Origin of the sequence: Bifidobacterium sp. UTBIF-68 (genome assembly GCF_006408855.1) — a bacterium.
Taxonomy (GTDB): Bacteria; Actinomycetota; Actinomycetes; order Actinomycetales; family Bifidobacteriaceae; genus Bifidobacterium; species Bifidobacterium reuteri.
In genome coordinates, this window is the sequence record NZ_JFAN01000004.1 from 115,344 (window position 1) to 173,014 (window position 57,671).

The following is a 57,671-nucleotide window of genomic DNA, read 5'->3' on the forward strand; positions in this document are numbered from 1 at the left end:
CAGAATTCACGTTCACGCATACCCGAAAGTGTGCCACGACCCGGCGAATATCCGGCAACATACAACAGGGCCTGTGACGAATACCATCGTCACAGGCCCCACAGCAGCCTCACAAATGATTACCGCTCATTGACCGAGTCAAGATAGTCGGCAACCATGCGCAGCATCTGTGCAGTGCTCACGCCAAGCGAATCGGCTATGGAGCTCAGCAGTTCGGAGCTGGCCTCCTTCTGTCCGCGCTCCACCTCGGAGAGGTAGCCGAGAGAGACGCCTGCCTTCTCGGACACCTCGCGCAACGTGCGACGGTCGCGTGTGCGCAAATCGCGGAGCACGTGACCGATAGCCTCACGCAGCGACACGTCATGCGCTTCGGATTCGGCAGCTACGTTCTGCACAGCCGCAGGGCGGGACTTGGCGTATCCGGCCTCCTCGTCCTGCCACATACGTTCGCGTGCTGCCGCACGTTCATCACGGGCCTTCTTCGCGGCCTGTGCCTTCAATACCTGCTGCTGCGCGAACATCACCGCGCGGCGCTGGGCCGGGGTGAGTTCCCGCATACGGGCAACGCCCGGCTGCACTCGCATCGGGTTCTTGACGGCAACATCCATCTGCCCATCCGCCCGCGTCATCGTTTCCATCGCCTTAGCCCCCTTCCAGGCCTGTTCAGTGTTTCCATACAGTTCAACACCATGCACCACGGGTTTTATTCCTGAAAAGTTGCTGTAAATAGACTCAGGTTTTGCTTAAGGCGTGTATCGCATCGGTCATTCGCCGGTGAAACGGCCACCGAAACCGCAACCTAGTATCCCGCATCACTAATTCGTTGAATATATGAGGCTCCCCTTGTCAGGGGAGCTGGCCCGCGAAGCGGGACTGAGGGGTAGTGAATTAATCAACGAACTTATGGCGCAGGATACTAGCCCAGACCGATGCACCGAATCATTCCCGGAACAGGCAACCCAACTATCCGAGCCACGCACGAAGCCGCTCGAGCACATGCAGCACGGTGGCATGGCGGACATCCTCACGAGTGCCCGAAAGCCGCAATTCAACCGCCTCGACATGCTCGGCTCGATCCGCAGCAACGTCTCGCGGTATGCGGAACCCCACATATACCAATCCGGCCGGCTTGTCGCCATCAGGGCCGGGACCCGCCACACCGGTGGTGGATAGCCCGATGACACGGCCTGCATAGTCCGGCTGGTCATACAGCCTCGCCGTCGCCACCGCCATCTGGCGGGCCACTTCGGGGTGCACCGCCCCCTCGCGGTCGAGCAATGCCTTGTCAACGCCAAGGATGGATGCCTTGGCGTTGATGTCATAGGTCACCGCCGACCCCAGAAACACGCGGGATGCCCCAGGAATTCGCACGAAGGCGTCCGCGAGCAGACCACCGGTCAGCGATTCGGCGCAGGCGATTTTCACACCACGTGATTCACAGATCGCCAATACGGCTGCGGCAAGGTCATCGGCATTCATCGTTCAGCGCTTGTTCGGGGCCACGAAGGTGTTGTACAGGTACACGCCACCGGAGTACAGGCAAAGCACCAAAGCCACATAGATCACCGTGTAAGTCAGGAAGTAGTAGGCGGTGAGCCACAGCGGAGTGGTGGCACTGCCGTCCAGAGCCCACATCGGCAGCAACAGCATGGACAGGCCCACGCACTGGAACACGGTCTTGAGCTTGCCGGGCCATGCGGCGGCGATGACCTTGCCACCCGGACGCTCCATCACGAAGAAGCGCATCACGGTGATGCCGATCTCACGAATCAGGAACAGAATAGTGACCCACCAACCAAGTTCTCCGAACACGGAGCACACGATCATGGCACCGCAGGTCAGCAGCTTGTCCGCAATAGGGTCCATGAGCTTGCCCATTTCGGTGACCTGATTGTATTTGCGGGCCATCCAGCCGTCGATCTTGTCGGTGGACGCCGCGATGATGAACAACACCGCCGCAATCCAACGGAATGTCAGGTTGTCGGCGCCCCATTCACCGGCCAGAGCGTCCAGCACCAGAAAGATGATCACCAGCACGATGCGCGAATAGGTGACCAGGTTCGGCGCCGCGTTCCATCCGTCGAAGATGGAGGCCTTGGGTGTGCCCTGCTTGTCCATTGCTTCATTAGTCATAATGTTCACGTTACCCCCATACTTCTACGTTAGGTAAAGGGAAGCTGAAAGCTGCTCTGAAAAGCCGAGCCGTTACTCGCCGAGCTCGCCCTGGGCGGGCTCGGATGGCGTCAACGAGTTGGTCTCGCCGCGGATGAATGCGAGGACCTGCGGCAGGTCCTGGGGCTGCACGAGGACCTCACGGGCCTTGGAGCCTTCGGACGGGCCCACCACGCCACGGGTCTCGAGCAGGTCCATGAGACGGCCTGCCTTGGCGAAGCCCACGCGCAGCTTCCTCTGCAGCATCGAGGTGGAACCGAACTGGGAGGTGACCACGAGCTCGGCGGCCTGGAGCAGCACGTCCATATCGTCGCCGATCTCCTCATCCGGCTCCATGCCGTTCTTCTTCTCCGCCTCCTTGGCCATCTCCTCGATGTCCTCGCGGTATCTCGGCTTGCGCTGCGTGCGCACGAACTCCACTGCCTTGCGGATCTCCGATTCGGACACCCACGACCCCTGCACACGAATCGGCTTCGCGGAGCCCATCGGCAGGAACAGGGCGTCGCCCTGTCCGATCAACGTTTCGGCACCGACGGTATCGAGGATGACTCGCGAATCGGTCGCCGAAGACGTGGCGAACGCCAGACGCGAGGGGATGTTGGCCTTGATCAGGCCGGTCACCACGTCCACGGACGGGCGCTGTGTGGCGAGCACCAGATGCACGCCGGCGGCTCGCGCGAGCTGTGTGATGCGCTGGATGGAGCTTTCCACATCGTTCTTGGCCACCATCATGAGGTCGGCCATCTCGTCGACCACCACAAGGATGTACGGGTAGGGTGCCACCTTGCGTTTGGAGCCCAGCGGCGCATGCACCTTGCCGGCGCGCACGGCCTCGTTGAAATCCTTGACATGGCGGAAGCCGAAGTATTCCAGGTCGGAATAGCGTGAATCCATCTCCTTGACCACCCATTCCAGAGCCTGTGCGGCCTTCTTGGGGTCGGTGATGATCGGAGTCAGCAGATGCGGGATGCCGGCGTACGCGGACAGCTCGACACGCTTGGGGTCCACCATGATCAGGCGCACCTGCTCAGGCGTGGCACGCATGATGATGGACGTGAGCATCGAGTTGATGAAACTGGACTTGCCGGAACCGGTGGCGCCGGCCACCAGCAAATGCGGCATCTTGGTCAGGTCGGCGGTGACGAAGTGCCCCTCCACGTCCTTGCCGATACCGGTGAGCATCGGATTCGGGTCGCCCACCGCCTTGTCGGAGCGCAACACGTCGCCCAGATGCACGATTTCGCGGTCCTCGTTCGGGATTTCGATGCCGATAGCGGATTTGCCGGGAATCGGAGACAGGATACGCACATCCGAACTGGCCACCGCGTACGCGATGTTGCGCTGCAGATTGGTGACCTTCTCCACCTTGACGCCGGGACCGAGCTCGACCTCGTACTGGGTCACTGACGGGCCACGCAGGAAGCCCACCACCTTGGCATCCACGTTGAACTGTTCGAATGTGGAGGTCAGGGCCCGAATCACACGGTCATTAGCCGGAGTGCGCATGGCATGGGGCTGGCCTTTGGCGAGCAGGTTCAGGTCAGGCAACTGGTAGGGACGATTCGCGTCGTCATCGGTGCCGGTTTCGCCATCCGCAACCGCACCGGACTGTCCGACGCCGCTGCCATCCGCGTCGGCCCCGGCATAGGGAGCGGTCGCATTCGCGCCAGCGGCCGCGGCACCTGCAGCGACAACAGCCGCGGCTCCGGCAGCCTGCAAGGCACTGGGGGCCCAGGGGTCATTGTCCGCTGTGGTACCGGACGGCATCGCTGTAGTGCCGCCGGAACCGCCCGCAGTACCGGAACCGCCCGCGCTGGAAGGCATGGCCACTGTGCCGCTGCCGCTGGCGACCACCCGTGGCAGAACGGCGCCGGCCGCACCAGACAGGACGGGCACGGTGCCTGCAACAGTCGCGGCATCGGCCGCATCATCGGCGAACGGCGCGTTACCTGCCACATGAGGACGGCCATCATAGGAGGAGGACGCAACCGTGCGCCCTCCGTCATGTTCCCCGAGAATCTCACCGGTGGAGGGATCCACCACCGGTGTTTCGGCGGTGGCCCCATGCCGGCTCGCCGCCCGGTCGAAGGGGTCGTCGGCGGCATACCGGTCAAGCGTCTTGTCGCCCTCGTCTTTGGGCTTGCGACCGAAAAGCCGTGTGAAGAAACCAGGCTTGGACGGGGATGGGTTTTCCCCTTCTTCTTCGTCGTCGCCGTCATGGGTCGGCACGCCATCCGCGAACGCCAGCGTAGTGTCGCCGACACGCACCTCATTGGGGAACTGGCTGCGCTCATCGTCGCCGTCATTCGAATCCTGGCCCTTGGGAGCATAGGGCTTGCGCTGGATGAACGCCATCAGCTTGCGCGCATCCTCCGGCAGATCGGTGACGTGGGTGCCGGTGATCATCATGACGGAGAACAGACCGAACACCACGAACACCACGATGGCGAACGCGGAGGACAGCCCCCACGCCAGCGGCGAGCCCAAGAAGAACCCAAGCAGACCGCCGGCGGATTGCAGCACGGTGATATCGAAGCCGGGATGATTCGCGGCGAGGGCCACATCGATGATCGAGCAGATGGACCACATGAGCAACGCCCAACCGGTGATCACGCGGGGATTGCTGGAACCATAACCAGAGTTGCGCATCAGACGGATGGCCACAGCGGCCAGCAGCACCGGCAGCACGATGCTCATCACACCGAGCACGCCGGAGGCCAAGGCATGAAGGAACCGACCGAACGGCCCATTGACGCGGAACCATTCTGAAGCGCAGAAGAGGATGGCGAGAACGAGCAGCATGAAGCACAACCCGTCACGCCGATATGCCGGGTCGTATTCCCCCACACCGGCGATGGCGCGGACACCCGAGCCCAGCGCACGCGGGATGGCGAGCAGGAGCTTATGCCATAGCGGTTCAGGCTCCGCATCGAGTTCCGGCTGGACTGCGGTCTCCCCGTCATGCGTCGAGGTGTTGCCACCGCCACGGGTCTTGCGGGATTGTGTGCTATTGGAGGATGCTGTACGTGCCATATCGCGTCTGATTCTACATGTACGGGGGTTCATGTCGCCGTATGACATGTTTCATGGCTTATCATGGGTTCCATGACACCCGCAGAGCGTGCGAGCGCAGTCGCATTTGCACTCAGGAACTGCGCACTGGAGGCGATGACGCCGGGCGAAGCGACGATGCGCGCCGCAGCCGCCTATGAGCAGGGCGTCCAGGATGTGAGCCATCTCATCGACGTGGCCGACGAGCAGACGGCCATGCGCCTGAACATCCTTGGGCCGAATGGCGAGAACCGTCTGTCAGACGGCAGCCTTGACGATCATGCCGCGAACCGTGCCGACGCGGTCTTTGCGCGCACGGTGCTGCTGGCGGAACGGCGTTGGAATCCCTCCGGCGATCTGGATGAGCTTGTGGCGATCCACCGCGGCCTGTTCGAGGGAGTGTTCGATGACGCCGGGAAACTGCGTACATCGAACACCACGCGCGAGATCACCAACGACCGCGCCCGCGCCAACAATCCCGAGGCCTTTTTCCCTGCCGGGCTCATAGAGACCGGAGCGCACAACATCGCGATGGAACTGGCGGACAACCGCAATCTGCATGCCCTGGACAGGGAAGTGTTCGTCCAAAAGTTCTCGGTCATATACGACGAGCTGGGCTATCTGCATCCGTTCCGCGGAGGCAACGCGATGGTACTGCGCATCTTCGGCTCCCGTCTCGCGCATGACGCGGGATGGGATCTCGACTGGGGCATGGTGACACGCGACATATATCGCACGGCCAAGCATACGGCGTATCGTGGGGATATCTCCGCATTCGAGCGCATGTTCGAGGCGATGCTGCGTCCAGCGAATCCGACGCGCGTGTTTCTGATTGCCGGTTGGGACCAGGGTCCTGCGCACTGAATACATGCGGCCTTACGGCTGCGATCTTTCCCTCAGTCAGCTTCGCTGACAGCACCCTCGTCAGAGGGAGCCAGAGCAGGGAGCCAGAGTGTGGTGTTTCAGGCGGCGGCGATGTCCCCAAGATGGTGTTGCACATAGGCATCAGCCTGAGCATCGATGGGATCGTAATCGCCAGCATCGGCATGGGCGATGATGGCCATCGCGTTGTCGACAAGCTTCGGATTCAACGCCTGAAGCCAATGGATGCGTGGATCACGGCCGAACCAGCCCATCTGTTTGCGTGCAAGACGCTTGGTCTTCTGGGCAATGTCGGCGAAGGCGTCGTATTCGTCCCAGATGCCGTCCAACAGGTCGATGATCTGCTGATAGCCGAGCGCACGCACGGCGGTGGCACCAAGATGCGGGCGTAGGCGCCGCACCTCCTCCACGAAACCGTTGGTCATCATCTGCTTGGTTCTCAGATCGATGCGCCGATCCAGTTCCTCACGGCTCAGGTCCAAACCGATCTGCACCGATGGGATGACATACCGATACCGCGGAAGACTCGCCGAGTATGGTTGTCCTGTAAGCTCGATGACCTCCAACGCCCGTATGGTGCGACGGGGGTTATGCGGGTCCATTCGCGCAGCGGCCTCAGGATCCTTGGCTTTGAGTTCGTCGAACAACGCGCCTGAGCCCTCGGTCTTCTCCCTCTCCTCATATTTCCTGCGCACGTCGGGGTCGGTGCCGGGGAAGGTGATGTCATCGATGGCCGCCCGCGCATACAATCCCGACCCGCCGACGAGAATCGGCCTGACGCCACGCGATTGCAAGTCGGCGATGGCTTCGCGGGCGAGCTGTTGGAAACGGGCCACGCTCATCGACTCTTCGGGATCAATGATGTCGATAAGATGATGCGGCACCGCAGCCTGCTCTTCGGCGGTCGGCTTGGCGGTGCCGATATCCATGCCGCGATACATCTGATAGGCATCCGCGTTGACGATCTCGGCCCGTTCGCCTTGCGCCGCCAGTCGTTGGGCGATGGCGATGCCGAGACCTGTTTTGCCCGAAGCGGTCGGGCCGACGATACTGACCACTCGCGGCGTGATGTGTGTTTCTTCCTGCACAGTCTCTCTCCCTAAACCAGCTCTGCGTCCAATCCCTGATCACAGGAACCTTGGTTGCACCCTGATGTCGAAGCAATCATAGAGATCGCAGAGCGCCGGACGTATGTCTTCAGTGGCGAACGGAATAGGTCTGTCCCGCGGCGGAATCGGGGTCCGCCAGCAGATTGTGCCGTCCGGCGTGGGTCACGGTCACCGTCACGAAATCGCCGATCTCCGGCACCGGCTGTCCCTCCGGCACGCCGATATGCACCAGCACCCCGGTTCTCTCGCGCCCGGTGACACGATGCGTGTCATTGTCCTTTTTCCCGAGTTTGCCGGTGATCATCACCTCGACGTCGCGCCCCACGAAGCTTTCCATGTTTTCCTGGGTGATCTCCTCCTGCAAGGCCACCAGACGGTCGAAGCGCTCCTGCACCACGTCACGGGGGATCTGAGGCATGGAGGCCGCCGGCGTGCCGGGTCTCGGCGAGTAGATGAACATGAATGCGGTGGAGAACCGTGCCTTACGCACCACGTCCAACGTGGCTTGGAAATCCTCCTCGGTCTCGCCGGGGAAGCCGACGATGATGTCGGTGGAGATCTGCGCGTCCGGCATGGCGGCGCGGATACGGCCGAGGATGTCGAGGAACTTGGCGGAACGATACGACCGGCGCATCGCGCGCAGGATGCGGTCCGACCCCGATTGCAGGGGGAAATGCAGCTGGTGCATCACGTTCGGGGTCTCGGCCATCGCGGCGATCACATCATCGGTGAACGCCGCCGGATGGGGCGAAGTGAACCTCACGCGCTCCAGCCCCTCGATGTCACCGCAGGCGCGCAGCAGTTTGCTGAAGGCATAACGGTCGCCGATGCCGTAGCCATAGGAGTTCACGTTCTGCCCAAGCAGCGTCACCTCTTTGGCCCCATTGGCCACGCACCGGCGGATTTCCGCGAGCACATCGCCAGGGCGACGGTCCTTCTCCTTGCCGCGGGTGGTGGGCACTATGCAGAAGGTGCACGTGTTGTTGCAGCCCACGGAAATCGCCACCCAAGAGCTGACGCGGGATGCGCGGGCGGCTGGCAGGTCGCTCGGGAATTCCTCGAGCTTGTCGCTGACCCGCACCTGGGGCTTGTCGGTGATGCGGTTCTGCTCCAGCAGTCTGGGCAGATCCTCGATGTTCTTGGTGCCGAACACGGCGGCTACCCACGGCTTCCGCTTCGCGATCGTCTCGCGGTCGAGCTGGGCCATGCATCCACCCACGGCGATCTGCAGGTTCGGCCGCTGCATCTTGATGCGGTTGAACAGGCCGATCGTGCCGTACATGCGTTCGGCGGCGTTCTCCCGCACCGCGCAGGTGTTGAGCACGATCACGTCGAAATCATGGGAATCGATCTGTTCCTGGGTGGCCGGCACATATCCATTGGCCTCAAGCACGCCGGCGATGCGTTCGGAATCGTGCACATTCATCTGGCATCCGAGCGTATGGATATGGAATACGCCCTTGCCGCGCTCCCCTGCTGCGATTTCCGCACCGTCAGCCTCAATCGAGGCGCGCTCCGCCTCGGTCATCATGTCTTCATTCATAAGGTGCGATTCTATCCAGTGGGTTCGTCATGGAGACAAACACTCGACAACTGCGTGGCATGCCCACATCCTGCGGCATCGAAGCCGCCCGCCCCGGACAGGATCGGACAGCATAGGGCAGCATCAGACAGGATCCTGTCCGGTATTGGATACATAGACGAATACGGGAGACTTGTGGATGCCTGTGGGCCACGACCGGAAAAGCATGTGCGACTTGAGGAGATTGTGCGCCGGCATTCAGGCCACGACAAGCAGGAACGGTATATTGGTGGTCGTGATACTTGACCGTCATAACCGTCTCAACACCGCCGACCTGAACGCCCGTCTGAAGATGCTCGACCTGCCCGGAGGCAGCTTCGACGCCGATCAGATCACCGAATTCATCGACCTGATGCAGGTCTACGAGGGAGCGATGTATGAGATCAGCACCAAACTGGAGATTCTCGACGACGAATTCCAGGTGCGTTTCAGCCATGATCCGATTCACCACATGGAGCGCCGCCTGAAATCGGTGAACTCCATCATCGGCAAGCTGGAGCGCAAAGGGCTGCCCGTCAGCGTCAACGCCATCAAGGACAACCTGTTCGATGTGGCGGGCATCCGCGTGATCTGCAATTACCGAGATGACGTCTATTCCGTATCCAACTATCTGTCTTCGCAGTCCGACATCCAGGTGCTCCGCGTCAAGGACTATATCAAGAAACCCAAGCAGAACGGATACCGTTCGCTGCACGTGATCTACGCGGTGCCGGTGTTCCTTTCCTCGGGCGCGCATTACACGCCCGTGGAGGTGCAGTTCCGCACCATCGCCATGGATTATTGGGCGTCACTGGAGCATGCGCTCCGATACAAGACCGACCTGCCGGACACCAAGCTCAACGAGCATTCGCAGACGTTGCTGGACTGCTCGCGCAGCCTGCAGAACATCGAGGTGCAGATGCAGAACATCCATCGCGACATCAATGGCGCGCCTCAGGTGGGCGAAGCACCGAAGACCTCGGATTGATGCGCAGGCAGGATGGCGTGGACAGTGGCGTGGACATAGGACATCATGAAGCGACTCCGGCCGACCAGATACAGCACTTCCACCGCCGAAACCGCACTCAGGAATCGCTTCCGTCACGGAACTTCGGGAGTTTGGCGGGGGCTTGGGCCAGCAGCGTGCCGAAGAAGATCAGCGCGCAACCGAGGTAGCCGCGCGGGGTCATGACCTCGCCGAGGAAGATCGCACCACCAACGGCCGAGAAGAACGATTCGAGGCTCATCAGCAGGCTCGCCCGCGTGGGCGGCACCCACTGCTGCCCCACCGCCTGCAAGGTGTAGGCAATGCCCACCGATCCAATGCCGGCATACAGAATCGGCAGCCAGGAATGCGCCGCCCCGACCCAATCCACCGAGCCTTCGATCATCGAGCCAATCCAGCTCAGGACCGCAGTGGTGCAAAACTGGCCGAACGACAGGACAATGGCGTTCACCTTGGAGCCTAGCGTGTCGATGATGAGGATATGGGCCGCGAACAGCACGGCAGTGAACAGCAACAGGATGTCCGCAAAGCCTATGGAGCCGAACCCGTCGGTGACGCACAGCAGGTAGAAGCCCACGACTGCAAACGCCACGGCCGCGCCGACCAGAATGCCGATACGACGGCGGAGGAACACGAAAGCCAGCAGCGGCACCATCACGATGTACAGGGCGGTGAGGAATCCGGCCCGACCGGCCGATTTGCCGTAGAGGATGCCGTATTGCTGCAGGGTGCTCGCGGTGAACAGCACCACTCCGCACAGCACGGAAACCACGATTGGATTGGCGAGCCATGCCGCCCAGAACGGCACGGCGTGCGTGCCATGCGCGGATGCGTCTTCTAACGTATCCGGCGACACTGAAACAGGTCGCCCGGAGTCAGCATCCGCAGAGCCTCCGATCTCGACGCTGTCGGCTCCGGCAACCCCCGCAGCAGTCGTTGCATCATCCACGGCGGCGACGGACGATCCCACACGCCCCCGCCAGCGCTGCCAAATCAGAATCGGCACAAGAGAGAGCGCGCCCAACGTGAATCGACTGGCGTTGAAGAACAGCGGCGACATGGAATCCATGCCCTGTACCTGCGCCACGAACGCGAAACCCCAGATCAGCGCGGTCAACAACAGGCAGAACATACCCATAAGCTCTTGTCTTCTCATGGGGCACCAACCTAACTCGCGTTTGTGTCGGGCATGAAAAAGCCCGGCCACATTGTGGTCGGGCTTGCTGTACCGCACTGTGGGTTGAGATGCCCACCTCATCGCACTGGGGGTTGAGAAGTGAGCCTCACAGGATGGCGTCAGTCGCGGTTGCCGAGCAACTGGAGGATGTAGAGGAACATGTTCACGAAGTCGAGGTACAGGTTCAACGCGCACAGGATGGAGATCTTCTTGACCATCTCCGGCCCCTGCGCCTCGTATGCAGGAACATGAGCACGACCTGCGAGATGATGAGCACGATGAGGCCGACCATGAGAATCGGACCGGCCTTGAGCATATTGATCTTGGTGGTCATGCCGAACATGGTGAGGGCGAAGAAGAACGCGGCGGTGATACCGAGCGCCAGGCCGATGGAGCCGAGGTCATAGACCATGAAGATGGAGCTCAGCGTGAATCCCATCAGTGCCGCGTACACGTAGAACATGACACGGGCGGTGGAGGACTTCATCTTGGTCACGCGCATGCCGAGCACCACGGCGAGTGCGACCTGTGCCACGCACAGGCCGATGAGACCGATCATGCCGGTGGCCATGAGGAAGCTGTAATAGGCGCCGGTGACCTGTCCGGCCACAGCCACGATGGCGGTGACGATCAGGCCGATGGTCATCTCGCCATAGACCTTGCTGACGGAAACGCGTCGCGCCTCTTCGACGTTGTAGGTCATCGTGGTGTTGATGGCGGCCGCGCCTGCGCCGGCACCTTGCGGCTGCGCGTACTGGTACTGCTGCTGGACGTTCTGATAGTTCATGCCGAACTGGTGTCCGCCCTGGGGAGCGCCGTAGTTCTGTCCGTATCCTGCCTGCTGGCCGTATCCGCCCTGCATGTACTGCTGTCCATATCCTGCCTGCTGGGCGGCGTTGTAGTCGGGGGTATTGTATTGCGGGTTGTACTGCCCGTTGTTCTGGGGCTGCTGACCGAATGTCATATTCGCTCCTTCATCTGTTGTTCCAGAACCAATCCTAGCCGAACAAACCTGAACGTTCCATGAAATCCCTCGTCTTAGGGCGAAACGTCGCTGTTGTCCGCCGCAGGCCGCGCAGCAGCACCAATCCCGCCTTCCGAAAGCGGATGGCGGGATTGGCGTAACGCCCCATCGCGAAAGAGATCGGTCATTCATTGAGATGCTGGATGGCGTAATCCGCTTCCTCGGCGGTGAATTTCTCCCCGTTCTCGCTGGTGAGCTGGTCTCGAATAGCCTCAGGCGACATGGACATGGTCTCCTGATAGTTCTTCGCCTTGGCCAGCGCATTCGCGTTCCAGTCCGCCTTGACGTTGTCGACGGCATATTGGGCGGCCTCGGCGGAGAACTTCTCACCGTATTCGCTGGTGAGCTGATCGTAGATGCCCTGCTTGGACATATGCATGACGGTCGCGTACGATTCCGCCTTCTTCAACGCGGATCGGTATTCGGCAGGCACGTCGGACTTCTGATCGGCACCGCCATTGTCGGCACTGTCGGTACCGGTGGAACCGGTATTTGTGGAGTCCTTGTCCGAACCAGCGTTATTGGTCGCGTTCTGGCTGGAGCTGCTCTGCGAGGACTGCGTCCCCGTCTGCCCAGATGCCCCTCCCATTTGACTGCCGATGGCCGCAATCACCACGATAATGACAAGCCAGAACCACCAACGTTTCCAGATTGGCTTTTTCGTTTTGGTTCCGGATGCCGATTGAGCCTCGTCTTGATGTGCCATGACGCTCTCCTTTCCTCGACTGCACCATTGCGGCGCAATGTCTTCCCGTTGATTGAATCGTTTTCGACGTTACCGTTCGACGGTCGCCGAAGGTAGTGGACGAATGGTCAGAGTCCTCTGCCCGGTCGGGCAATTTGCCGGGCATGGTTCCGCCCTGGCGTCCAGTGGCGGCAGGCTGGGACAGGCCATACAGTGGTATCCATGACTGATCGAAACGTTGCAGGTACGCAGCCGGAAAGAAAAGTACGCCACCGGATTTCGCCAAGTCGAAGAACAACGACTACGTCCAGACCTCAACCGGATGAGGTGCCTGTGATCACTAAGCGATGGTGCTCGGCGACCATGGTGCCATTGGCCAGTTTCATGTGTCTGTCGCAGACCTCGTTCTTTTCGAGGAATTTCGATCAGGATTCCGTCGGGTTCGTGCTGGTCGTCATATGTGTATTGGTCGCATTGCCGTCCGGTTTTCTGCTGCTGGCGCGCAACGAGTATCCGGAAGCGACATTCTGGATCTCCTGCATACTGGTCGTGGTGTTCCCGTTCGACTCATTGATCGCCTTGATGGCGATGACATCGTTGCTGGCCCGTAGATCCGACCGACACACGACCATACGGGCCGTCGCTGCGGGCACCATAGTAACGCTGATCAGCCAGTTGCGGGACGCCTTCCAACAACCTGACGCATCCATATGGCACTTGTTCTTCGCCGAACCGGATACCGGCGGCGATTCAGGTGAGCCGATTGTCATGATGGTGGAGGAACCGACCGTGGTGATCAGCGCGGCGGTGGCCTCTCTGATTTTCGTGGCCATCGCTGTGCTCATCGGCCTGCATATCCGGTCGCGCGCCAGCCTGCGCACGGCGAACGCGATGGCCGATGCAGCCACCACCCAAGCGGCGACATTGCAAAGCGACCTTCACAACCAGCAACTCGCCGACGCGATCGCCGCCGAAGCCCATGACACGCTTGCCCATTCGCTGTCCCTGATGGCGTTGAACGCCAGTGCACTCAAGGCGGAGGCTGACAGACTCGGAGACACGCCTGAGGCGAAGGCCTTGGCGGACAAGGCCGAAGACATTCGCCGCCAGTCGGCTGGAGCGTTGGACGAGGCGCATGCAATCATCGACATGCTGCGTAATCCGCAACAGGCGTGGGAGCAGCTCGCCCCATCCGACAACACCGCTTTGACCTGTGAATCATTGGACGCGTTGATCACCGATACGCGCAATTCCGGCACCTCGCTCAACACGTGGATCGATATCCAGCAGCTGAGTGCATTGGATGAGGCCATCAGCAAGGCCGCCTACCGGGCGATCCAAGAAGGATTGACGAACGCGCGGCGGCACGCCCCCGGCATGCCGGTCTCCTTGGAGGTCTCCGTGGCTCCGCAGTCCGGCGTGCACATCCATATCAGCAATCCGATGCCCGATACCGCTACCGATACCGCTACCGACAAAGCCGCTCACCGAGCAGGTCATGGCGCAGGGCTGCCCGGTCTTGCGGCCCGCGTGCATGCGGCAGGCGGACAATGCCGGTATGGCGTGGACGATCGCCACCTGTTCCACGTGGACGTGCAGTTGCCGTGGCGCAGCTAAGATGTCTTCTGTGAGCGAGAAGAACGGCAGTACCATATCCGCCGCACAGTCGGTGCCGGACGATGGCGCGCAGACTGATGCCGAAAGCATCGGGACAAGGCCGATCAGGGTCAGCATCATCGACGACGACCCGATGATCTGCCAAGCGATGAGTCTGATTCTGAACGATTATTCCCACGGGCGAATCGTGGTGGCTTCCTCATCCACCGATGGTGAGACGTGCGTGCGCCGAGCCGCGCTCGAACATCCGGATGTGGTGCTGATGGACATTGCCATGCCCGGAGTGGACGGCATCGAGGCGACCCGCCAACTGCGAGCGCTCTCCCCTGCTCCGCATGTGCTGATTCTGACTTCGCTGAGTCCCTCCGGCACCGTCGAACGTGCAGTGGAGGCGGGTGCCGAAGGATTCGTATCGAAGACCGACGCCCCGGACTGCATCATCCGCCGCATCATCGGCGTATGCACAGGCGAGCCCCAATTCAATGCGGTCAGCCAAAAACAGCTGATCGACGGCTTGAGCAAGTCGCGTCCCCAATCGCGCAGGGACGAGGCGCGGGCATTGCTCGATGCATTGCCCGACCGCGAGCGCGAGGCCGTGATGCTCGCGGCGGAAGGCTATACGAACGCCGAAATCGCCTCCCGGATGTTCATCTCGGAACGTACCGCCAAGGCGCATCTTTCCTCGGCCGCCGACAAGCTCGACATGGGCCGCGTGCAGATGGCCCGATTGGTGGAGCGCGCCGACCTGCCGGCACGATTGTAGGCTTTATATAGGCCGCGTCTCTTCGGCGGATTGCCTGAGTACGCTCCCGCTCCCGCACAATGGCCTCTCCCAGTCGGATTCCGCCGCAAACGCCGCACACGGTATCGCAGCACAGTGCAGTTCCGCCCCTGGGCATAAGGCATAATGAAACACATGCAAGAACTTGAGCATGAGACCGCAACGATTCGCCCTTTGCAGCGAGACGACCACCCCGCACTGATCGATCTGGTGCGACGCACTTGGTATGCCGACTTCAGCGAACGCATCGGCATGCTCGCGGCCGAGGCCGACTGGGAGAACTGTCTGGCCCGAACCACCAACGCCTATACCGCAGTGGTGGATGGCAAACCGGTCGCGCTGATTCTGGGCCGCATCGACTCACGTGAGACCCGGAACCGATGCAATACGCATGCCTGCAGGTATCTCCGTCTCCTGGGCGGGCTCATGCGCTCCCGTGAAGGCCTGCGTGCAGCCCATGAAATCGTGGGCATCCTCGCCTTGGATCGGATGCTGCGCAGTCGGGCTTCGCGATCCGGCCATGATTATGCCGCCGAAGTGGTGCTCTTCGCGCTCTCGCCTGAAGCCCAAGGCCATGGTCTGGGCAAGCGTATGTTCCGGAGGATGCTCGATGATTTCCGCAGGAGCGGCATGACGAAGTACTTCCTGTTCACGGACACCTCCTGCAATGTGGGCTTCTACGCCCATCATGGGCTCGAGCGGATAGCGTCCATCGATCTGGACGCATCCCGATACCATCATGACGACATGTCCTTCTATCTCTATGAGGGCGCGGTTCCCGAGCACGACTGACGCCACGAGACTGTACTTGCTACGGAGCGCTCCACAACACAAACCGCATCGCCGGCATACGCGCGGATACCGCCCCCGCGTTTGCCTGCTTGCGCTGGTAAGCTGAACTGCGGAACTGTTGCATGCGGATGCGAGTGCGGTATCCATCGGCACATGCATGCGAGCGGCTCCGGCAACCGACGGCGAAGGGGCGGACAGGGGGATCATATGGCCATCAACGCACGGGAACTGCCACTGGGAAAGGTGTTCACACCGGATTTCCGTTTCACGGTGCCCTCCTTCCAGCGGGCGTATATCTGGAAGTCCGAGAACATTCTCCAACTGGTCAGTGATCTGCATGACGCCTCGAAAACGCCGCAGACCCCGTATTTCCTCGGCTCATTAATCTTGGTCCGCCACGGTGACAACCGCTATGACGTCATCGACGGGCAGCAGCGGTTGGTATCCCTGTCCATCATCATCGCCGTGCTGCGCGATCTGGAACAGGACGCCGACCTGATGCACCAGCTCGACGCGCTGCTGGTGGAACCCGGCGACAAGCTGCGCGGCATCATCAGCGAGCCACGGCTCACATTGCGTGAACGCGACGCGTCATTCTTCCGGGAACACGTCCAAGAGGACAACCTCGAATCCGTGTTCGACATGGACAACGACGATCTGGCCACCGCCGCGCAACGCAATATGGTGACGAACATCCGGAATGTGTACGACGAGATATCCGCGTGGGGCATGTCCGCACGGCAGCAGTTCGCCCAATACCTCGTCAATCAGGTCACCTTGGTCATCGTCACGACCGACAACCTTGATGGCGCCCATCGCATCTTCGACGTGATGAACATGCGGGGATTGCCGCTCACGCCGTCCGACGTCTTCAAGGCACGAGCCACATCCGGGCTCAGTGACGCGGAGCTTGACGCCTATACCGAACGCTGGGACGACATCATCGACCCGATTAGCGACGATCCGCATGAGAGCGACGAGTTCTTTTCCTACCTATATCTCATCCTCGCCCATGAGCCGGATACCGGCAAGCTCATCGAGGATTTCCTCGACAATGTGCTCAGGCCCCATATCGACAACGGCACGGTGGCCTCGTTCATCAACACCGTGCTCGCCCCGTATGCGATGGCGTGGCGCATCATCTCCAAACCCAACGAGACGATACTGCCCGCCGAAATCCGGCATCGTCTCGAGGGACTGAACGACTACCGCAACCATGAGTGGAAGCCCGTAGCCATGTGGGCGCTGGTCAACTCGTATCGTCAGCTGGGCAATCCCGATTGCCCGCCGTTCACACAACGCGGCTCACGGAGTGTCAAGGCATCGACGTCGCTCGCCGCATTGGAGCCCCACGATGAACGCCGTCTGCAGGAGATCCTGTCGGCCCTTGAGCGCGTGACCGGAATCCGTACGCTGATCCGGACAGACATCACAGACAGACGCGGGTATGCGAACGCCGCCATCCGCGATCTCGACAAGGGATATCTGGTCGAACGGTGCAACGGTCTGAAAGTCCGCGACGACGACCAGGAGAATGCCGTGGTGCGTCTACAAGGGGAACTGCAATCAGACAATGCATTGGTTCGACTGCTGCTCATCCGCGCCAATGAGCAGAAAGCGCAATCTCACCTTGATAGGCCTCGCAAATGCAGTGCACTGCCTATCATGCCGGTGAATATTGAACATTCGAAATCGTTCAGTGACTGGTCACCCGAGCAGCATGACCATTGGCTGTATCGACTGGGCAATCTGGCACTGGTCCAAGGCACCGAGGAGCAGCTGGACAAGTTCGGCGAGTTCGCCGCACGCCGTGACCGCATGCTCATGCGCTCGGATTCACGCCGTTTCCCTTTGACCAATGAGCTGAAGGATTACAACGACTGCACGCCTTCGCTGCTTGAGAAGCGGCAGACGGAGACGGTTCGACTCATTGTGGATTATTGGGGCATCCGTTATGACCGCAACAACAACGATCTCACCGTGCAAGGCATCGATCAGCTTGCGCAGTCGCCGACGACGCACGCAGCACACAGTTCGAAACGTGTGACCATCCGTCAGGTGATTCAGGCCGGACTGTTGGTGCCCGGCGAACGATTGGTCTGGGAGCGACCTCGCAAAGGCGAACGCTGGTATGCCACGGTGACGGAGAACGGACGGTTCCGCTTGGATGACGGCTCGGAATACCCGACGCCCACTGCGGCAGCCCGTGCCGCTGCGGGAGGCCGTCGCAGCGGCGGGCTCGAAGTATGGAAGCGCACGTCCAATGGTCAGAAGCTCAGTGACATCTGGAAGCAGTGCCGTCTGCAGTCCCACTGATCCATATGACCCGTGAATGCAAGACGGTCGGAGACATGGCCCCGACCGTCTTGTTGCGCTACTTCATGAGGTTGCGCAGCACGTACTGGAGGATGCCGCCGTTACGGTAGTAGTCGGCCTCACCGGGGGTGTCGATGCGCACGACCGCATCGAACTCAGTCGTGGAGCCGTCCTTGTGCGTGGCGGTGACGTGCACGGTCTTCGGCGTCGTACCGGAGTTGAGCTTCTCCACGCCGGCGATGTCGTACGTCTCGGTGCCATCGAGCCCCAGCGACTTATAGGATTCGCCTTCAGGGAACTGCAGGGGTAGCACGCCCATGCCGATGAGGTTGGAGCGGTGGATGCGTTCGAAGCTCTCGGTGATGACGGCTTTGACGCCGAGCATCAGCGTGCCCTTGGCGGCCCAGTCGCGCGAGGAGCCGGTGCCGTATTCCTTGCCGGCCAGCACCACAAGCGGCGTGCCCGCTGCCTTGTAGTTCAGCGACGCGTCGAAGATCGTGGACGGCTTACCGGTCGTGAAGTCATAGGTGAAGCCGCCGGGCGTGACCTCCTCGCCCACAGAGGCGAGCAACTGGTTGCGAAGTCGGATGTTGCCGAACGTGCCGCGCACCATCACCTCGTGATTGCCTCGGCGGGAACCGTAAGAGTTGAAGTTCTTCGGGGCCACGCCGCGGTCGGTGAGGTATTTGCCGGCAGGGCTGGACGCCTTGAACGCACCGGCCGGGGAGATGTGGTCGGTGGTCACGGAGTCGCCGAGCAATGCGAGCACGCGGGCACCGTGGATGTCCTCAACCGGGTCCGGCACGGCCTTCATGCCGTCGAAGAACGTCTGCTTGCGCACATAGGTGGACTTCGGATCCCAGGCGAACAGCTCGCCTTCAGGCACGTCGAGGCCCTTCCAGCGGCGGTCGCCGTCGAACACGGAGGCGTAGTCCTTGAGGAACATCTCACGGCTGACCGTGCCGTTCACCACGGCGGCCACCTCTTCGTTGGTCGGCCAGATGTCCTTGAGATAGACGTCATTGCCGTCCTTGTCAACGCCGAGCGGCTGGGTCTCGAAGTCGAAGTCCATCGTGCCGGCGAGCGCGTAGGCGATCACGAGCGGCGGCGAGGCGAGGTAGTTCATCTTGACGTCCGGGCTGATGCGTCCCTCGAAGTTGCGGTTGCCCGAGAGCACTGCGGTGACGGTCAGGTCGTTGGCGTTGATGGCCTCAGAGATCTCGGGCAGCAGCGGTCCGGAGTTACCGATGCAGGTGGCGCAGCCGAAACCGACGAGCTCGTAGCCGAGCGCGTCGAGGTCGTCCTGCAGTCCGGCGGCCTTGAGGTAGTCGGCCACCACCTGGGAGCCGGGGGCGAGCGAGGTCTTGACCCACGGCTTGGGCTTGAGTCCCAGCGCGTGCGCGTTGCGGGCAATCAGGCCGGCGGCCACCATGACGGACGGGTTGGAAGTGTTGGTGCAGGAGGTGATCGAGGCGATGGCCACGTCGCCGTTGGTGATGTCGAAATCGCCGCGGAAGTCGGTGGAGACGGCGATCGGCTCGTGGGCGGTCTTCTCGGTCTCGTACGCGGGCAGCGTGTCCTCGAACGTGGACTTGGCCGTGGCGAGCGTGATGCGGTCCTGCGGACGCTTCGGGCCGGCGATGGACGGCACCACGGTGCCGAGGTCCAGCTCCATGTATTCGGAGTACTTCGGTTCGACGTAGTCCGGATCGTTGGCGTCGCCCCACAGCTTGTTGGCCTTGGCGTACGCCTCGACGAGCGCGACCTGCTCGTCCGAGCGGCCGGTCAGGCGCAGGTAGTCGAGCGTGACGTCGTCAATCGGGAAGATGCCACAGGTGGAGCCGAACTCCGGGCTCATGTTGCCGATGGTGGCGCGGTTCGCCAGCGGCACGGAAGCGATGCCCTCGCCGTAGAACTCCACGAACTTGCCAACCACGCCGTGCTTGCGCAGCATGTCGGTGATGGTCAGCACCACATCGGTGGCGGTGACGCCCTCGGGGATGGAGCCGGTGAGCTTGAAGCCCACGACGCGCGGCACGAGCATGGAGATGGGCTGGCCGAGCATGGCGGCCTCGGCCTCGATGCCGCCCACGCCCCAGCCGAGCACGCCGAGGCCGTTTTCGGTGGTGGTGTGCGAGTCGGTGCCGACGCAGGAGTCGAGGTAGGCGAGCTCACGGCCATCGTTCAGTCCGGATGCCTCGGCGGTCTTGGTCATGACGACCTTGGCCAGGTATTCGATGTTGACCTGGTGGATGATGCCGGTTCCCGGCGGTACGACGCGGAAGTTACGGAACGCCTGCTGCCCCCAACGCAGGAACTGGTAGCGTTCGCCGTTGCGCTGGTATTCGATGTCCATGTTCTGCTCGACCGCGTCGGCGATGCCGTACTTGTCGATCTGCACGGAGTGGTCGATGACCATGTCCGACTGGACCTGCGGGTTGATGACCTCCGGGTCGCCGCCGAGGTCCTTGACCGCGTCGCGCATGGTGGCGAGGTCCACGATGCACGGCACGCCGGTGAAGTCCTGCATGACCACGCGGCTCGGGGTGAACTGGATCTCGTGGCTGGGCTGCGCGTCGGGGTCCCAGTCGAGCAGGGCCTTGACGTGCTCGTCGGTGATGTTGGCGCCGTCGATGTTGCGCACGAGATTTTCGACCAGCACCTTCAGCGAGTACGGCAAGTGGTCGACGCCATCGAGATTGGCGATGTTGTAGTAATCGAAGTCCTTGCCGGCCGTGTGCAGGGTGGCCAGTTGGGCGTCACGTAAGGACATGCTTCCTCCGAATCATGAATCGGCTCTTGTCGCCGTAGATTATCCGCTTGTTATGGTACGGGTACGTTACTTTGCCTCTGGCGTGTCGGACTGAAACGTGAGACAATGCAGCGACTTTCTTTCAGCTGACTTCGGGGAGGGACTGGCGAAGGAGCCCAACTCCCCTCAGTCAGCTACGCTGACAGCTCCCCTCAGAGAGGGGAGCCGGCGATATACGGCACACTAGATATTGATTCCGCTTCGGCGTAGGAACCGGGCCAGAATGCTGCCGGCCTTCGGCACCAGCCATAGGCACAGCACGAAAATGACCGCTGCGCCGGCGAGGGCGATGAGCGTGGCGGTCAGCGTGGTGCCGGTGGGCAGGATGAGCGCGAAGAACCGCGCAACGAACGGGATGAACGTGCCGATGACGCCAGCGGTGGCGAAGAACGCCACCAGTCCGCCGCGCCAACTGTTGAGCGGACTTGCGACACGTGCGAGCACGAACACGCCCATCAGGAACAGGATGATGGCGCTGGTGGCGCGCAAGGCGGAGAGGTCATCGTCGTTGCCTGTGATGTTCCAGCCCATGACGCCGGGCAGGAACCAAGCGGCCAGCAGCACGGAAAGCGCCGTGGCCACACCGCCCGGGAGCGCGAACTTGATTACGCGCTTCAGGAATCCCGGGACGTAGCGTCGCGTGTTCGGCGCGAGCGCCAGGATGAACGCCGGCATGCCGATGGTGAGCGCACCGATGTAGGTGATGTGGCGGGGCAAGTACGGGTATGGGATTTGCGTCAGTACCACACCGAGCGAAATCAGCGCCGAATACACGGTTTTGACGAGGAACAGGCTGGCGACCCGTTCCATGTTGGCCATGACCTGACGTCCACGCGCCACGACGTCGGGCAGATGGGAGAATCTGGAATCCACCAACACCACTTGCGCCACGGCCTTGGTGGCGGGCGCCGCGTTGCCCATGGCGATGCCGAGATCGGCCTCTTTCAAGGCCAAGGCATCGTTGACGCCGTCGCCGGTCATCGCCACCACATGATGCTGCGTGTGCAGCGCCTGTACAATGGCCTTTTTCTGATCGGGCAGCACGCGCCCGAGCACGTCGACATGCTCCAGCACCCGGGCGAGCTCATGGATGTCGTCAGGCAATTCACGCGCGTCCAAGGCCACCGGCTCACGGTCGCCGGTGAGTCCGACCCGGCGTGCGATGGCACCAACCGTCACCGGATTGTCGCCGGAGATCACGCGGCATCGCACGCCTTGCTCACGGAACCATGCCAGCGTCCGCTCGGCATCGTCGCGAATCCGTTCGGAGCACAGCACCAGCGCGACGGGTTGCGCCTGCGGGTCAAGTCGTGGAGTATCGGCGCTGACGGCGCCAGCGGTCTCCCCCATTGGATTGTCGCCCATTGCATCGTGTCCCGCTGAACCATGACGCAGGCTTCCTTCAGAATTGCAGTCCGCAGAACGGGCGAGCAACAGCACCCGATCGCCGTCATCGGCATATTCGTTGACCTGCCGCAGTATGTCGGCGTTGTCGCCCTGCAATGCAGCCAATATGACTTCCGGAGCGCCCATGAACCACCGTTCGCCCCTCTCGTCCACCACTGAGCTCCACTTGCGGGCCGAGGAGAACGGAATACGCGCACGAACCGTTCCTGCGACGAACCCCTGCGCCGTCAGGCCAGCAAGCACCGCTTGCCCAGTGCCGTTGGGCTGCTCCTCATTGCAGCAGTCGTACAGCGCCTGTGCGACGGTCCGCTCGGCCGCGACGCCATGTCCGCCGACATCGGCCGCATCCTCCAGCATGATGAGCCGGTCGAAGGCGATGCCGCCATCGGTGATGGTGCCGGTCTTGTCAAGGTTCAACGCATCGACGCGGGCGAGCGTCTCCACGGATTCCAGTTCCTGCACCAGCGTGTTGTGCCGGGCGAGTCGCATCGCGGCCACCGCGAAATTCAGCGAAGTCAACAGCACGAGGCCTTCGGGGATCATGCCCACCACGCCCGCCACCGCCGACACCACGGCCCCACGCCATTCACCGGTCGTGAACGCATGGTTCCAGCCTCCGACCGTGCGGATCTGCGACCAGATGAGCAGCACGCACAGCGGCACCACCAGGAAGGTCATGAATTTCAGAATCGTATTGATGCCTTTGTTGAGATCGGATACGGTCTTCTTGTAGACCTTCGCCTGCGCGGTGAGCGTTGCCGCATAGGAGTGCGCTCCCACGGCGCTCACCCTGACCAGCGCCATGCCGGAGACCGCGGTGGCACCGGAGCAGATCTGCTCCCCCACCTTGTGCCGGACGGTCCGCGATTCACCGGTCAGCATGGATTCGTCCAGTTCCAGACCCCAAGTATGGATGATTCGTCCGTCGGCAGGCACCTGTTCACCAGATCGAATCCACAGCAGATCATCCATGACGATATCGCTATGGGATACCGCGACATCATTGCCACCACGGCGTACAAGCACATCGGACGCGACCAGAATGGAAAGCCTGTCCAGCGTGCGCTTCGCCTTGAGCTCGGTCACGATCCCGATGCCGGTGTTGATGATGATGACGAAGCCGAACACCGCGTCCTTCCATGATCCGGTGATCAGCACCAGTACCATGGCGGCGAAGATGATGCCGTTGAACAGTGTGAACACGTTGGCGCGCACGATGTCCTTCACCGAACGTGACGTGGAGTCCTTCATCGCGTTCGTCTGCCCGGCTTCGATGCGCTTGGCCACTTCCTCGGCGTTCAGGCCGGTCTCGTCGATTTCGGGCATTGCCGCGGCTGCTGTTGCACTCATGCCATCCAGCCTACCGTGCCGTATGGCGCAATGCGTTCAGGCTCGGGGATGATTCGGCGTGATGTCACATGGTGGTGACAGCGATAGAGCGCTCGTGCGGCTCGTCGCGAATGACCGCCAGCACCGCGTCGCCGATGCGCTCGGCATTGGCGTCACGGTCGTTGATGGTGAGCGTGGCCGCGTAAAGCAGATCATTGTCGGGCACAGCAACAGGATTGAGCAGGGCGACTGCGATGCCTGCCTCCCTGGCGTTGCCGAGTGTCTGCTCCCATGTATCACGGTTGGCATCGGTAATGGCGATGCCGCTGACGATGATGATGTCCACGGCACGGGCGACGTAATCGGCGACCGCATGCTGCGCAGTGATATCCGAATCGGCGGCATCGGTGCCGTCAGCATCAGTGCCGTCAGCACCTGCATCGGCAGCAGTATCGGAGGCAGCCGTACCAGCAGCATCGGAAGCATCGGAATCCAGCGAAGCATAGTACACACTGATGCCGTCGTCGGCCATGGCATCTATGGCGAGCTTGTCCGCGGCGGTATCCGTGGAGCCGACGAACCCGACTTCCGCATCCGATGTATGGATTGAATCATGGGCGACGGCGGGAGGATTGTCCTGCGTATCGCCCACCGCACGATTGACCGGCGTGCATGCGCCCAACGACAACACCAATGCGGTGCAGGACACAACCACCATAATCCGTCGTCTCATAGTGGGCATGATAGCCGCACCCCGGCGATAACGGTCCGGATGCGCATCAGCGGACGAACAGGGCCACCGTCTCGACATGATGCGTCATCGGGTATATGTCGAACGACCTGATGTCGCTGAGCTCATAACCTTCCGCAATCAGCGTGGCGGTATCTCGGGCCAATGATGTGGGGTCGCAGGCGATGTACACCACAGTGGGTGCCCCGGATGCCGCGATCTGACGGCAAACCTTGGCCCGGGCCCCGGCGCGTGGCGGGTCGAGTACCACCACATCCGGCTTGGCCAGATCTGCAGGCACATGAAGTAACGTATGCGAGACGTCACCCGTGCGAGCGTCCACATTGGTCAGTCCGGCAGCGCGGAGATTGCGCTGTGCGTTCTTGACAGCGACCGCCGCACCTTCAACGCTCAACATGCGGGTGCGTTCGCCGGTCATGGTGGCCAGCGGCAGGGCGAAGAGCCCCGATCCCGAATACAGATCCCAGATCACCGGTGCCGGCGCGCCTTGCAGCCGCCCGTTCACCAGATCGACGACATGCGCGCCAAGCGCGATCGGCGCCTGACGATGAATCTGCCAGAAGCCATTGGCATCCACCTGGTAGGTGAACGGACGGCCGTTGATGGTCACCCGTTCGGTCAGCAATTGCGAACCGGCACGCAGCTCTCCGTCAACAAGTACGGCATAATCATCGCCATTGCCATGATTTCCGGAGGATACGCCGGACTCCATGCCGTCCGCGCGCGGTTCGGGTACAGACAACCGAATCTGGCTTCCGGGTGCAAAGCCACCATCCCATACATGCTCGCGTTCGGCCACATCCAGGAGCGCCTGAGTGGCGAGCGGCATGGTGTCAAGGGCCACACGATTATGGGTGCCACGGCGACGCATGGACGGCCGTCCCTGTTCATCGGCGATCATCTCGATGCGTGTACGCCAGTGCAGACCCCCGAGTTCCTCATCGCCGGGCATGCGCTCGATGGGCACCGCCACATCGATGTGACCGAGGCGGCTCATCTGCTCCGAAACGGTGATGGCTTTCCATGTCAACTGTCCTTGCAGCGAGACGTGCACGAGATCGGCACCGCCCACTCCCCCGCCCATGGCCAATGGTCCGGCAAGCGGCCATGCAGGACTGACACGATCCTCGGACGCTTCGATCACCTCCACGACCTCGCCGGTCCAGAAACGGTCGTCGCGATCGTGCGGCTCGTCGAGCTCGACCCGGACGAGTTCGCCGGGCAGGGCGAAACGCACGAAGACCACACGCCCATCGATATGGGCTACGCAACGGCCTTGATCGGCGTATCGTTCGATGCGGACTTCAGCTTGCATCCTCGTTCTCATCCTTTCGCGCGGTCTTATGACGGTGCAGCGGCGTGGCGATGATGAGGTAGCTCACCCAGATGGCAAGCGCCCAGAACGGAATGCCCATCAGCAGCCTGGTCACGCCAAGCGCCGCGACATGATCGGTCACATACAACGGCACCTGTACGATCAGACGCAGTGCGAACACCGCCACCCATAGTCCGGTGATGATCGTATAGGCGCGTTTCAGCGCCTCATCGTTCATCCAATCCTGGAACCATGCCTTGAACCGTTCGGTGGGCATCTGCCGGATGAATTCCACAACCAGTCCCAAGCCGGGCACACGAACCATCAGCGAGACCGACAACAGTACCAGATAGATGGCATTGGTCAGAAAGCCGAACATATAGTAGTTGCGCGCCTCATGACTTTTCCATGCCCAGATCAGGCAAATGCCCACTGCCACAAGCCCGGACACCGCGCCCATCACCGACTGGCGCTGGCAGAGACGCACAATGACCTGCAGCACCGCCAGCACAGCAGACACCGCAATGGTGAGGTTCAGGTTGCTTGTAGCCACGAACAGGACGACGAACACCACACCGGGCAGCATCGACTCGATGACGCCGCGCGGACCGCCGATCGCCTCGATGACCGAAAAATCCTCGTCGCCATTGCCGGCATCCGCCAGCGCCGACAGGCCGGTACGTTTCTTATCTGTCAAGTCTCTTCCTCTATCCGTGGAGTTCCCACCGTGAGAGATTCACCGTGAAAGTCCTCGAAAACCAGCAGCTCCGATACACCGTATCCGGTGCCTTCTCTGCAGAAGAAGGCACCGGATACGCAGGCCGGCAGATCAGCGCACTTCGGAGAACATCGGACCACGGGACAGGGTGGTCTTGACCTCCGTGGTCTGGTCCTGGCTCAGCGGGCCCTTCGGCTTGTTGTCCGGAATGTCCTTGAAGTGCTCCTTGCCGCCTTCCTGCGCCTCCGCTTCGGCAGCGCCCTTGGCGGCACGGCGTTCTGCCGGGGCGACCGGCGGATGCATCGGGATGAGATCGCGCGGAGCCAACGGTTCCTCGCCACGCTCTACCACGATGTCAGCGAAGAACTTGTTCAGGGCCTCGGTCTCCGGGCTATCGGGATCGACGGCAGCCTTGCCGGAGAAGATGCCGCGAAGCATCCAACGCGGCCCGTCAACGCCGACGATACGGGTGTTGACGGTTTTGCCGCCCTTGACGCTGACCGGCAGCTTCAGTTCGGTGCCGAATACACCTTCGGCTTCGGATGCGTTCTTATTGGCCTCCAGCAGATCGGCGCGCACATCATCCCACAGTCCCATGGTCTTGGGCGCGGCGAACGCCTCGATCTCAAGGCTGGAAGCGCCATAGGTGATGGTGGAGCCCAGCACCTGCTGGGTGGCGCGGCTTGCCTTGATGCGCAATTCGATACCCTGCAGGAACGGCAGGTAGTACGCGCCCAGATCCAGATAATCGTCGTAGTCGGGAACGTCCTCGTCGTTCACGTCCCACGGGCCACGCTCATCGCCACGGCCCACGTATTCGCCGGACGGCTCAGCCAGCACGGTTTCGGCGCTTTCGGCCTTGGCCGCGGTGTTGGCGGCCTCAGCCGCCGCCTTGTCTTCGTCGACGGAGCCGGCCGGTTCGGCTTCCTTCTTGCTCTTCTTCTTTCCGAATCCGAACAGTCCCATAATTCCTCATTTCGTATCACGGTTGCAACCCTTGCAAGCCTAGCACCCAGCCTCAAAGAACGCTGAACATTCACGTCAGGCGATGAGACCGCAGTGAGATTGGTATACAGACGCTAATACTATGGCGGCATGACCATTACCATCACTACTTCCAATGTCAATGGCCTGCGTGCGGCCGACCGCAAAGGCATCGTGGCTTGGGCGGGACACCATACTCCAAACATATGGTGCATGCAGGAGGTCCGTGCGCCGCAGCCGGACATCGACAAGATAGTCAGCAAATTCGCCTTCGAGTACGCGCAGGCGGGCGCAATCGATTCGGCTGAGGATCTCACGCTGACCAACGAGATCTGCCGCGTGAAGGGTCGCGCCGGCGTGGCGCTGCTTGCCGATCTGCCAGTGATCGAGCAGCGGTACGGTCTGCCGGGATTGGATGAGGATGTCGATTCGGGGCGATGGATCGAAACGGATATCCGCACACCGCAGGGATACGTGATCACGGTGGTATGCGTATACGTCCATGCCGGCAATGCCGATGACCCGTTGAAGATGGAGCAGAAATTCCGCTTCTTGGACACCATGCTGGTGCGTCTGGGCGAGTTGCGCGATGAGGCGGCGCACGGTGGCAGGCAGGCTGTGCTATGCGGTGATTTCAATATCGCGCACACGCCGTTGGACATCAAGAACGCCAAGGCCAACGAGCATCACGCCGGATTCCTGCCCGAGGAGCGCGCGTATGTCGACCGATGGCTCAATGAATACGAATTCGTGGATGTGATGCGTTCACTATCCGGCGACATCCAAGGGCCATACACCTGGTGGAGCCAGCGTGGACGCGCCTTCGACAACAATGTCGGATGGAGAATCGACTACCAGTTCGCCACACCGGAACTGGCGGAGACCGCACGGGGCTTCGTCATTGACAAGGCGCCCACCTACGACCAGCGCTGGTCCGACCACGCTCCCCTGACCATCACCTATGACGTGTGATTTATCAGACACTCCATTAAGCGCTATGTCGGTGTTGCCCGGTACACCTGCCGGACAACACCGACATAGCGCGATGAATTATCAGTCCAGACCGAGCTTGAGCTTGCCGCCGGGGATGGCGTCGAGCAGATCTTGGGTGTACTGCATCTTCGGGTGGTCGAACACCTCGTCGGTGGTGGCGTGCTCCACGAGCTTGCCATGCTGCATCACCACGACCTCGTCGGCAATCTGACGAACCACGGCCAGATCGTGGGTGATGAACAGGTAGCTCAGTCCCTTTTCGGCCTGCAGGTCGTTGAGCAGGTGCAGCACCTGGTCCTGCACGAGCACATCGAGGGCGGAGACGGCCTCGTCGCACACGATCACGTCCAGGTCAAGGGCCATGGCACGCGCGATGGCGATACGCTGACGCTGGCCACCGGAAAGCTCGTTTGGATAACGACCCATGACCGACTGTGGCATCTCGACCATGTCGAGCAGTTCTTTGACACGGTTGGTGCGCCACTTCTGATCGCCGATCTTGTGGATGCGCAGCGGCTCCTCGATGGAGCGGAAGATCGAGTACATCGGATCCAACGAACCGTACGGGTTCTGGAACACCGGCTGCACGTGACGACGGAAGCCCAACAGATCCTTGGCCTTGAACGTGGATGTGTCACGTCCCTCATAGAAGACCTTGCCGGAGGTGGGTTCGAGCAGGTGGAGCACCATGTTCGCCACAGTGGACTTGCCGGAACCGGATTCGCCCACAATGGCCAGAGTGGTGCCGCGCTTGACGGAGAAGGACACGTCGTCGACTGCCTTGAACATCTCCTTCTTGCGCGGAAGCTTGAACTCCTTGGTCAGGTGTTCGACAGTGATGATGTGTTCGCTCTTCTCGAGCTCGTTCTCATCGGCGATCTTGTGGTCGAGCAACGCATCGGCGTCTTCACCGCGCTCCTTGGCGGAAATGATGCGCTGGGAGGCCAGTGACGGCGCTGCGGCGACGAGTCGCTTGGTGTACGGGTGCTGCGGGTGCTGCAGCACCTCGAGGGACGGACCGGATTCGACGACCTGTCCCTTGTACATGACGACGATGTGCTGGGCGCGTTCGGCGGCCAGACCCAGATCGTGGGTGATGAACAGCACGGCGGTGCCGAGCGAATCGGTCAGGTAGTGCAGGTGGTCGAGGATGCGCTTCTGCACGGTCACGTCAAGTGCCGAGGTCGGCTCATCGGCGATCAGCAGGTCAGGACGGCAGGCCAGACCGATGGCGATCAACGCACGCTGGCGCATGCCGCCGGAGAACTCGTGCGGGAACTGACGGGCGCGGGTGGCGGCATCCGGCAAACCGGCTTCGGACAGCAGGCCAGCGATACGATCGTCCATGGACGAACCGATGACGTATTTCTTGGCCAGATACCAAGCATCGTCATCCTTCACACCGGCCTTGATGAGGTCGTCGGCCACACGCCAACGGGTTTCGGAACCAGGCACCCATTCGCTCTCAAAGCGGGCGACGGCCTTGTCGAAGGCGTCCCCTGTCACACCGGCGGCGGTCAGCGCCTTCTTGGCCTCGTCCATCAGAGCGGGCAGCTCCTTGGAGCCGAGGAAGGTCTCGTCGTCATTCCCCTTGAGCTTCACGGCGGCGTCCTCGCCGGCCAAGGCCTTGGCCAATGCGGAACGCTTCTCGTGGTTGACGTCCATATTGTTGGCCTTCAAAGCCTCCTTGACCTGAGAGCCGATACGCCACACCGGGTTCAGGTTGCTCATCGGGTCCTGAGGCACGAGGCCCATCTTGGTGCCGCGGAGTTTGTCGAATTCCTTCTGCTTGGCATTCGCGATCTCCTGGCCGTCAAGCTTGATGGAGCCGCCGACCACATGACCCGTGCCGGGAAGCAGACCCAGCACCGCCATTGCGGAGGTGGACTTGCCGGAACCGGATTCGCCCACGATGGCCACCCACTGGCCTGGATAGACGGTGAAGGAGGAGCTGCGCACGGCATGGACCGGCTTGCCGGTGTCCGTGGTGAAATCGACGGCCAGATCCTTGACCTCGAGCAGCGGGCCGTGGGCCTTCTGCATGGCCAGCATCTGCGCCTGAGAATCGATAGTGGAATTGTCAGTCATAATGTTTCCTCTGCTCCCTGACTCAGGCCGTACGGCTCTTCGGATCAAGGGCGTCCTTGACGGCGTCGCCCATCATGATGAACGCGAGCACAGTGATGGCCAGTGCCGCGGACGGGTAGAACAGCACCAACGGATCAGTCTGCAGGTTGGTCTGAGCACTGGAGATATCGCCGCCCCAGCTCACGGTGGTTGTCGGCAGACCGACACCCAGGAAGCTCAGCGTCGCCTCGGCCACAATGTACGACGCCAGCGACGTGGTGCCGATAACGATAATCGGGGCCAGTGAGTTCGGCAGGATGTGACGGAACAGGTTTCGCGTGGGCGTCGAGCCCAAAGCCGTGGAAGCGGTGTTGAATTCAAGGTTCTTGGCTTCGAGCACAGCGCTTCGGGCGATGCGGCATACGCCGACCCAGCCGAACAGTGCGAGCACGAGCACGACCTTCCAGATGGACTTGGAGGTCTTGAACATCTGCAGCACCACGATGGCGCCGAGCAGCATCGGCAGGGCAAAGAAGATATCGGTGATACGGCTCAGCACCGCATCGACCCATCCGCCGAAGAAGCCGGCGACGGCACCGATAAGAGTGCCGACGAACACGACGAGCAACGTGGAAAGCACACCTACTGACAGCGAGGTACGGGTGCCGTACACCACGCGGGTGTATACGTCGCAGCCCTGCATGTCATAGCCGAAGGGGTGTCCGTTGGAGGCGGGGCTCAACGAGTTGGCGAGATCGCAGGAGTTCGGGTCCTGCTTGGTGAACAGACCCGGCGCGATGGCCACAATGATGATGAAGAGGATGACGATACCGGAGATGATGAACAGCGGGTTGCGGCGCAAGGTTCGCCAGGCATCGGCCCACATGCTCGCCGCAGGAGCGGATTCGTCGACGGAGTCCACGTCCTGCAGCGGCGTCTCATCGAGAGGCGCCACATATCGATCCTGTCCGGGGAGGGTCTCCATGAAGTACTCAGGCGTCGGTTCGCCGGAATTATCGAGCTGGTTGTCGAGGTTTTCGTTAGTCATGTCGGTCACTCCTTCCCTATCACGCGTAACGAATGCGCGGATCGAGTGCCGCGTAGAGCATGTCGACGATAAGGTTGCACACCACGAAGATCAGCATGAGCAGCGTGACGATGGACACCACCAGGTTCGCCTCGCCTTTCAGAATCGACTGATAGGTCAGGAAGCCGATGCCGTGGATGTTGAAAATCTGCTCGGTGATCATGGCGCCACCCATGAGGGCGCCGATGTCCTGACCGAGATAGGTGACGACCGGAATCAGGGAGTTGCGCAGCACATGGCGGAGCATGACCTGACCATTGGACATGCCCTTGGCCCGTGCGGTGCGCACATAGTCCTCGGCGATGTTAGAGGAGATCTCCGATCGGGTCAGTCGGATGATGTAGGCCATCGAGACGGAGCCCAGCACCATGGCCGGCATGAGCAGGTCGAGGAACGTCGGGTCCGCGCCGGCTGTCACCGGCAGGATTGACCATTGGATGCCGAGGAGATACTGCATCACGAAGCCGGTGACGAAGGTCGGCACGGAGATGAGGAGCAGGGAGACGATCAGGATGACCGTGTCGTACCACTTGCCCTTCTTAAGGCCCGAGATGATACCGAAGATCACACCGAAGATGGCCTCGAAGCAGAACGCCATCAGACCGAGCTTGATGGTGACCGGGAAAGCGCGGGTGATTTCGTCGATCACGGGCTGGCCGGCGAAGGTGTTGCCGAAATCAAGAGTCAGCGCGTTCTTCAGATAGATGAAGTACTGAACGATGAACGGCTGATCGAGGTGGTATTCCGCGCGGATCTGGGCTGCGACGGCTTCGTTGATGGGCTTGTCACCGAACATGGCCTTGACGGGATCGCCAGGCAGCAGGAAGACCAGCGCATACACGAGGAATGTCGTACCGAGAACCACGGGGATCATCTGCAGAATGCGTCGCAGAAGATACTTACCCATACGGTTGCTCCTTACTCATGACCGGTTTCGGGGACTACAACGGCGAAACGCTGCACGCGACCGGTCGTCAAATACTCCGACAGTCTACCGCAAGCGCTGACGGAGGTTTGTAAACTGACGTTAACTTAGCGTCCATTCCGGGCGGTTCCTGTGAAATTGTCCGATATATGGTATGGATTCATGACTTTTCACGAGGAATTTCCCGCGACACGTACGAGGAAGAATGGTGCATGCGACGAAATGCGAAAAGGGGCGAGGACCATGACGATCCTCGCCCCTTGTAGGTCAGCGAACTACATGTTCGATGTCAGACGAGCCTCAGCTCACTTCTTGGACATCTCGGCGTAGGTCGGAAGGTTCTGCCAATCCATGCCGAAGCCGGACTTGACGGACAGGGAAGCCACGCCGGAGGCGTTGGAGTAGTACAGCGGGATGGCCGGCAAATCCTTGAGGAGGATCTCCTGAGCCTGCTGGTACAGCTTGTTGGCCTCGTCAGTGGTCTTGGCGGCGGCGGCCTGCAGGCACAGGGCGTCGAAGTCAGGGTTCTTGTAGTCGCCATCGTTGGAGCCCTTGCCGTCAGCAGCGGCGGAGGAGTACAGCTGCCACAGGTAGTTCTCGGCGGACGGGTAATCCGGCTGCCAGCCGGTGCGGAAGGCACCAGTCATCTGACGGTTGGTGATGGCGTCACGGAATTCCTGGAAGGTCGGAATCGGGTTGGTGGCAGCGTCAATGCCCAGGTTGTTCTTGAGCTGGTTCACGACTGCGTCGTAGATCGGCTTGGCACCACCATCGGCGTTGTAGGAGAAGGTGAGCTGACCGTCGAACTTGGAGATGGCGTCGGCCTTGGCCCACAGTTCCTTGGCCTTGGCGGCATCGAACTTGAGGTTCTCAGAACCCTTGAGGGAGTCGGAGTAACCCGGGGTCTTCGGGGAGGTGAAGTCAACGGCCGGCGTGCCGATGCCGTTGAGCACCTTGTCGATGATCTGCTCGCGGTTGATGGCCATGGAGATGGCCTGACGACGCAGCTGGCCTTCCTCGTCGTTCTTGAAGTGGTCAAGGGTGGACGGGATAGTGAAGGTCTGGATGACGGAGCCGGCTTCGGAGTACGGCTGGACCTTCTTGTCGGACTTGAAGGTCTTGGTGAAGGCGGCCGGCACGGACTCCATCACATCGAGGGCGCCGTTGTTGGACTGGATGTCGCGGTAGGCGGCCTGATCGTCGGTGTAGACCTTGAAGGTCACGCCGTCGTTCTTGACGTCCTCGTTGCCCTTGTAGTCAGTGTTCTTGACCAGGGCGATCTCCTTGTTGTGATCCCAGTGGTCGAGCTTGTACGGGCCGTTGCCAACCGGCTTCTCGCCGAAGGCCTTCGGGTCCTTGTAGAAGGACTCGGGCAGCGGGGCGAAGGCCAGGTAACCGACCTTGATCGGGAACACGGAATCGGACTGGTTCAGATCCACAGTGAAGGTGGTGTCGTCCACGACCTTGAGGCCGGAGAGCTGCTCGTCACCCTTGAGGCCGTCGGCCTGCAGGTCGTCATAGCCCTTGATGGTGGAGAAGAAGGAGGAGGCCTTCTGAGCGTTCTTGGCGTTGGCGGCGTAGGACCAAGCCTTGGTGAAGGACTCGGCGGTGACATCGGTGCCGTCGGTGAACTTCCAGCCGGACTTCAGCTTGATGGTGTACTGGGTGGCGTCATCGTTCGGGGTGATGGACTCGGCCACTTCGTTGGAAGCCTTACCGTCCTTGTCGAAGGAGACCAGACGGGAGAAGAGCAGGTCGCCCGGCTTGCCGCCACCGGTCTCGTTGGTGTTGGACGGGATGAGCGGGTTCTGCGGCTCGGAGTTGTAGGCGTAGATGATGTTGGCGCCAGCGGTGTCACCGGAGGCGTTGCTGTTGCTGGAACCGCCGCAGGCGCTCAGCAGCATGGCCATGGAGCAGGCCATGGCGGCGAAAGCAAGAGCTTTCTTCTTCATTGATATCTCCTATTCGTAATCTGCAGGATCATGGTTTTGGACCACGATCCGCTTCACGCAAATGGGGCTGGCCGCTGGCGACGCGTCGTGGGCGTCATACCGGCAAACCAACCCCATTGCTGATTAATTTGCATTGTCTCGCGCTTTGGTGACAAGAAGCAAATTCCATGTTACGTATATGTAAATTCAAAGACCGCTAAATGGCGACATTCAGCCATATTGCAGGTTCACATAGCAATGTCCACATTCTGGTCATTCTCGAAAAGACCACTATCACAACGGAATATGACGCACAAACCTGACGCGCGATGGGATCAGGCGCGCGGAAACGCCTGCGAATACCTGCTTTTCAACTGTTCGATGGAGACATGCGTATAACGCTGCGTGGTTTTGAGCGACGCATGGCCAAGCAGTTCCTGCACCTCGCGCAGATCGGCGCCCCCATCGAGCATGTGCGTGGCCGCGGAATGTCTCAACGCATGTGGGCTGATATCCGGCACTCCGGCGTCTCTGGCCATGCGGTGCACCACTTCCCTCGCCACACGTTGGTTGAGTCTGCGCCCTCGTGCCCCCAGAAACAGCGCATCCGCGGAATCATCGGCGGCAATATCGGGGCGTCCATCATCAACCCATGCCCGCAGCGCGCGCATGGCCGGTACGCCGAAAGGCACAACCCGTTGTTTATTGCCTTTTCCCGTCACTCTGACAGTACGGTTGGCGAAGTCCACATCGTTCATATCTAGCGACACCAGCTCCGCCACACGAATGCCGGTGGCATACAGCAGTTCAAGCATCGCCGCATTGCGCAGGTGTTCGGCGTGCGTTCCGCGAAGAGCGCCATCGCCGCCGTCATCCATATCGCCGGCGTTGTCGCCGTCGTTGTCGCCGACGCCGTCGCCATGATTGACGGCCTCGCTATCGGCCTTATCCATCAGCTGTCTGGCCTGCACCTCGGTGAGCACCGCCGGCAGTGTATCGGGGATAGAAGGGGTCATCAGAGTCGCGGCCTGATTCGTACGCACCAGACCATGCCCATAGCACCATGAGAAAAACCCGCGGACGGCGACAGTTTTGCGAGCCATGCTGCTGCGCGCGTGATGGTGCGATTCGGAAGCCATCCAACTGCGCAGGTCATCCAACGTGATCTCGTTGAGATCGGTGACGCCGCGGCGCACGAACAGAGCAAGGCAGGCTTCGACATCGCCACGATACGCCTTGAGCGTATTCTCGGAAAGTCCACGATTGGCCCGAAGATAACGGATGAACGCATCGACGCATTCCTCAAACCTCATGCCCTTCATGCCTCCCATACAGCCCAATCACCCATTTCGATACACTATAGGCATAGGTTCACGGGCACAGACTTAAGGACGAATGATTCACCATGGCTCGTCACAGCAGGCAAGGCACCACACGCGATTCGGAACAGCGCAATGGGATGGATGACCATGTGGTGGCGCAAGCCATCGACCTGACCAAAGTGTACGGCGACGCAGACAATCGCGTACTGGCTCTGGACCATGTCAACGTGGAATTCGAGCGCGGCCAGATGACCGCGATCATGGGTCCCTCCGGCTCCGGCAAATCCACACTCATGCATTGCATGGCGGGTCTTGACCAACCGACCAGCGGCAAGGTAATAGTGGAAGGGCTCGAGGTCTCCGCGATGAACCAGAGACAACTGACCAAGCTGAGGCGCGAGCAGATCGGCTTCATTTTCCAGTCGTTCAATCTGGTGCCCACCCTTTCCGCCGAAGAGAACATCCTGCTGCCGTTGCAGATAGCGAAAAAACCCATCGACCGGGCCTGGTTCAAGCAGGTGGTCAGCGTGGTGGGCTTGGAGCATCGGCTCAAGCATCGCCCCAGCCAACTGTCCGGCGGACAGCAGCAGCGCGTGGCCTGCGCACGCGCGATGATGGCCCGCCCATCCGTGATCTTCGCCGACGAACCCACCGGCAACCTCGATTCCCATTCCAGCCGTGAGGTTCTGGGATTCCTGAAACAATCCGTGCAACAGTATGGGCAGTCTATTGTCATGGTGACGCACGATCCCCGTGCAGCCTCCTATGCCGATCGTGTGCTCGTGTTGGCCGACGGCAACATCACGCAGGACCTGAGGCATCCCTCCTATGACCGTATTCTCGAGGTCTTCGCCGACGAAGGCAACGAGGACGGCGACGCGGAGCCGAACGCATGATCAGGATCGGTCTGCGTGACGCCCGCGCGCATTTCGGGCGATTCGTCATGTCCATCATCGCCATCGCGCTCGGCGTGAGCTTCGTGGTGGGATCGTTCTGCTTCCGCGAAATGATGAACAATCAGGTCGATCAGATGCTGGCCTCGAATTCCGATGCCGACGTGTATGTGCGGGGCGACACGGAACAGAAGGATGACACGTCGGCATCATTCGCGGCCTCATCCTCAGGCTCCGAGTCAGGCTCGGATTCCACCCAGACCTCCACGGAATCGAAGAACTACAACCGCATCGATGTCTCCCTGGTGGACACCATCGGCAGCGTTCAGGGCGTGGACACCGCTGAAGCGGTGTACGAGGTCAACGGTCTGGTGCTGGTGGGCAAGGACGGCAACGCCGTATCCACCATGGGAGGCATGACCTCCGGCATGGGACTGTCGCAAGGAACATGGCGTTCGGCCACACTGACCCAAGGCCGATGGGCGAAGGCCAAGGATGAGATCACCCTGCACACGTTCGCGGCCGAAACCGCCGGTCTCAACGTCGGCGACACCACCAAGCTCGTATATCCGGACGGACCTGCCGACGTACGCGTGGTAGGCATATTCTCCACCGCCTCCTCCCAGGCCGGCGCAATCATCATCGGCCTCGACCCGGCCACCGCCAAAGAGTACTTCCAGCAGCAATCCGGGCAGATCGGCACCGCCCGCTATCTGACCGTCTACGGGTCGGCAGCCCAGGGACAGCCTCTCAGCGTGGAACAGCAGCAAACGCTCGCCGACCGAATCAACAAGGCGCTGCCTGCCGATGCGAACGCCGTCGCCGTGACCGGGCAGAGCGTGCGCGACGACAACGCCGCAAGCACCAAGAAGGCTTTGGGCTTCATCCAGCCGCTGATCCTCATATTCGCGATCATCGCCCTGTTCGTCGGCTCGTTCATTATCACGAACACGTTCTCTATGATCGTGCGCGAATCGATGCGCGGCTATGCATTGCTGCGCTCAATCGGAGCCTCCCCCGTCCAGGTTTTCGTCACAGTGGCTGTACAGGCCGTTCTTCTCGGCTTGGTGGGGTCCGGAATCGGCATCGGCCTTGGCTGGGGCATGGTCAAGGGCATCGTGGCGCTGATGGCCCGGATGGGCACGCCGATGACCGGCGCCGTGAATCCGAGCGTCTCCGACATGCTGGTCGGCTTGATCGTGGGCGTCCTCGTCACGCTTATCGGGGCATCTCTTCCGGCTCGCCGTGCTGCCATGGCCCCTCCCATCCAAGCCATGAACGAAACGGTGAACCCGGAGAAACCGGTATGGCCACGTGGCATCATCGGCGCGATCATGATGGTGTTGGGCGTCTGTGCATGGGCGGTATGCTGGCGCATCGCATGGGTCAACACCAACGGAGGCGAGGTATCCCCCTGGAGCCGGTTCAACGATCTGGCCACGACGCTGGGCACCGGCTGGCCGCTGGGCATCGGCGCCGGCCTGATCGTAATCGGCGTCATTGTGCTGGCCCCCGCACTGGTGACGCCAACCAGTGCCGTTCTCGGTTGGATTCCGTCGCATGTGTTCACGGTGACGGGCAGACTGGCTACTCGCAACCTGTCGCGAAGCAAGCGACGCACAGCGAACACCGCGGCGGCGTTGTTCGTGGGTGTCGCAATCGTCAGCTGCCTTGGCGTGATCGCCTCCTCGGCCAAGGCCTCCGTGGCCGGCATTGTGGATTCCGGACTCAAATCGGATTTCTCCGCCATGTCGGTGTCCAACGGACAGATCCCCGATGACGCGATTGAGGCCATAAAGAACACCGAAGGCATCGACACGGTATCACAAAGCCGCATGCTGATGGGCGTGACATATGGCTCCGGCGACGACGAGGCCTCTGCGATGACGTTCGCCGAGCAGCCTTCGCTCTTCACCAAGGTGTTCGCCCCGGTGACCAATGCTGGCGATGCAGACAAGGCGTTGCGCGACGGCGAGCTGGTGGTCGGTCTCGAAGTGGCCAAGGACAATGGTTGGAAAGTCGGCGATGAAGTCAGGGTCAATGGTCGGCAGGTCGTGGTCGACGAGGCTGCGACAGCCAAGGCCCAGGCCGATTATCAGGCTCAGGTCAAGGGAACCATCGACAACCTGACCGCTCAGGCGCAGCAGCTGATGGCCGCCGGCGATATGGCCGGGGCACAGGCGAAAACCAAGGAGATAGAGAAGGTCAGCGATGATGCGAAGAACGTCGATCCGGCGACCATGGTGAAGACCAAGAACGAGACGACGCACGTCACGATGAAGGTGGGCGCCATCATCGAGAACTCCATCTACCGTTCCATGGTGCTGATGAACGATGATGCGGCAAACAAGATCGCCAACAAATACACGATGTTCACCATCATGCTGTTCATCAACGGGAAGTCAGGAATCGATCTCGATGGCCTGAAGACGAGGCTCATCGATGCCGTGAAACCGTATTACGTGGTGAACGTGCAGAATCGCGACGAATTCAAATCCACGATGAGTTCGATGGTCGATCAGATCCTCCTGGTGCTCTACGCCCTGCTGGCACTGTCAATCGTGATCGCGATCTTCGGTATTGTCAATACGCTGGCATTATCAGTCTCCGAACGCACCAAGGAAATCGGCCTGCTGCGCGCCATAGGAACCTCGCGCGCACAGATACGCGGCATGCTGGGCATCGAGGCGGCGATCATCGCCGTGTTCGGCACGGTGCTGGGCATGGTGGTAGGCGTTGCCGCCGGCGTGGTGATTCGTGCGGTGTACGAGGCAAACGGATTGTCCACACTGAGCATTCCCTGGAATCAGCTGGCGGTGTTCCTCGCGCTCTCGATTCTGGTGGGACTGATAGCGTCCGTCTCCCCCGCGTCACGCGCGCTGAAGCAACCTGTACTTGACGCAGTCGCCTCCGAATAACCGCCGAATGGCGATGATGCATGAGTCGTCATCAATGGCGGAGTATTCTGGAAGCCGAAGGCTTCAGCGTTGAGGTTCATGACATACGAAGGGGACGATAATCATGACATTGCCACGACAGATTCCTGTAGGCGCACGGGTTGTGGTGCGTATCACCGATGGCATCGACCCGGCGGACGGCCGCATGAAATTCCGTGATTATGTGGGCCACGTGACCTCATGGGATGGGTACACATTGGAGATGGTGCGTGATGCGGCCGCCAACGGGTCGCGTCCTGCGCAGAATGTGACCATCCATCAGGAGCAGATCGCCACGCTCAAGCCGGTGCCGGAGCGTCCGCGCACCCGGCCCCGCCCGTAGACGAGTGCCGCATTGTGCGAGGACTCAGACAGCCTGTCTCTCCCCTTGTCTGATTCGCTGCCGGCTCTCTCATTAGGAGGCCAACCTCTGAGCAGACGACACGACAGGCCTCCAGCTCACACCGAGGGACGCACCTGTATGATGGCCTGCCTCAAGTGAACGAAGCCGATGATGGCCTCGCCGCGGCGTGCTGAGAACAGCAATGCCTGCTGCCATCCCGATTCCGGAATCTCAAGCTCCCGATTCGCGAATGAATCGGAATGCGCAATCGCCGACTTGTATCTGCGGAATGGATCACCTTCGGCGAAGAAGCCCCTTACCTGCGACGCATCCGCATCGTGCAGCCAATCGGCCATGTCGGTGAGCCTCGCAGCCATGCGGCGCAACAGTACTTCCACGTTCACCGCATCCTCTTCGACCATGGCCCGTGTACGGTCGGGGTCGGTCAATGCGACACGGGTCATGTCCCGCCAGCACCCGGCGGATAACGCCGCGGCGATATTACGGTCGGGGTTCGCTGTCAGTTCGTTGATCAATGCAGTGGAAACCACATGAGGCATATGCGAGATCATCGCTGCTGCCTTGTCGTGTGTCTCGTCATCGAGCACGATGAGACGATTGCCCACATGTTGGGTGATCATCGAGGCGACGTCGAAGAATCGGCGGTATTCCGTGTCCTCTTCCACGGTGACCGCCCACAGCGCATCATCAAACAGATGGGCGTCAGCGGCACTCCAACCAGACAGCTCATTGCCCGCCATCGGATGCGCACCCACGTAGCAAGCTTCCAATCCGGCTTCCCTGACCTGTTCGCGGACCACGCCCTTGACCGACCCGACATCGGTAAGCGTGACACGCGGGTTCTGCGCAAGCAACGGAGCCAGTGCGGCAAGCACGGACGGCATGGCCTTCAGCGGGTTGCACAGCACCACCACATCCGGGGCGGCATCCATGAGTTCGCGCAGATCCCTTGCGCAGACAATGCCGTCCGCTTCGGCCTGCGCATAAGGGTGAGGCCTATGATTCCAAGCAACCACCCTCGTGCCGCCTGCCGCCAGACGTCTGGCGAGCGACCCACCGATCAATCCGAGTCCTACAACACCAACCGTATCTACCACAGCAGTTCCTTTCTCACCTCTTGGTCGTACTGCCAGCCTTCAGGCACACGCCGCTCATCGATATCGATGTGGATGCCGCCTTCGGGCAGCATCCAGGCATCGACCGGCGGGTTCGCGCGTTCACGACGCGGATAGACGGCCAGGGTCTTCAGCCAGATGCCCTGCATGGCCAACATCTCCAATACCTTCTGGAATCGAGGTTCCCAAGGCGCGGCATCCAGCGTGTCTATGAACATGTACGTCCCATCATGGCCTTTGATGGGACGGGATATGAAACTGGTCATGTTCAAACCCGCGATGCGCAATACATCGAGCACGTTCGCCACGACCCCGGGGCCGGTGGCAAGCGGAATGAACGTGATGATGGTCTCGAAATCAGTGGCGCCACCGTGTCGGGCACGGGAGTTGAGCTCCTGCACCTGGTCTCTGGGTGCGATGACGAGGAAGTCGGTGCGTGCACCGTCGAAATCCTGAACATGGTCCGCAAGAGTGTCGAGACCATACAGCGCGCCGCAGATGCTCGGACCCAGCGCCACCTGTCCTGGCTTCAGATCACGGCAGGCCGCCGCATTCGATGATGCCGGCGTCGGCGTGAGCCGATGTTCGGCGATGAACCGCGTGCATTGTGCCAGACCATGCGGATGGGCGCTGACGGTATCGCCGGTGCAGTCGTATATGCCATGGCCGCGAACGGTGAAGGCGCTGAAGGACACATCAACGTTGATACGGGCGAAACCGGCCGCATCGGTGGCATCTATCAGTGCATCCAGATTCGGGACCACATACCCTTCGACATTGTTCTCCCATGCGATGACGCCCCATCCGTGATGCGATTGCACCGCGTTCATTATGGCTGGGACATTCGGCGACGGAACCAGATCGAAATCACCCAGCGGGGCGAATTGATCGGCGGCCGTCATTGCCGCCTGATGAGTGAACGTACCCTCAGGGCCTAGATAATACAGTTGAATACGCGCCATAACGTTCTATGGTAACGGCGGATTCCTGTATACCGTGTCACATCGTCTGCATCTTGGCGGGCATAGTGAACCAGCGAGCCGGCACGACGAGCATGATCACCTGCACGAGCACCAGCCCATACAACCAGATATATCCGGCGTGTTGGGTGAAATACGGCATATCGCCTTGGAATCCGGCCACAATCAATGCGTTGCCGGATGTGGTGGTGAGGGCCAGCCCCCATGCCGTCATCGAGGAGGCGATGAGATGCAGCGCGAGACCTATCACACCCATGCGCGATCGTGCGCACCATGTCGACAGGATGATCAGCAGGAACGCCAGCACCAGTCCATAGGGGATATTGATATCCGCACCCATACGATGGGCAAAGGTGCCCACGAATGCGGCGAGAGCGCCGGACAGCACTGTAATCAACGCTCTGACCAGCTCGTTCTGCCGATGCGACCAAGGAAGCGGATCATTCGTTCGCAGATTCATGCGCCCCATCATACGTACGTCCCAAGTACATGTACATATGATCACGCCGGCTCCCCATAAACGGGAAAGCCGGCATGAATATCGAATCAGACTACTTCGTAGCGGCGTTATTCTGCTGAGCCGTCAAGCGAAAAGCCCAGTGGGCTTTTCGTAGGCGAAGTGAGCGGGCGCATCACAAGCGCCCGCGAAGGTCGTCAGAATAATCAGACTACTTGGTCTGATTATTCTGACGATGCCGAGGCGTGAAACGGACAGTCCAGTGGACTGTCCGTAGCCGAGGTGAGCGGATGCCACCACAGGGCATCCGCGAAGGCAGCGTCGTCTGAATAATCAGACTACTTGGTTTGATTATTCTGACGACGCTGCTTGGCGCGCCACTTGTACCAGTCCTCGCGGTTGAGGATGATCTTACGCACGCGGGTGGCTTCCGGCGTGACCTCGACGCACTCATCTTCGTTGGCGAAATCGAGGCTCTCCTCGAGGCTCATCTTGATCGGCGGGGTGAGGGTTTCAAGCACGTCGGCGGTGGAGGAACGCATGTTGGTCATGTGCTTGGCCAGCGTGATGTTCACATCCAGCTCGTCGGGCTTGTTGTTCACGCCCACGACCTGGCCTTCATACACGTTGGACTGCGGCTCGACGAAGAAGTTGCCACGGGCCTGCAGACGCTGCATGGCGTACGGCGTGGCCACACCGGCGCGATCGGAGACCATCGAACCGTTCTGGCGGGTCACAATGGAACCGGCCCACGGAGCGTAGCCAGCAGAGATCGAGGATGCAATGCCGGTGCCGCGGGTGGCGGTGAGCAGCGCAGTACGGAAGCCGATCAAGCCACGGGAAGGCACGGTGAACTGCAGACGCACCCAGCCGGAGCCGTGGTTGGACATGGAGTCCATGCGGCCCTTACGGTCGGCGAGCAGCTGGGTGACCGCACCCATGTACTCCTCCGGCACGTCGATGGTGGTGTTCTCCATAGGCTCGTTGACCACGCCATCGATCTTCTTGGTGACCACCTGCGGGCGGCCGACGGTCAGCTCGTAGCCTTCTCGACGCATCTCCTCGGCGAGCACCGCCAGGGCGAGCTCACCGCGTCCCTGCACCTCCCATGCGTCGGGACGCTCGGTGGGGAGCACCTTGATGGACACGTTGCCGATCAGCTCGCGATCGAGGCGATCCTTGATCATGCGGGCGGTCAGCTTGTGATCCTTGCCTTCGCGGCCGGCCAGCGGGGAATCGTTGACGCCGAAGGTCATGGAGATGGCCGGGTCGTCCACGTGGATGAGCGGCAGCGGCTTCGGATCGTTCGGGTCGACGATGGTCTCGCCGATCATGATGTCGTTCACGCCGGCGACGGCCACGATGTCGCCGGGGCCCGCGGTCTCGACGGGGGTGCGCTCGAGGCCCTGCGTACGCAGCAGTTCGGCGACGCGGAAGTTCTCGATGGTGCCGTTCACACGGGACAGGCCGTAGGTCTTGCCCTTTTCCAGCGTACCGTTGTAGATGCGGACCAGACCGAGTCGGCCGAGGAAGTCGGAGGAGTCGATGTTGGCCACGTGAGCCTGCAACGGTGCGCCTTCCTCATATTCAGGCGCGGGGATGTACTTGATGATGTCCTCGAACAGCGGCTCGAGGTTGTCGTTGTCCGGCAGACCGCCGTTCTCGGGCTGGTTGATCGAAGCATAGCCGGCCTTGGCGGCGCAGTAGACGACCGGAAGGTCCAGCAGGTGGTCGAGGTCGAGGTCGATGCCTTCCTCCACCACGTCCTGCGCGAGGCCGAGCAGCAGGTCGGTGGCCTCGGAGACCACTTCGTCGATGCGGGCGTCCGGACGGTCGACCTTGTTGATGCACAGAATCACCGGCAACTTGGCCTCAAGGGCCTTGCGCAGCACGAAGCGGGTCTGCGGCAGCGGGCCTTCGGAGGCGTCCACGAGCAGCACGACGCCATCGACCATGGAGATACCACGCTCCACCTCGCCGCCGAAATCGGCATGGCCGGGGGTGTCGATGATGTTGAGGGTGATGCCGTCCGGATAGCCGTACTTGGCAGCCAGCGGGCCCGTGTATTCCACGGCCGTGTTCTTGGCCAGAATGGTGATGCCCTTCTCGCGTTCCAGCGCGTTGGAATCCATCACACGATCAGGCACTTCCTCACGATCGGAGAAGACGTGGGACTGCTTGAGCATGGCATTGACCAGGGTGGTCTTGCCGTGATCGACGTGAGCCACAATCGCCACATTACGGATATCTCCACGAACCGCCATCGAAACCTCTCTTAATACTGATTCTGTTGCGTAATCGTTCGGTACTTGCGTACTTGAGTACTTGCTTTCAGGCGTTTACCTGTACTTACACACAAACCGCAACGATATTACCGGCATACCTTGACCGGCTGGATGGATGCGCAAGACCCTCCCTGGTTCCACGCATCCATCCGTCGCCTTTTGATATGCGCAGGAGCTGACGGCTCATTCAAGGATCGCGGCGGAATCGGTGACGGTGATCAGCGGTGAGAACAGGGCCATCGTGTCAAGGGCGCGCTGATGGTTCTCCGGGTTGGACCCGGCGCAGGCATCGGCGGCGACGCGCACGGCGATCCCTGCATCGGCGGCGGCGAGCGCCGTGGTGACCACACAGCAATCGGTGGCCACGCCGCACAGGGCGATCTTCTTGGCGCCGCCGATCGCCTTGGCCAGCTCGTCTCCCCACTTGCCGAAGGTGTCACGGCTGACGACAGGATGTCCGGCGGCAAGCGCAGCGGTCTCTTCGGTCAGGTCGTACATCGGATCGTCCGGCGGGACGAGGAACTGCGGCCAATCCTTGAAGTAGTCCACCCACGCGTCCTTGGCGGGTGTTGGCGCCACGTATCGCGTATAGACGACCCGGTCGCCGTATGCCTTGGCGAGCGCCTCGAACGCGGCGTCGGTGGTGTGGAACGAGCCGTCGGGGCAGGCCCAGTCGGACCAGTCGGATTCGGCGAATACCTTCTGGCGGTCGATGACGACCAGCCATTCATCGGATGGGATGCCCATCGTGTCTCCTTCTTGCGTATTGCCTGTAACCTGTCAGTCCTGTTCCTGCTTGGCGATGTCGCCGCGCTGGAAGATGAGGGCGCCGACAAGTCCGATGACCAGCGCCACGATCACGCCGAGGTTGGCGGACGCCCATGCGCCTTCCTTGCCGCCGAACGGGGCGAGGAAGTAGCCCTGCCATTCCAGCCAGCTCGCATAGGAGTTGACCACAAGGCCCCAGCCGACGATGGTGCCGACCACGAGGATCACCAGGGACTTGACGTTCCATGCACCATAGCGGCCGGAGGCGTTGTACAGGTCATCGGTGTCGTAGTCCTTGCGGCGCAGTAGCACGTCCGCGATGAACAGGCCGGTCCACACCGCCATCGGCACACCGAGGGTGATGAGGAAGCCCTGGAACGGGCCGATGAACGTGTCGGAGAAGAAGGTCACATAAACCACGCCGAGCACGGTAAGCGCCGCGGTAAGTGCGGCGGCGGCCACGCGCGGCAGCTTGATGCCGAAGCTCAGCAGCGCCAGCCCATTGGAGTAGTTGTCCATGATGGCACCGGACATGAGGCCGAGCACGGCCACGATGGTGAACGGCACCAGATACCAGGTCGGCAGGATGGAGCCCATGGCGCCAATCGGGTCGTTGCCCACGGCATCGGCGAGATCCTTGTTGGACACGGCCAGCAGGCCGCCGTAGATGACCAGCAGCACCGGAGCCAGCGATGCGCCGAACGTGGTCCAGAACACGATGCCGGAGTTGGAGGACTTGCGCGGCAGATAACGGGAATAGTCGGCTGCGACGTTCACCCATCCCAGACCGAAGCCGGACATCACGAACAGAAGCGCCCCAAGCATGGCCGGAATCGAGCCGTCGGCGGCGGAGCCGACTGCGGAGAAATCGATGTGCGACCAGCCGAGGATCAGGAAGCCGACGGTCACGACGCCGCTGATGATGGTGATGGCCTGCTGCGCCTTCATGATGAGGTCATAGCCGAAGATGCCGGCGACCACCACAAGTCCGACCACGATTACCGTGGAGACGATCTTCGGCGCGGCGCCGCTCCCCCAGCCAAGACGCTGGAAGGTCGAGGCCAGCGCCAGCACCGCGGTGGTGGTCAGGGAGATCTCCCAACCGAGCGTGGCGATCCAGCTCAGGACGGACGGCACCTTGGCGCCCTCCACGCCGAACGTGGCGCGCGTGATGACCATGGTCGGAGCGTTGGCCCGCTTGCCGGCGATGGATACGATGCCCACCAGCAGGAACGATATGACGATGCCGATAATCGCGGCGAGCGTGGCCTGCCAGAACGAAACGCCGAAGCCCAGCGCCCATGCGCCATATGACATGGCGAGCACGGAGATGTTGGCTGCGAACCATGGCCAGAACAGGTCCTTCGGGCTGCCGTGACGGTCGGACTCGGCGATGGTGTCGATGCCCTGTTCCTCCACGGAGAGCGCGGAGCTTTTCTCCTTGGTGTCACTCATAGTGAACCTTCTTCTCATTGTGTTGTGTTGTGTTGTTGAACATGTGATATTCGCAATTGGACAGTGACATCACCCGGCAACAGTCGATGTGACGCCGCCTATCCGCGTGCGGAGGGGATGAGCGCAGCAAGGGCGCTGTCGACGGTATCCGGTTCGTCCTCGTCCCGCTTGACGGCGCGGTCGATCGCATATGCGGAGCCGGCGTCCTGCGGCCGTCGTGGCACGTACCGGTACACCGCCGCCGGACGCTGCCGTCCCTCGCGCCGTTTGAGACCGGTATCCTCCAGATCGCCGGAAGCCAGCATCTTGCGGCGGAAGTTCGCCAGATCGATGTCCTGACCGGCGATGGCCTCGTAGACGTCGTGCAGCTGGCGCAGCGTGAACGTCGGCCCAAGGAGCCTCGTGGCCACATCCGAATACTCGATTTTGGACCGCAACCGCTCCAACGCGTAATCGATGATGGCCCGATGGTCGAAGGCGAGCGGAGGCAGATCGTGTTCCGGGAACCAGCGCACGTTGCCGTCGCCGTCGGCGGTGGCCCGCACGGAGACGTCACCGCTGGAGTCACTGCCGGCATCGTCCCGGCCGATGGCGTCCGCGAGGTCGCTCCCCCGGTCGACTCCATTCGCCTCTTCCCGCTCGACCAGCGCCCAGTACACGATGGACACCATCGGCAGTCCCCCATGCGAACGATCGGGATCACCGAACGTATACAGCTGTTCGAGATATCGGGGATGCAGCGCGGTGGTCGATTCCAACGCCTCGAACGCGGACTGCTCGAGCGAACGGTCGGCCCGGAGGTTTCCGCCAGGCAATGCCCAACGGCCCAGGAACGGCTGGCGGACTCGTCTGACCAACGGCAACCATAACTGCGACCGTCCTGAGTCATCCTGCGCCTCGGCATGCTCCGGCCCAAGCGCCAGAATCACCACCGATACGCCGACCTGCGGCGGCGCGCTGCGACGTTCCGATACATTGCCGAATCCCATACCGTGACGCCTCCTGCACTGCCGCCGCATACACCGAACCCCGAATCAGAGCCCAGAAGCATATGCTCTCGAGTCCTGATTCCGACCTGGTTCTTCCCTTGCCCTGTCAGCATAGCACGATTTATAGTCACCATGACTATAACTATTGTAGCGATGCTCAGATCGCGGAATCCGCATTCCCCCTCGAGCGCGCGATATCGACGATCTCCGATTCGGAAGGCAGGAATGGGGCCAACGACGGCAGCTGTTCCAAGGAATCCAACCCCATGCGGTCCAGAAACAGTTCGGATGTCGCCAACAACGCAGCGCGAGACTCCGGATCGACGCCACTCTCCCTGATCAGCCCGTGGATGCTGAGCGAACGAATCACGCCATCCGAATTGACGCCACGAATCGCAGCCACCTGGGCGCGGGTGACCGGCTGCTTATACGCGATGATCGCCAATGCCTCCAGCGCGGCTTGGCTCAGGCGCGCAGTCTGCCCATCGGTGACGACGGCGGAGACGATGGGCTCGAACGCCGCGCGGCTGGCGAACTGCCATCCCCGAGCGGTGTGCCGCAATTCAAAGCCACGCGGGCGGATGCCTTCAGACGTACTTCCGTCGTATTCCTTGCCCAGCTGCAGCAGCGCATCGTCCACCACTGATTCTGCGACCCCCAGTATGCGAGCCATATCCGCGGCGGTCAGCGGCTGGTCGGCAACCATCAGTATCGCCTCAAGGCATGCCGGCAGGCCACCGGGGAACTCCTCCACTGCACCTTCCACTGCAGGCTGCGGCGTCTCATCAACCATCAGGCAAAGTCTCCTTCGGATATGCTCACGTCACCCATCGTCTCGTCCGCACCGGGCACCCAACGCAGACGCAGCTCCTCGAACGGTCCATCCTGCCGGTATTGCAGCACCCCTTGTTTGAAGAACACCAGTACAGCCATGAAACGCGCCACCACCTCGAGTGTGGTCGCGCAATCGCGGGTCAGCGCCGCAAAGGACATGGCATGGTCGGGACTACGTTTCATGGCTTCCACCAACCGGCCCCTGACCAGTGCGGATTGTGCGCGCAGATCGACCAAAGGGACATGCAGCTGGTGCACGGACACCTCTGTGGCCGGCGCATTGGCGATCACGCGGGCTGCCAGCAAGGCCAAATCACGTGGCGTGATGGTCCATGCCAGTTCGGGCAGCATCGCATTGACAGTTTCATCCATATACGCAGGATGCGGGAAACGGCCGGCGTTCGCCGACATGGCGTCGCGAAAATCCGAAGCCACCTGCTTGTAGGCCCGGTATTGGATGAGACGCGCGAACAGCAGATCGCGTTCCCGCAACGCCTCCATGCTCTGGTCGTCAATGCGTTCATCCTCGTCTCGGGGCAGGATCGCGGCGCTCTTCGCCTCAACCAGGATGGAGGCCACGTCCAGGAACGCACTGGCCTCATCCATGTTCCGGTCGGACACACCTCCGCCTGGCGTGGCCTTGATAAGGTCGAGGCCACGCACGTACGTCAGGAATTCCTCGGTTATCGCGGACAGCGACACTTCCGTCAGCTCGAGTCTGTTGTTGGCGATCAAGCCGAGCAGCACATCGAACGGCCCTGAATATACCTCAAGATTGACTTGGAACCCCGAATCTGAGGATACGGAGGCGTCCATTACGCCACAACGCCGCGCGCCACCATCTCGCGCGCCACCTCGCGGTATTCCTTGGCCGTCTTGTGCCCCGGCGCATAGATGACGATAGGCGCCGCCGCCACCGTGGAGTCCGGCAACTTGATGGAGCGGGAGATGCAGGTGTGGAACACCTTGTCCTTGAACGCCTCATAGATGCGCTGGCATACCTCTTCGCAGTGCAGGGTGTTGGTGTACATGGTGACCAGCACACCGTCGACTTCGAGGGAGGGGTTGATGCGGGACTGCACCTTCTCGATGGATTGCATGAGCAGGGCCACGCCTCGCAGGGCGAAGAACTCGGCGGCGACCGGGATGATCACGCCGTCGGCGGCGGTCAGCGCATTCACCGTCAGCAGGCCGAGGGAAGGCTGGCAATCCACGATGATCAGGTCGTATTCGTTTTTCAGTTTGCGCAGCACGCCGTTGAGGATCTGCTCGCGCCCCACTTCGGTGACCAATTGCACTTCTGCGGCGGACAGGTCGATGTTCGCGGGGATGATGTCGATGTTCTCGAATGCGGTATGCTGCACCACGTCATGGGGGTCGACGGAGATGTCGAACAATGCGGTGTAGATGGTGTTGTCGACGGCGTTCGCGTTGATGCCCAGGCCCACGGTGGCCGCACCCTGCGGGTCGAAATCCACGATGAGCACACGGCGTCCGTACTGGGCGAGCGCGCCGGCGATATTGATGGAACTGGTGGTCTTGCCTACGCCGCCTTTCTGGTTGCACATGGCAATGACCCTGGCCGGGCCATGCTGTTGCAGTGGTTCGGGAGCGGGGAAGGTTTCATATTCACGTCCAAGCAAATCGGTAGGCATACTGTCCACCTTATCAACATCCTCGTCATCTTGAGGGGCAACGACATACGTTCCGGCCATCGGCAATGTCCCTTGACGGAACCCGTCTTCGAGCCCGTGATCGTCGCGCCAATCTTCCATCGCTGCCGTACCCTTCGCGAAAAACCTCAACCCCTCACAGACTACTCGCCGGCATCGCCCGATTTCTGGCCTCCGTATAGCCATGCACGGGCGTGACCCACCAGAGCGGAGCATGCTGCCGGCTCTGCACTCAACGCGCGCGCGGATGCGAGGAAATATACGCTTCGATAAGGTGCTCGGGGCTCACGTGGGTGTAAATCTGTGTGGTGGTCACGCTTGCATGCCCCAGCAGCTCCTGCACGGTACGCACATCCGCTCCACCCTGAATCAGATGCGTGGCGAAGGAATGCCGCAGCGTGTGCGGATGCAGCGGCCTGGTGATGCCCGCACGTGCGCCGGCGTCCTTGACCACCTCCCATATGGACTGTCGGGAGATGCGCCGGCCGCGCTTGTTCAGGAACAGTGCACGACGTTCGGGCACGCCGGACGTGGATCGCCGTTCAAGTTCACCGCGGGCGGCACCCAGATATTGGGAGAGCGCCTCGCAGGCATAACTGCCGATGGGCACCAGACGCTGTTTGGACCCTTTGCCCATAAGACGAGCCACATGCTCGTCCAGGTCAATGTCGTCAAGGTTCTCTCCGGCCGCTTCCGAGACACGGCATCCGGTGGCGTACATGAATTCCAACAGCGCCTTGTTGCGCAGCACTACGGGATCAGTGGAATCGCCCACGGCTGCGGCGTCAAGAAGCCTCGTCACTTCATCGACATTGAGCACGTCTGGCAGGGTCGATGCGCTTTTCGGGGCTTTCACCGCAGCTGAGACATCATCGGCCACCATATGCTGGCCAAGCGCGAAACGATGGAATTCGTGCAACGACGCGATACGTCGGGCCTTCGAACGTGCGGACTCCCCAGCTTCATCCAAGGATGCGACGTAATCCTCGACGGTCTTCGAGGTGATGCCGTTCGGATCGCTGATGCCTTGCGACTCAAGCCATTCCACATATTTGGCGATATCGGATTCATATGCCTTTACAGTGGCGTCGGCAAGTCCACGTTCCACACCGATATGGACGATGAACTGTTCGGTGAGTCTGGCGAAGCTGCTGGTCATGGTGCTTAATGGTATAGGGGCATGCATACGGAAAACCCCGCGGAATCGCGGGGTTTTCCTTACAGAATCAGCCCATCGGACTGTCGGCTTCACGCCCGACGTGCTTCACGCACGTCCTTCGCGGCATAGCCGCTCACCTCGGCTACCGACAGTCCACCGGACTGTCGGCTTCACGCCTCGGCAGGAGCGTTGACATCCTCAGGCAGAGCGGCCTTGGCGGCGTCGACGATGGTCTTGAAGGTCTCCGGGTCGGAAACGGCGAGCTCGGCAAGGGCGCGACGATCCAGTTCGATGCCAGCAAGGTGCAGACCCTGGATGAAGCGGTTGTAGGTGATGCCTTCGGCGCGGACGGCAGCGTTGATACGCTGGATCCACAGCTTGCGGAAGTCACCCTTGCGAGCCTTGCGGTCGCGGAAGTTATAGGTAAAGGAGTGCAGCAGCTGTTCCTTGGCCTTGCGGTACAGACGGGAGCGCTGGCCGCGGTAGCCGGAAGCCCTCTCGAGAACAACGCGACGCTTCTTGTGGGCGTTCACTGCGCGCTTGACACGTGCCATAATCTATTCCTCAGCTTTCTGAAAGTCTTATCTGGTTTGGTATAAGCCCGAGGCTCACTTCTGCAGCAGCTGCTTCAGCTTCTTGGCCTGGCCACCGCGCAGCACGGCGTCAGCGGACAGGGCGCGACGCTTGCGAGCGGACTTGTGCTCAAGGTTGTGGCGCATAGCGGAACCGACCTGCATCACCTTGCCGGAGCCGGTGATACGAACGCGCTTGGAAGCGGCGGAATTAGTTTTCATCTTCGGCATTGCTGCCCTCCTTGCTGGTTTGCTTCTTCAAATCGGAAGTCTTGGGAGAAATCGAGGCATTGGCGTCGGCGATGGCCTGAGCCTGAGCCTCCTGCTTGGCGGCAAGACGCGCAGCCTGACGAGCCTGACGCTCGGCGCGGGATTCTGCTCCGCGTCGACGCTGCTCGGACTGGGTGTGCACCTTCTTGCCCTTGGGTGCCAAGGTCATGATGATGTTGCGTCCCTCCTGCTTCGGCTTGGACTCGACGGTGCCGAATTCCTCGACATCGTCGGCCAGACGCTGCAGCAGTTCCACACCGCCGATCGGGCGGGAGATCTCACGGCCGCGCAGCATGATGGTCACTTTGACCTTGTCGCCGCCACTCAGGAAGCGGACAACATGACCCTTCTTCACATCGAAGTCGTGATCGTCGATCTTCAGGCGGAAACGAATCTCCTTGATTTCCGCAGTGCTCTGATTGCGACGGGCCTCACGGGCCTTGATCTTCTCGTTGTACTTGAACTTGCCGTAATCAATGAGCTTGGCGACCGGAGGCTTCGCGTTCGGCGCCACCTCGACGAGATCGAGGTTCGCCTCTTTGGCCAGGTTCAGCGCGACTGTGGTCGCGATGACGCCCACCTGCTCGCCCTTCGGGCCGATCAGGCGCACCTGCGGAACGCGAATCTCGTCGTTAATACGTGGTTCGTCGCTGATGATGACTCCAATCCTCTGCATGTTTCTACACGGGACCCGCCTTGAATTCCCATCAACATATCGGATTCACGACAACATCGAGCCCGCATGAGGCGAGCATCATCATCCGCGACACTGTTCGGCATCGCAAAAGCACCGGATTACGCTAACTGAATCAATCGCCGATATACCTACCGACAGCATCGCATGCGCAATCATTGAGGCCGTTGCCTTGAACCCGAGACCTTGACAGGTTTCCAGGTGGGGTTACCCCGCTTTCTTGATTTCTCAAGCCAAAAGAGAAGCTTACCATAAGGCAAGACAGATCGGAGCCGCGTGTCGCCCTCATGTAGAGGACGTGCCGGTCGCCTGCCGAGATTCGCCTGGGCGGTCCGCCGGGTAACCCTGTCTGGGTATCTTACCGGGGCAGAACCTGTCTGGATACAGCCTGTCTGGATACAGCCTGTCTGGATACAACCTGTCTGGAGACAACCTGTCTGGAGACAAACCTTGCCGAAGCAAAACCTCAATCAGATTGTGCTTCCACCCCTCGGGCAAGCCACAAGCGAGGTTGTTTCTTGACTGGCTAGAGGTTTTGCCTCGCTGAGAAGGGCACAGTGGAGCAAGTCATCGGTCGCGCCGAGGTTCCGCCCCGCTGACGGACTGTAAGCGGAGCGAAATGCCAATCGGTCCGAGGTATTGCCCCGCTGACGGGCTGCAAGCAGGGCATGTTTTCGGTCAATCCGAGGTTCTGCACCGCTGACGGACTGTAAGCGGAGCGGGATGTCGGTCGTGCCGAGGTTCTGCCCTGTTCGGGGATGCTTGGCGGGGTTGTTTCTTGGTCGGCTAGAGGTTTTGCCTCGCGGACAAGTCGTGAGAAAGTCGTGAGTGAGGCGGATACATGGTCGATTCGAGGTTTTGCCTCACTGACGAGCTGTAGGTAGGGCGGAATATCGGTTGAACCGAGGTTCCGCCCCGCTGAGAAGGGGACAGTGGAACAGGTCATCGGTCGCGCCGAGGTTCTGCATCTCTTGGGGTTGATCGGCGTGGTTATTTCTCGGTCGGCTAGAGGTTCCGCCCCTCTGACGGACTGTAAGCGGAGCGGGATATCGGTCGCGCCGAGGTTCTGCATCTCTTGGGGTTGATCGGCGTGGTTATTTCTCGGTCGGCTAGAGGTTCCGCCCCTCTGACGGACTGTAAGCGGGGCGGGATATCGGTCGGCTAGAGGTTCTGCACCGCTGACGGGCTGTAAGCGGGGCGGGATATCGGTCGGCTAGAGGTTCTGCACCGCTGAGAATAGGACCGCGGAGCAAGTCATCGGTCATGCCGAGGTTCCGCCCCGCCGACGAATTGCGAGCGGAGTGGAATGCCAGTCGGTCCGAGGTTTTGCATCGCCAGTGTTCTGTATCACACATTTGTTGACAAAATGACTACCCGTTAGTTCCGCTTCACGGGAGGACAGCTCCCCTGACAAGGGAACCGGAAATGCATTCAAACGAATATCTGGCACAAGGCATTAACTGTGCATGAGGTCACTGCTGCACCGTATTACTGCACCGCGCTACTGCACCGTATCACTGCACCGCACGCAGCAACCCGCCGATACCTTCTGTCTGCAGGATCTCGCGGTATGGACCGGCTTCTTCGGCAATGAGCTGATCGATGGCCCGCATGCCGAGCACCTCCACCGGAGCCTTGTCGTCGGTGAGGATGAGCGAGGAATCCGTTGGTTGCGCCACTGCGGCGAACCGTCCTGCGACCTCACCCATGTACGATTCCAGCGATGCGCTGCCGGTCCGATCATACGTGATGTCCTGCAATGTCTCGGACCGTGAAACCTGTTTCATATCGCTGGAGGGGATCTCTCCATCCGCTGTGTCTCCATCGCCTGCCCCCGATGACTTTTTCGCGAACAGCTCGCGGTTCGTGGTGTTCGGCACATCGGCGGTGAGCATGTTCTCATGGCCGAACACGCTGGCGATGGTGCCGGCAAGCGCCTCGTTGATCGAACCGGAACCATCCGACACCATGTTCATGTTGACCACCATCACACCACCGGGGTTGAGGTGCTCGCGAACCATGGAGAAGAATTCGGTCGAACTCATCTGGAAAGGAATGGTGATGTCCTGATAGGCGTCCACCATGATCACGTCATAGCGGTCGCGCGAGGCGGCGAGCCATGCGCGCCCGTCGTACGTGGAGACGGGAACATCTGCGGGCTCATCGAAATACCGTCCGGCGAGATCGGTGATCTTCTGGTCAATCTCCACCCCGGTGACCTTCATCCCCGGATAATACTGTCGCAGCTGACGCGCATAGGTGCCTGTGCCCATGCCGAGAATCAGTGCGGACTCCGCGTTGTCGGCGAGCGCCGGCGTGGCAAGCGCCGTGTCATAGTACATGCCTGTCAGCCCGGGATCTTTCATGGTCACGGATTGCACGCCGAAGAGCACGTTGGTGGACAGAATGGTCCGATCGGATAGGTTCTTGACCTGCAGATAGTTGTAGATGGACTCCCCCTCATAGGCGAGGTTGGTCTCCCAGAACGCGAATCCGGTGAGCGGCGAGACGCAGCTGGTAACGATGAACACCACCGCCGACACCGCGCATGCCACACGATGCGCCTTGATCGAAATGAAATACACCAGCGGAATCAACAGCAGCACACCGGAGAAAATCAGGAAGCTGACGAATGTGCCCACTGCGGGGATGGTGACGAACGTGGGCAGGAAGGTGCCGAGGATCGAACCGATGGTGTTGCAGGCGGACAGCCGGCCCACCACGGAGGCGTTGTCCTCCGGCGAGGTGGTGGCGAATTTGTTGAGCCCGGCGGTCACCGTGCCCAGCAGGAACAGCGGCGGCACGAAGATGATGGCGCATGAGATGAACGCCGCGATGATCAGGAAGTTCGTGGACACCGTGACGATCAGCAGTCCGGAGATGAGCAGGATCAGGTATTTGCCCACCAACGGTATGAGCGCGATCCACACGGCGGCGACCATGATGCGCAGGTAGAGCTTGTCCGGGTTCGGATCCCGGTCCGCCCACCGGCCGCCGAACACGGCACCCAAGGCAAGCGCGATCATGATGGTACCGATGATGATGGTCCACACGATCTGCGAACTGGAGAAATACGGTGCCAGCAGTCGCGAGGCGCCGAGTTCGGCGGCCATCACCGACATACCGGAGAAGAACTCCGTGACGTAGAGAAACACCTTCGACTTGAGAATCGGCCTTTCGCTCGCCTCGGTGATATGTGCCATGCCCGCTCCTGTTCCGCTCATACGTGGTCCACTGTTGCGCAAGCCTAGCAGCATGACGGTTACAGTTGGCAGTATGACTGATGATTGCGTGATTTTCGGAGCCGGCGAATACTACGACACCCCCACGGTGCCGGATGGGGCCTTCGTAGTGGCCGCAGACGGAGGGCTCGACCATGTCCGCGCACTCGGGCTTGTGCCGGATGTGGTGGTGGGGGATTTCGACTCCCTTCAGGGTCGCAGGCCCGATTCCGACGCCCGGACCATCGCACTGCCTCCGACAAAGGACGACCCCGACATGCTGTCGGCGCTGAAGATCGGCTGGGGCGCGGGATTCCGCCGGTTCCATATCTGGGGCGGACTCGGCGGCCGGATGGACCACACGATCGCGAACATCCAGCTGATGGGTCTGCTCGCCCGGCATGGAGCGACCGGCTTTCTGCACGGCGATGACACCGTGATCACTGCGATCTGCGACGGCGAGCTGGCATTCCCCGCCCAACCGGTGCAGTGCAGCGGACGCATGGTGTCCGTGTTCTCGCTGTCCGACGTTTCGCTGGGCGTGAACGAATCAGGGCTGAAATACGAACTGCATGACGGCACGCTCACCAACACGATGGCGCTGGGGCTGAGCAACGAGTTCCGCGACGGCACCGCCGCCTCCATCAGCGTCACAAAGGGCACCCTGATCGTCACCTTCCCGATTGAGGCGGGGATGCCATCGGTCTCCCACTGCCATGACTTCACCGGCGATATCGGGCAGCTGGACACCACAATATCCGCACTTCTGGTACGTGAATGACGCCAAGTATGGCGGCCGTCCCCGCCCTTCCGTCCCCTTCCTCACGGCATCACATCATGAACGTTCGGAAAAGCCCGCGAGAACAGGTGGCACAGCGGATGTGAGCGTTCACAAATTTTTGGGTATTTTTTGCCCGAAACACACGTACGGCCATTGCTTTGTGTACACAGTCGGCATTACAGTAACAACTGTTGGTAAACAACGGCGCGGTATGCGCACAGCGCATGTCCGCCACCCTACAAGGGAGAATTACATGACAGTTAAGATTGGTATCAACGGCTTCGGTCGCATTGGTCGTCTCGCCTTCCGTCGCATCTTCGAGCTGCAGGCTCGCGGCGGCCAGGCTGGTGACATCGAAGTTGCCGCCATCAACGATCTGACCACTCCGGCCACCCTGGCTTACCTGCTGAA

Annotated in this window: 47 protein-coding genes and 1 pseudogene (2 of these 48 cut by a window edge); 12 read left to right on the plus strand and 36 right to left on the minus strand. The window is 61.1% G+C overall.

Going from position 1 to position 57,671, the window contains the following annotated elements; translation table 11 throughout:
• From BW14_RS01660 to BW14_RS01680, 5 genes are all read right to left on the minus strand, one after another.
• Nucleotides 1-20 carry the 5' portion of a DUF3046 domain-containing protein gene (locus tag BW14_RS01660; protein ID WP_044088859.1) on the minus strand. The gene continues 214 nt to the left of window position 1, outside the view, so the window shows 20 of its 234 coding nt (coding positions 1-20); its start codon is at nucleotides 18-20; the stop codon falls past the left edge of the window.
• A 99-nt stretch (nucleotides 21-119) separates the two neighbouring features.
• A complete protein-coding gene (locus tag BW14_RS12400; RefSeq protein WP_140489152.1) occupies nucleotides 120-638 on the minus strand; it encodes a helix-turn-helix domain-containing protein in 519 nt (172 codons plus the stop codon).
• Between the two features lie 325 nt (nucleotides 639-963).
• On the minus strand, nucleotides 964-1,479 hold the full coding sequence (locus tag BW14_RS01670) for a CinA family protein (protein ID WP_044088857.1): 516 nt from the start codon (nucleotides 1,477-1,479) through the stop codon (nucleotides 964-966).
• A gap of 3 nt (nucleotides 1,480-1,482) precedes the next feature.
• The gene (pgsA, locus tag BW14_RS01675; protein WP_044088856.1) at nucleotides 1,483-2,118 is read right to left on the minus strand and encodes a CDP-diacylglycerol--glycerol-3-phosphate 3-phosphatidyltransferase; all 636 of its coding nucleotides are present in this window, start codon (nucleotides 2,116-2,118) and stop codon (nucleotides 1,483-1,485) included.
• Between the two features lie 87 nt (nucleotides 2,119-2,205).
• A complete protein-coding gene (locus tag BW14_RS01680) occupies nucleotides 2,206-5,205 on the minus strand; it encodes a DNA translocase FtsK (RefSeq protein WP_140489153.1) in 3,000 nt (999 codons plus the stop codon).
• Nucleotides 5,206-5,340: 135 nt separating this feature from the next.
• On the opposite strand from BW14_RS01680, the gene BW14_RS01685 reads away from it, so the two are divergent.
• Nucleotides 5,341-6,087: a Fic family protein gene (locus BW14_RS01685; protein WP_044088854.1), complete on the plus strand. Its 747-nt coding sequence runs from the start codon at nucleotides 5,341-5,343 to the stop codon at nucleotides 6,085-6,087.
• Nucleotides 6,088-6,185: 98 nt separating this feature from the next.
• Here BW14_RS01685 and miaA read toward each other — a convergent pair whose 3' ends face one another.
• Both miaA and miaB read right to left on the minus strand, forming a co-directional pair.
• Entirely contained in the window at nucleotides 6,186-7,175 is a 990-nt protein-coding gene (gene miaA, locus BW14_RS01690; RefSeq protein WP_140489179.1) for a tRNA (adenosine(37)-N6)-dimethylallyltransferase MiaA, read from the minus strand.
• A 127-nt stretch (nucleotides 7,176-7,302) separates the two neighbouring features.
• Complete coding sequence (gene miaB, locus BW14_RS01695; protein WP_044088852.1) at nucleotides 7,303-8,757, minus strand: tRNA (N6-isopentenyl adenosine(37)-C2)-methylthiotransferase MiaB; 1,455 nt, start codon at nucleotides 8,755-8,757, stop codon at nucleotides 7,303-7,305.
• Nucleotides 8,758-9,022: 265 nt separating this feature from the next.
• Between miaB and BW14_RS01700 the strand changes: the two genes are divergently transcribed.
• A complete protein-coding gene (locus BW14_RS01700; RefSeq protein WP_181162268.1) occupies nucleotides 9,023-9,763 on the plus strand; it encodes a GTP pyrophosphokinase family protein in 741 nt (246 codons plus the stop codon).
• Nucleotides 9,764-9,860: 97 nt separating this feature from the next.
• Here BW14_RS01700 and BW14_RS01705 read toward each other — a convergent pair whose 3' ends face one another.
• From BW14_RS01705 to BW14_RS01715, 3 genes and pseudogenes are all read right to left on the minus strand, one after another.
• Nucleotides 9,861-10,913 carry a DMT family transporter gene (locus BW14_RS01705; protein WP_140489181.1) on the minus strand — a complete coding sequence of 351 codons (1,053 nt, stop codon included), beginning with the start codon at nucleotides 10,911-10,913 and terminating at the stop codon, nucleotides 9,861-9,863.
• A 164-nt stretch (nucleotides 10,914-11,077) separates the two neighbouring features.
• Nucleotides 11,078-11,922, minus strand: a pseudogene (locus tag BW14_RS01710) (Bax inhibitor-1/YccA family protein).
• Between the two features lie 184 nt (nucleotides 11,923-12,106).
• Complete coding sequence (locus tag BW14_RS01715) at nucleotides 12,107-12,688, minus strand: Ltp family lipoprotein (protein WP_044088849.1); 582 nt, start codon at nucleotides 12,686-12,688, stop codon at nucleotides 12,107-12,109.
• A 342-nt stretch (nucleotides 12,689-13,030) separates the two neighbouring features.
• Between BW14_RS01715 and BW14_RS01720 the strand changes: the two genes are divergently transcribed.
• The 4 genes from BW14_RS01720 (at nucleotide 13,031) to BW14_RS01735 (ending at nucleotide 18,173) form a co-directional block, all read left to right on the plus strand.
• On the plus strand, nucleotides 13,031-14,284 hold the full coding sequence (locus BW14_RS01720) for a sensor histidine kinase (RefSeq protein WP_181162269.1): 1,254 nt from the start codon (nucleotides 13,031-13,033) through the stop codon (nucleotides 14,282-14,284).
• A 52-nt stretch (nucleotides 14,285-14,336) separates the two neighbouring features.
• Entirely contained in the window at nucleotides 14,337-15,047 is a 711-nt protein-coding gene (locus BW14_RS01725) for a response regulator transcription factor (protein ID WP_081977824.1), read from the plus strand.
• Between the two features lie 153 nt (nucleotides 15,048-15,200).
• A complete protein-coding gene (locus BW14_RS01730) occupies nucleotides 15,201-15,857 on the plus strand; it encodes a GNAT family N-acetyltransferase (protein WP_223848020.1) in 657 nt (218 codons plus the stop codon).
• A gap of 207 nt (nucleotides 15,858-16,064) precedes the next feature.
• Entirely contained in the window at nucleotides 16,065-18,173 is a 2,109-nt protein-coding gene (locus tag BW14_RS01735; protein ID WP_140489156.1) for a DUF262 domain-containing protein, read from the plus strand.
• A 58-nt stretch (nucleotides 18,174-18,231) separates the two neighbouring features.
• Here the strand turns inward: BW14_RS01735 and acnA are convergent, their stop codons facing one another.
• The 6 genes from acnA to BW14_RS01765 all read right to left on the minus strand — a co-directional run bounded on the left by acnA (nucleotide 18,232) and on the right by BW14_RS01765 (nucleotide 27,471).
• Complete coding sequence (acnA, locus tag BW14_RS01740; RefSeq protein WP_140462363.1) at nucleotides 18,232-20,946, minus strand: aconitate hydratase AcnA; 2,715 nt, start codon at nucleotides 20,944-20,946, stop codon at nucleotides 18,232-18,234.
• A gap of 222 nt (nucleotides 20,947-21,168) precedes the next feature.
• Entirely contained in the window at nucleotides 21,169-23,742 is a 2,574-nt protein-coding gene (locus BW14_RS01745; RefSeq protein ID WP_140489157.1) for a cation-translocating P-type ATPase, read from the minus strand.
• A 64-nt stretch (nucleotides 23,743-23,806) separates the two neighbouring features.
• Complete coding sequence (locus BW14_RS01750; protein ID WP_140489182.1) at nucleotides 23,807-24,454, minus strand: hypothetical protein; 648 nt, start codon at nucleotides 24,452-24,454, stop codon at nucleotides 23,807-23,809.
• A gap of 46 nt (nucleotides 24,455-24,500) precedes the next feature.
• Complete coding sequence (locus BW14_RS01755; RefSeq protein WP_140489158.1) at nucleotides 24,501-25,787, minus strand: class I SAM-dependent RNA methyltransferase; 1,287 nt, start codon at nucleotides 25,785-25,787, stop codon at nucleotides 24,501-24,503.
• Nucleotides 25,777-26,484, minus strand: a complete 708-nt coding sequence (locus BW14_RS01760) for a DUF3159 domain-containing protein (protein ID WP_044088842.1) — start codon at nucleotides 26,482-26,484, stop codon at nucleotides 25,777-25,779. Before BW14_RS01760 ends, BW14_RS01755 begins: the two co-directional genes overlap by 11 nt.
• Before the next feature lie 132 nt (nucleotides 26,485-26,616).
• Nucleotides 26,617-27,471, minus strand: coding sequence for a DUF3710 domain-containing protein (locus BW14_RS01765; protein WP_140489159.1), 855 nt, complete (start codon nucleotides 27,469-27,471; stop codon nucleotides 26,617-26,619).
• Nucleotides 27,472-27,600: 129 nt separating this feature from the next.
• On the opposite strand from BW14_RS01765, the gene BW14_RS01770 reads away from it, so the two are divergent.
• A complete protein-coding gene (locus tag BW14_RS01770) occupies nucleotides 27,601-28,461 on the plus strand; it encodes an exodeoxyribonuclease III (protein WP_044088840.1) in 861 nt (286 codons plus the stop codon).
• An 81-nt stretch (nucleotides 28,462-28,542) separates the two neighbouring features.
• Here the strand turns inward: BW14_RS01770 and BW14_RS01775 are convergent, their stop codons facing one another.
• The 5 genes from BW14_RS01775 to BW14_RS01795 all read right to left on the minus strand — a co-directional run bounded on the left by BW14_RS01775 (nucleotide 28,543) and on the right by BW14_RS01795 (nucleotide 35,805).
• Nucleotides 28,543-30,570, minus strand: a complete 2,028-nt coding sequence (locus BW14_RS01775) for an ABC transporter ATP-binding protein (protein ID WP_140489160.1) — start codon at nucleotides 30,568-30,570, stop codon at nucleotides 28,543-28,545.
• 22 nt (nucleotides 30,571-30,592) lie between these two features.
• Complete coding sequence (locus BW14_RS01780; protein WP_140489161.1) at nucleotides 30,593-31,597, minus strand: ABC transporter permease; 1,005 nt, start codon at nucleotides 31,595-31,597, stop codon at nucleotides 30,593-30,595.
• 19 nt (nucleotides 31,598-31,616) lie between these two features.
• On the minus strand, nucleotides 31,617-32,543 hold the full coding sequence (locus BW14_RS01785) for an ABC transporter permease (protein WP_044088838.1): 927 nt from the start codon (nucleotides 32,541-32,543) through the stop codon (nucleotides 31,617-31,619).
• 323 nt (nucleotides 32,544-32,866) lie between these two features.
• A complete protein-coding gene (locus BW14_RS01790; protein WP_140489162.1) occupies nucleotides 32,867-34,513 on the minus strand; it encodes an ABC transporter substrate-binding protein in 1,647 nt (548 codons plus the stop codon).
• 314 nt (nucleotides 34,514-34,827) lie between these two features.
• Nucleotides 34,828-35,805, minus strand: coding sequence for a tyrosine recombinase XerC (locus BW14_RS01795; protein WP_375138427.1), 978 nt, complete (start codon nucleotides 35,803-35,805; stop codon nucleotides 34,828-34,830).
• A 92-nt stretch (nucleotides 35,806-35,897) separates the two neighbouring features.
• Here BW14_RS01795 and BW14_RS01800 point away from each other — a divergent pair, with 92 nt between their 5' ends.
• The 3 genes from BW14_RS01800 to BW14_RS01810 all read left to right on the plus strand — a co-directional run bounded on the left by BW14_RS01800 (nucleotide 35,898) and on the right by BW14_RS01810 (nucleotide 39,986).
• The gene (locus BW14_RS01800) at nucleotides 35,898-36,710 is read left to right on the plus strand and encodes an ABC transporter ATP-binding protein (protein ID WP_140489163.1); all 813 of its coding nucleotides are present in this window, start codon (nucleotides 35,898-35,900) and stop codon (nucleotides 36,708-36,710) included.
• On the plus strand, nucleotides 36,707-39,625 hold the full coding sequence (locus tag BW14_RS01805) for an ABC transporter permease (RefSeq protein WP_044088834.1): 2,919 nt from the start codon (nucleotides 36,707-36,709) through the stop codon (nucleotides 39,623-39,625). Before BW14_RS01800 ends, BW14_RS01805 begins: the two co-directional genes overlap by 4 nt.
• Nucleotides 39,626-39,728: 103 nt before the next feature.
• The gene (locus tag BW14_RS01810; RefSeq protein ID WP_044088833.1) at nucleotides 39,729-39,986 is read left to right on the plus strand and encodes a DUF6725 family protein; all 258 of its coding nucleotides are present in this window, start codon (nucleotides 39,729-39,731) and stop codon (nucleotides 39,984-39,986) included.
• Between the two features lie 116 nt (nucleotides 39,987-40,102).
• Here the strand turns inward: BW14_RS01810 and BW14_RS01815 are convergent, their stop codons facing one another.
• The 15 genes from BW14_RS01815 to BW14_RS01885 all read right to left on the minus strand — a co-directional run bounded on the left by BW14_RS01815 (nucleotide 40,103) and on the right by BW14_RS01885 (nucleotide 56,461).
• Nucleotides 40,103-41,104, minus strand: coding sequence for a prephenate dehydrogenase/arogenate dehydrogenase family protein (locus tag BW14_RS01815; protein WP_044088832.1), 1,002 nt, complete (start codon nucleotides 41,102-41,104; stop codon nucleotides 40,103-40,105).
• The gene (locus tag BW14_RS01820) at nucleotides 41,098-42,084 is read right to left on the minus strand and encodes a prephenate dehydratase domain-containing protein (protein WP_044088831.1); all 987 of its coding nucleotides are present in this window, start codon (nucleotides 42,082-42,084) and stop codon (nucleotides 41,098-41,100) included. Before BW14_RS01820 ends, BW14_RS01815 begins: the two co-directional genes overlap by 7 nt.
• 37 nt (nucleotides 42,085-42,121) lie before the next feature.
• Entirely contained in the window at nucleotides 42,122-42,562 is a 441-nt protein-coding gene (locus BW14_RS01825; RefSeq protein WP_044088830.1) for an alcohol dehydrogenase, read from the minus strand.
• Between the two features lie 335 nt (nucleotides 42,563-42,897).
• Entirely contained in the window at nucleotides 42,898-44,823 is a 1,926-nt protein-coding gene (gene typA, locus BW14_RS01830) for a translational GTPase TypA (RefSeq protein WP_140489164.1), read from the minus strand.
• A gap of 204 nt (nucleotides 44,824-45,027) precedes the next feature.
• Entirely contained in the window at nucleotides 45,028-45,591 is a 564-nt protein-coding gene (locus BW14_RS01835) for an isochorismatase family protein (protein ID WP_044088828.1), read from the minus strand.
• Nucleotides 45,592-45,624: 33 nt separating this feature from the next.
• Nucleotides 45,625-47,067, minus strand: a complete 1,443-nt coding sequence (locus tag BW14_RS01840) for a cytosine permease (protein WP_044088827.1) — start codon at nucleotides 47,065-47,067, stop codon at nucleotides 45,625-45,627.
• Nucleotides 47,068-47,165: 98 nt separating this feature from the next.
• Nucleotides 47,166-48,056, minus strand: coding sequence for an ADP-ribose pyrophosphatase (locus BW14_RS01845; protein ID WP_044088826.1), 891 nt, complete (start codon nucleotides 48,054-48,056; stop codon nucleotides 47,166-47,168).
• Nucleotides 48,057-48,213: 157 nt separating this feature from the next.
• Entirely contained in the window at nucleotides 48,214-48,849 is a 636-nt protein-coding gene (gene scpB / locus BW14_RS01850) for an SMC-Scp complex subunit ScpB (protein WP_044088825.1), read from the minus strand.
• Entirely contained in the window at nucleotides 48,849-49,706 is an 858-nt protein-coding gene (locus BW14_RS01855; protein WP_044088824.1) for a ScpA family protein, read from the minus strand. The genes scpB and BW14_RS01855 overlap by 1 nt, the downstream gene beginning before the upstream one ends.
• Complete coding sequence (locus BW14_RS01860; RefSeq protein ID WP_044088912.1) at nucleotides 49,706-50,545, minus strand: ParA family protein; 840 nt, start codon at nucleotides 50,543-50,545, stop codon at nucleotides 49,706-49,708. Before BW14_RS01860 ends, BW14_RS01855 begins: the two co-directional genes overlap by 1 nt.
• 250 nt (nucleotides 50,546-50,795) lie before the next feature.
• A complete protein-coding gene (gene xerD / locus BW14_RS01865) occupies nucleotides 50,796-51,722 on the minus strand; it encodes a site-specific tyrosine recombinase XerD (RefSeq protein WP_044088822.1) in 927 nt (308 codons plus the stop codon).
• Between the two features lie 170 nt (nucleotides 51,723-51,892).
• Nucleotides 51,893-52,276: a 50S ribosomal protein L20 gene (gene rplT, locus BW14_RS01870; protein WP_044088821.1), complete on the minus strand. Its 384-nt coding sequence runs from the start codon at nucleotides 52,274-52,276 to the stop codon at nucleotides 51,893-51,895.
• A gap of 54 nt (nucleotides 52,277-52,330) precedes the next feature.
• Complete coding sequence (rpmI, locus tag BW14_RS01875) at nucleotides 52,331-52,525, minus strand: 50S ribosomal protein L35 (RefSeq protein ID WP_044088820.1); 195 nt, start codon at nucleotides 52,523-52,525, stop codon at nucleotides 52,331-52,333.
• A complete protein-coding gene (gene infC / locus BW14_RS01880; protein ID WP_044088819.1) occupies nucleotides 52,506-53,240 on the minus strand; it encodes a translation initiation factor IF-3 in 735 nt (244 codons plus the stop codon). The genes rpmI and infC overlap by 20 nt, the downstream gene beginning before the upstream one ends.
• Before the next feature lie 1,532 nt (nucleotides 53,241-54,772).
• Nucleotides 54,773-56,461, minus strand: a complete 1,689-nt coding sequence (locus BW14_RS01885; RefSeq protein ID WP_140489165.1) for a spermidine synthase — start codon at nucleotides 56,459-56,461, stop codon at nucleotides 54,773-54,775.
• 73 nt (nucleotides 56,462-56,534) lie between these two features.
• Here BW14_RS01885 and BW14_RS01890 point away from each other — a divergent pair, with 73 nt between their 5' ends.
• Both BW14_RS01890 and gap read left to right on the plus strand, forming a co-directional pair.
• A complete protein-coding gene (locus tag BW14_RS01890) occupies nucleotides 56,535-57,260 on the plus strand; it encodes a thiamine diphosphokinase (protein ID WP_044088816.1) in 726 nt (241 codons plus the stop codon).
• 253 nt (nucleotides 57,261-57,513) lie between these two features.
• On the plus strand, nucleotides 57,514-57,671 hold the 5' end (the start) of the coding sequence (gene gap / locus BW14_RS01895) for a type I glyceraldehyde-3-phosphate dehydrogenase (protein ID WP_140464920.1). 901 nt of this gene lie beyond the right edge of the window; only the first 158 of its 1,059 coding nucleotides appear in the window; it begins with the start codon at nucleotides 57,514-57,516; its stop codon lies off the right edge, out of view.

Excerpts from the sequence above, each read along its gene's own strand:
- BW14_RS01840 (WP_044088827.1), bottom strand. The coding sequence starts at position 47,067 with ATGAGTGACACCAAGGAGAAAAGCTCCGCGCTCTCCGTGGAGGAACAG.
- BW14_RS01800 (WP_140489163.1), top strand. The coding sequence starts at position 35,898 with ATGGCTCGTCACAGCAGGCAAGGCACCACACGCGATTCGGAACAGCGC.
- BW14_RS01845 (WP_044088826.1), bottom strand. The coding sequence starts at position 48,056 with ATGGGATTCGGCAATGTATCGGAACGTCGCAGCGCGCCGCCGCAGGTC.
- infC (WP_044088819.1), bottom strand. The coding sequence starts at position 53,240 with ATGCAGAGGATTGGAGTCATCATCAGCGACGAACCACGTATTAACGAC.
- BW14_RS01785 (WP_044088838.1), bottom strand. The coding sequence starts at position 32,543 with ATGGGTAAGTATCTTCTGCGACGCATTCTGCAGATGATCCCCGTGGTT.
- BW14_RS01835 (WP_044088828.1), bottom strand. The coding sequence starts at position 45,591 with ATGGGCATCCCATCCGATGAATGGCTGGTCGTCATCGACCGCCAGAAG.
- BW14_RS01770 (WP_044088840.1), top strand. The coding sequence starts at position 27,601 with ATGACCATTACCATCACTACTTCCAATGTCAATGGCCTGCGTGCGGCC.
- BW14_RS01825 (WP_044088830.1), bottom strand. The coding sequence starts at position 42,562 with ATGAATCTGCGAACGAATGATCCGCTTCCTTGGTCGCATCGGCAGAAC.
- BW14_RS01885 (WP_140489165.1), bottom strand. The coding sequence starts at position 56,461 with ATGGCACATATCACCGAGGCGAGCGAAAGGCCGATTCTCAAGTCGAAG.
- BW14_RS01680 (WP_140489153.1), bottom strand. The coding sequence starts at position 5,205 with ATGGCACGTACAGCATCCTCCAATAGCACACAATCCCGCAAGACCCGT.
- BW14_RS01755 (WP_140489158.1), bottom strand. The coding sequence starts at position 25,787 with ATGCAAGCTGAAGTCCGCATCGAACGATACGCCGATCAAGGCCGTTGC.
- BW14_RS01715 (WP_044088849.1), bottom strand. The coding sequence starts at position 12,688 with ATGGCACATCAAGACGAGGCTCAATCGGCATCCGGAACCAAAACGAAA.
- rplT (WP_044088821.1), bottom strand. The coding sequence starts at position 52,276 with ATGGCACGTGTCAAGCGCGCAGTGAACGCCCACAAGAAGCGTCGCGTT.
- BW14_RS01790 (WP_140489162.1), bottom strand. The coding sequence starts at position 34,513 with ATGAAGAAGAAAGCTCTTGCTTTCGCCGCCATGGCCTGCTCCATGGCC.
- BW14_RS01775 (WP_140489160.1), bottom strand. The coding sequence starts at position 30,570 with ATGACTGACAATTCCACTATCGATTCTCAGGCGCAGATGCTGGCCATG.
- BW14_RS12400 (WP_140489152.1), bottom strand. The coding sequence starts at position 638 with ATGGAAACGATGACGCGGGCGGATGGGCAGATGGATGTTGCCGTCAAG.
- BW14_RS01670 (WP_044088857.1), bottom strand. The coding sequence starts at position 1,479 with ATGAATGCCGATGACCTTGCCGCAGCCGTATTGGCGATCTGTGAATCA.
- acnA (WP_140462363.1), bottom strand. The coding sequence starts at position 20,946 with ATGTCCTTACGTGACGCCCAACTGGCCACCCTGCACACGGCCGGCAAG.
- BW14_RS01780 (WP_140489161.1), bottom strand. The coding sequence starts at position 31,597 with ATGACTAACGAAAACCTCGACAACCAGCTCGATAATTCCGGCGAACCG.
- BW14_RS01765 (WP_140489159.1), bottom strand. The coding sequence starts at position 27,471 with ATGGGACTGTTCGGATTCGGAAAGAAGAAGAGCAAGAAGGAAGCCGAA.
- scpB (WP_044088825.1), bottom strand. The coding sequence starts at position 48,849 with ATGGTTGATGAGACGCCGCAGCCTGCAGTGGAAGGTGCAGTGGAGGAG.
- typA (WP_140489164.1), bottom strand. The coding sequence starts at position 44,823 with ATGGCGGTTCGTGGAGATATCCGTAATGTGGCGATTGTGGCTCACGTC.
- BW14_RS01890 (WP_044088816.1), top strand. The coding sequence starts at position 56,535 with ATGACTGATGATTGCGTGATTTTCGGAGCCGGCGAATACTACGACACC.
- BW14_RS01855 (WP_044088824.1), bottom strand. The coding sequence starts at position 49,706 with ATGGACGCCTCCGTATCCTCAGATTCGGGGTTCCAAGTCAATCTTGAG.
- xerD (WP_044088822.1), bottom strand. The coding sequence starts at position 51,722 with ATGACCAGCAGCTTCGCCAGACTCACCGAACAGTTCATCGTCCATATC.
- BW14_RS01805 (WP_044088834.1), top strand. The coding sequence starts at position 36,707 with ATGATCAGGATCGGTCTGCGTGACGCCCGCGCGCATTTCGGGCGATTC.
- BW14_RS01795 (WP_375138427.1), bottom strand. The coding sequence starts at position 35,805 with ATGAGGTTTGAGGAATGCGTCGATGCGTTCATCCGTTATCTTCGGGCC.
- BW14_RS01860 (WP_044088912.1), bottom strand. The coding sequence starts at position 50,545 with ATGCCTACCGATTTGCTTGGACGTGAATATGAAACCTTCCCCGCTCCC.
- BW14_RS01685 (WP_044088854.1), top strand. The coding sequence starts at position 5,341 with ATGACGCCGGGCGAAGCGACGATGCGCGCCGCAGCCGCCTATGAGCAG.
- miaB (WP_044088852.1), bottom strand. The coding sequence starts at position 8,757 with ATGAATGAAGACATGATGACCGAGGCGGAGCGCGCCTCGATTGAGGCT.
- pgsA (WP_044088856.1), bottom strand. The coding sequence starts at position 2,118 with ATGGACAAGCAGGGCACACCCAAGGCCTCCATCTTCGACGGATGGAAC.
- BW14_RS01730 (WP_223848020.1), top strand. The coding sequence starts at position 15,201 with ATGCAAGAACTTGAGCATGAGACCGCAACGATTCGCCCTTTGCAGCGA.
- BW14_RS01720 (WP_181162269.1), top strand. The coding sequence starts at position 13,031 with ATGGTGCCATTGGCCAGTTTCATGTGTCTGTCGCAGACCTCGTTCTTT.
- BW14_RS01705 (WP_140489181.1), bottom strand. The coding sequence starts at position 10,913 with ATGTTCTGCCTGTTGTTGACCGCGCTGATCTGGGGTTTCGCGTTCGTG.
- BW14_RS01810 (WP_044088833.1), top strand. The coding sequence starts at position 39,729 with ATGACATTGCCACGACAGATTCCTGTAGGCGCACGGGTTGTGGTGCGT.
- BW14_RS01750 (WP_140489182.1), bottom strand. The coding sequence starts at position 24,454 with ATGAGACGACGGATTATGGTGGTTGTGTCCTGCACCGCATTGGTGTTG.
- BW14_RS01820 (WP_044088831.1), bottom strand. The coding sequence starts at position 42,084 with ATGGCGCGTATTCAACTGTATTATCTAGGCCCTGAGGGTACGTTCACT.
- rpmI (WP_044088820.1), bottom strand. The coding sequence starts at position 52,525 with ATGCCGAAGATGAAAACTAATTCCGCCGCTTCCAAGCGCGTTCGTATC.
- BW14_RS01735 (WP_140489156.1), top strand. The coding sequence starts at position 16,065 with ATGGCCATCAACGCACGGGAACTGCCACTGGGAAAGGTGTTCACACCG.
- BW14_RS01745 (WP_140489157.1), bottom strand. The coding sequence starts at position 23,742 with ATGAGTGCAACAGCAGCCGCGGCAATGCCCGAAATCGACGAGACCGGC.